Below are 57,671 nucleotides of genomic sequence, written 5' to 3' on the forward strand. Positions count from 1 at the left end.
GAAGATAAATATCCTATGTTTACTATAGAAACTTCCGATACAAAATATGATGCCAATGATAAACCCTATAATCCAATTGTAGGCTTTCCTTATTTCGAACTACAAACCGAAATAGAGGTAGAAGTACCCTATGAAGTAGAAGGCTGGAGCCATTCTGTAAATCTGAAAGAACAGAATGAAGAAGAACTAAAAAAGGAGATGCAACAACGTTATGATGACATACGTCAGCTTATAGCCAAAAAAGACACCGCGGCCTTTCGTCAGTTAATACAAGAAAGAGAAGATCTTTTAGGAACCGTATATTACTATTCCGAGGCAGAAAAAGAAAACAGGATAAAGGATTTACTCACGGTCATTATGAGTGAAGAATTTGATATAGCTCCTTATCCTCAGGAAGCTCAGCTCTTATACTTTGCCGAAGGTAAAATGGTGACTTTGGTAGACCCGGTAAACCGCGAAGGGGTAATCCGTTTGGTAAACCGAAAAGATCCCAAAGATATAGTTTCTTTAGAGTTCCGTTTCCACCGAAAAAAACCCGGGCAAAAGCTAGCGTTATTTAAAGTGAAAAACAGGGTAAATTATGGTATTCATGATTAGATATATACATAAATTTGACAATTATGAAACTTCTATATCTGTATATTATACGGCGGATCAATACGAAGATAATAAAATAAAATAATGAGAATATATATTTTTTCTTTGGTCATTGGGTTATTTTGTATTTCTTGTAGGCAAGAACCAAAACTATATTGGGGAGAGAAGCAAATGTTGCAACAGATTATAACTATGAAGGATAGTCTGCCTAAATATCCTCACGATAAACAAATTAAATATATAGTTTTTATGAGATTAAGCTATCCCTATGAATTTTATCTCGATGATATTTTAATAAGGCATAGTACAGAACAACATTCCCATCCTATTATAGAGTTAAATCCGTATTTATTAGAGAATGGAAAACATAAAATAAGAGTACAATTTCCTGCTGAAGATTCGAAAAATCTAAATGCAGATGATGAAATCTATTTTATAAGAACTAAAAAAGATTTAGATGATAGAAATTTTTTTAATTTTAATATAGAAAATTATACAAAAGATGAAATACAGATTTTTGATTTTAAAACATCTTCCCATTCTACTTGGGAAAAGGAAATAGAAATAACAGAATTGCCCTATCAAATAAGGGGATGGAACGAGGGTGAAGATCTATCTAAATGGAATCAGATAGAGTTAGAACAAAAAGTAATTGCTTTCTATAAAAAATTGCGTATTCTTTTAAATAACGGAGAGGTAGAGGAGTTTATGAATCTAAGTAAGTTCAAAGATTTTGAAACTACCATAACAATTTATGATACCCCAGAAGATTTTGAGGCTGATATTTATTATAATAAAATTGCTTTGGAAGAGGAATGTAAAGGGAATATGCTTCCTATTGAAAAGTATAAGATGAAACTATACGGGGATGGAAAATTAGTGAAATTAGAAAATGCTGAAGGGGAGTTTAAAAATTATAGTGTTTTAGCATCAAATAGTAAAAAATATGGGAAATCATATTGGGGTGTAATGTTATATAAACCTAAAAACTCGAATGATTTTATAATAATAAGAAGATGAAAAAGTTGCTAGGTATTGCATATAGCATGTGTTGGTTCTTATTTCAAAATTGCCAACAATTTAAAATTCCTGAAATTGAACAAATTTCTAATCCTGTAAATCTTTCAAAAGCAGAAAATAAATGGAAAAATTTAAATCTCTATTATATTAAATATGTGGGAGACAATTTGTCTAAAATAGAAATGGACTCAACCTATTTTAATTATGAAGATTTTTTATGGCATAAAGATTCTGATAGCACAATAGCTAAAAGCATTTATGATAAGGATAAAGGATATTCAATAGTTTTAAATAAAAGAATATGTCCGGCTGATTCTTCTAATATGGTTATAAAGATAGATAGAAATCAAGTAGTTACAGGGGGATATTTAAAATCCAAATACGATGTCCGTTACTATGATTCGAATTGGTTGAAATGTGAGGCTTATCCATTAGCTATAATCAATAAAAGAAAAAAAGATACTATTGATATAAGCATATACTCCGATTATATTCCCATAATAGTAGAGGCATTAGATATGGATGAAGTATGGAAACCTATCGAGAAATTAAGAACTTATAGAGAAGATATAGATAGGGGAGATGATAAAAAAATAGTTTTGCTGCCTAAACAAATACTTATATCTACAGTACCCATTTATACAGGTAATTTTAAAACAAAATTAAGAGTGTGCTATATATCCGAAAATAATAAAACCTGCTCTTCCCCTTATCCTGGAAGTATTGACAGGTCTCAATTTTTTGAGGTACCTCAAATACCCTATTCAAAATTCTATAAAGAATTATCTGATCAATGGTTACATTTCTAATTATGTATATTTTTGATATAGCTCCTTATCCGCAGGAAGCTCAGCTCTTATACTTTGCTGAAGGTAAAATGGTGACTTTGGTAGACCCGGTAAACCGCGAAGGGGTAATCCGTTTGGTAAACCGAAAAGATCCCAAAGATATAGTTTCTTTAGAGTTCCGTTTCCACCGAAAAAAACCCGGGCAAAAGCTGAGTGTTATTTAATAGGTATTTCGATTTAAATCTTTTTGATTTATTAAAACTAATTTAGTAGTTTCGCGGATCAATAGATCATAGAAAATTAAATTATGAGTTATTTTGTAAATAATAAATTGAGTTCATCATCTGCATTTACTCATGTATATCAATGTACATCTCAAAGTGAGCTGGAAAATTCCATTGATATTGCACTACGAGGGCAAGGATATAAAAAAGGAGAATCATCCAAAGATCTTATTTATATAAAAGGAAACCGCTGGGTTCGTTTAATGTTAGGAGCGTTTCATAAGTATTATAAATTTAAAATAGTGATAAGACCAGAAGGAGAAAGCCACTTTTCAGTACTGGTTTCTTCTGCTTCTACAGGAATGTCGGGCGGTATTATCGGAGTTGGCCAGATTAAGGATGAAACTAAGAAATTATATAACTTATTTCAGTTTATTTAACGTAGATTTAATGTTTGTTGGCTAATTGACCGCAGGCTGCATCAATATCTTGTCCGCGGCTTTTCCTGATTTTAGCCACAATTCCATTTTTCTCCAGTAAAGACACATATGCCTCAATAACCGGAGAGGATGCTTGAGAGTACCCCCCTTCTTCAATAGAATTATATTGAATCAGGTTTACTTTCGAAGGAATCTTTTTGCAAAATTTAATTAAGGCATCTATATCTTCTTTTTGGTCATTAATTCCATCCCAAACAATATATTCGAAAGTGATGCGGCTTTGGGTTTGTGCATACCAATATTGCAGGGATTTTATAATATCCGATAATGGAAATTTGGTGCTGAAGGGCATCAGTCGGTTTCTTTTTTCCTCTATAGCTGAGTGGAGAGATAGGGCTAACTTAACTTTCAGGTTGTCATCTGCCAGTTTATTAATTATTTTGGGAATACCAGAAGTAGATACGGTAATTCGGCGAGGAGACATTCCCAAGCCCTGGGGCTGAGTTATTTTACTGATGGCTTCCGTTACGGCCGGATAGTTTAGCAAAGGTTCGCCCATACCCATAAAGACAATATTGGAAAGAGGCATTTGATGATATTCGCGGCTTTGTTTATCTATAAGTACAACTTGGTCTACAATTTCAGCAGAGGTAAGGTTTCTCATGCGCGTAAGGCGTGCAGTAGCGCAGAAGGTACAGTCCAGGCTGCAACCCACCTGAGATGATACGCAGGCGGTGGTTCTGTGAGCGGTAGGAATCATAACCGATTCTACTATATTGCCATCATAGAGTTTTACGGCATTTTTAATAGTTCCATCTTTAGAACGCTGCATTACATGAATTTCTGCCGGATTTATAAGGAAATCCTCTTCAAGTTTAGCCCTTAGAGCTTTAGAAAGATTAGTCATCTCTGAAAGAGAATGAGAGTTTTTGCTCCATATCCATTCATAAACCTGGCGTGCACGGAAGGACTTTTCTCCTATGGAGTAAAAATAAGCCTCAAGTTGTTGTAAACTTAAGGCTCTTATATCTTTTTTATTATCTTTCAAATTAATAAAATTCTTTTTGAAAAGAAACCTTGCTTATAAAATAAGCATAGCATCTCCGTAAGAATAAAATTTATATTTTTCTTTTACAGCTTCTTTATAAGCTTTCATAACCAAATCATAGTCTGCAAAGGCTGCAATCATCATCATAAGAGTAGACTTTGGAGTATGAAAATTAGTAATCATAGCATCAGCAATACCGAAGTCATAGGGTGGGAATATAAATTTATTGGTCCATCCGTTATAAGGATTTAAACGGTTATTAGCAGAAACAGAAGTTTCTATTGCCCTCATGGAAGTAGTACCTACAGCACAAACTCTATGTTTGGTTTCAATGGCATGATTAACAATTTTACATGTATCTTCACTGATAATTACTTGTTCGCTTTCCATCTTATGTTTTGATAGGTCTTCTACTTCTACGGAAGCAAAGGTACCAAGCCCTACGTGTAAAGTAATTTCTGCAAATTCAATTCCTTTAATTTCCAATCTTTTTAATAAATGTTTGGAAAAGTGAAGACCTGCAGTTGGAGCAGCTACAGCTCCTTCTTCTTTTGCGTATATAGTTTGGTATCTTTCGATATCATCAGCATCTGGTTTTCTTTTAATATATTTAGGAAGAGGAGTTTCTCCCAATTCTTTAAGTTTTCTTCGGAATTCTTCATAAGAACCATCGAATAAGAAACGAAGAGTCCTACCTCGAGAAGTGGTATTATCTACGACTTCTGCTACTAAACTATCATCATCTGTAAAAAACAGCTTATTTCCAATTCGTATTTTACGAGCAGGATCTACTAATACATCCCATATTCTGGATTCTGCATCTAGTTCTCGCAATAAAAAAACCTCAATTTGCGCACCGGTTTTTTCTTTGTTTCCATATAAACGAGCCGGAAAAACTTTAGTATTATTTAAAATAAAAACATCTCCTTCATCAAAATAGTCAATTACATCTTTAAATAATTTATGCTCTATTTCTCCTGTTTTTTTATGTACTACCATTAATCGGGCTTCGTCTCTAGTCTCAGAAGGTCTTTCAGCCAGCAGTTCCTGTGGTAATTTAAAATCGAAATCTGAAGTTTTCATGTTTTATTTTTTATTTTAAAGTTGCAAATATACAATACTTATACCCCCGAAGTCAAGTATTTACTATCAATATACAATTATTCTTGTAAGTTTACCTAATTTATAATTGCTATATAGGATTACTTATTTATAATTTTAGGGATAAATGTGGTTTTTTTATCCTGATAAAAGAAAATTATTTTTTAATGAAGAGTTATTTTTTTTAGATCATTTATATCTCCTTTAAAAACGTTAAGATCTACAAAATTTTGAGTAATTCCATTGATAATTCCTTGTTCGGAAAATTGCCAGAAAGACCATTGCTGATGTTTAGGATTGTCTCTCGGGTTATAATTAGCCACCCAAATATGATAGTCACTAAGATCTAAGTCGGGAATATGATGTATGAAATAAGCATCATTGGAATAGATGATAGGTTTTATTTTATACTTAGATTCAACTATTTCTAACCAATTGAGTATTCCTTTTTTTAATTGTGTTAATGATTGTTTTCTGGGAAGTTCTTCTATATCAAGAACAGGAGGGAGATCTCCTTTTTCTAAAGTGACAGCATTTATAAAATTGTTTGCCTGATCCGTAGAACTTTTGTTTACATCATAATAATGATAAGCGCCACGAATAATATTTTTTTGTTTAAGATTTTTCCAGTTTTTGTTAAAAAAAGCATCTTGATAAAAAATTCCTCGGGTTGCCCGTACAAAAGCAAAAGATATGGGTAGATCTTTTTTGATTAAATTTAAACTGTCCCAATTTATATTGCCCTGATGCTGGCTTATATCAATGCCGAAAGCATAACTTCGGTACCGATTAATGGTCATTTGTATTTTTAATTCTTCAGATTTTTTTCTTTTTTTCTCTAAATTGTTAAATACGTATTCTTTTTTATCAAATTTTTCTTTGATTATGTAATAATACATAATTATAGTAGTTCGAAAAAAAAATATAAGCGATATAAAAATAATAATACCCGTAAGCCAATAATAAATCTTATAGATATTATTAGAATTCTTTTTTTTCTTTTTCATAGTTTTCCTCGTAGTCATAATTTGGACTATTATATAACCTCAAAAGGATAATAAAGGAAGATTAGTTTATTTCCAGAAAAGATTTTACTAAAGCTTCTGCTTTTAATTTTGTCTTTTCTAGGTTTTCATTAATAAGTATTGTGTCAAATTCTTTAGCATAAGACAATTCCTTGTCTGCTTTTTCTATACGTATTTTTATATTTTCTTCTGTTTCTGTGTTTCTGTTTTTTAAACGAATTTCTAATTCTTTTAAAGAAGGAGGAGCCACAAATAGAGCAAGAGCTCGGTCTTTGAATTGTTTTTTAAGGTTTATTCCCCCTTGTACATCTATATCAAAAATCACATGTTTGCCTTCGTTCCATAGTCTTTGTATTTCTGAATTTAAGGTGCCGTAAAATTTTTCTGGATAAACTTCTTCATATTCTATAAATTTTCCGTCCTGGATATGAGTCTTAAATTCTTCATTTGTAATAAAATAGTAATCTTTCCCTTCAATTTCATTTTCTCTTTTAGGCCGTGTTGTACAAGAAATAGAAAATGAAATATTAGGAATTCTAGATAGTAAATATTTAACTATTGTTGTTTTTCCAGCTCCGGAAGGAGCAGAAAATATAATTAATTTTCCTTCTTTTAATTTTCCGGGAAGTAATTCTTTGAGTTGTAAAGTATCATTTCCGGGTTTATTATAAATGAGTCCCATATTTATTGCTACAAAACGTTATTTGTTTGTTCTTTTATTTTTTCAAGTTCTTCTTTCATTAAAACTACTAATTTTTGTATTTCAGAATGATTAGCTTTAGAACCAATGGTGTTGATTTCTCTTCCCATTTCTTGAGCTATAAAACCTAGCTTTTTTCCGTTTTGTTCTTTTTCTTCCATTACTTGTATAAAATACTTACAGTGTTGTTGTAAACGGTTTTTCTCTTCATTTATGTCCAATTTTTCAATGTAATAAATCATTTCTTGATGAAATCGTTGTTCGTCTACTTGTATCTGTAATTCGGTTAATAGTTTTTTAAATTTTAGTTGAACGGCATCTATTCTTTCTTTTTCGTACTTTTCTATTTGGTTTAAATAGTTTAATATATTAAAAGTATACTGTTTTAAAACGGTTTCTAATGATTTACCTTCTTCTTTGCGAAATAATATTACTTTTTCTAAAGATAAATTTACACAGTTTACTATAGTATCCCATTCTTCATTATTAATTTCAGAATCTTGGGTAACAAATACTTCCGGCATTCTAATTGCCATAGTAAGAAAGTCTAGAGCTGTTCCTTCAATATTAAGATCTTCTAATTCGGCAATATAATTTTTTAAAACATTTTTATTGATTTTACAATTATTTTCTGAACCCAGATTTTCAATGGAAAGGCAAAAATCAATTTTCCCTCTTTGCAATTTGTCTCCGATTATTTTTCTGAGTTCTAATTCTTTGCTTTTGTATCTGGTAGATATTCTTGTAAATAAGTCCAGTGATTTACTGTTTAATGTTTTAATTTCAACAGAAATTTTTAAATTTTCAGTATTGACTTCAGATTTTCCGTATCCGGTCATTGATTGTAGCATATGTTTTAGATTTTAGTTTTTATATACTTTTACCCTTTTTTAAGTTCTATAACTGTAATTTCAGGCCATATACCTACGCGTCCAGGAAAACCAATATAGCCAAATCCTCTATTCACATATAAAAATCTTCCTTTATCTTGATAAAGTCCTGCCCATTTAGGATATCTATATTTAATAGGAGACCACTTTATTATACCGGGAATTTCAACACCAAATTGCATTCCATGTGTATGTCCGGCAAGAGTAAGGTGCATTTTTTTTGGGAATTCTTTTACTTTAACATCAAAATGTGTAGGATCATGAGACATTAAAATATTAAAATCACCTTCTTTTACATCTTTAGTTGCTTTAGATAAATCTGCATATTTAGGGAAATGTCCTAATCCCCAATTTTCAACACCAATAATATTAATGTATTGATCATCTTTATAAATTTTTACAGCCTCATTATTCAATAAAACCCAACCAATCTTTTGATGTCTTGCATGTATATTTTCTGTATTAGCTTTTTGAGCTTTTCTGCTTTTTAGCATATATATTCCATAATCGTGATTTCCTAAAATGGAATATTTTCCATCTTTGGCTTTGATAGTTTGTAATAATGATAACCAAGGATCCATTTCTTTTGCCAAATTATTTACAGAATCGCCTGTAAATAAAAAAAGATCCGGGTTCTGATCATTAATTAATTGTATTCCTTTAGCTACTTTATCGTATGCATTTATATCAAAACTTCCTAAATGCATATCAGATACTTGAACTATTTTATACCCATCAAATTTGTCTGGAAGATTAGGAAAAGTCAAATGAACTTTTCTAACAGTAAAATCATATTTACCCCATACGATGCCTTCTATTATGGATAAAAATGGTATACTAGCCAAACCGATTCCTAAAGTGCTTATAGCCTTTCTACGAGCCGGGAAATAGACCTTTTCTTTTGAAGAAGAAAATATTTTCTTAAATAGAAATGTAATAAAGCGTATTATGTCATTAATAAATAGAACTAGAGCAAGAACTAATTTGGGCACATAATCGATAATAAAAAATGCCATAAGAAACTGTACCTGTGTCCTATTGTTACGGTCTATGTTTAATGACCATATTAGAATAAGTAAAAGAGCTGATAAGGAAATTATAATCCATGTTTTACGAATCCATTTCTTATCGGTAAGTGTTTTTATTGCCTGATAAGAATAGAATTCTATAAAAATAGAGCTAATGAATAATATTCCTATTAAAGATTTCAATATCTGAAAAATTAAGGCATTTTATAAAGAATAGCATTAATGTTCATTCCAGCACCTACGGAAGCAAAGATTACCAAATCACCGGATTTTAATGTTTGATTTTCAAAATTTCCTTTTACCATCATATCATACATGGTAGGAATGGTAGCTACAGAAGAATTTCCAAATTTTTGTATAGTCATTGGAGCTATTCTTTCCGGAATATCTTTAATTCCAAGACCATATAGTTTAAAAACCCGGTTCAACATTGCATGATCCATTTTTGCATTTGCCTGATGTATTAAAACTTTGTTTATGTCTTTAATATGGTATCCCGCATTGTCAATAACATTTTTTATGACTTGTGGAACGTGGGTAAGAGCATATTCATAAATTTTTCTTCCTTTCATTCGTATATTTACTTTAGAACCTGCATAATTTGGGTTTAAAGAAGTATCTGTATCTAAAAAAGAAATTTCCTCTCCATTGTCACTTCGTGTGTAATGATTTAAAATACCTACGGGAACCTCACTTTCTTTTGCTTCTAAAACAACTCCGGCTGCACCATCTGAAAATATCATACAATTACGATCAAAAGGATCTACGCTTCGGGATAAAGTTTCAGATCCTACTACTAATATTTTTTTTGCAATTCCGGCTTTAATAAACTGGTCTGCTAAAATCATACCCTCATTCCATCCGGGACAACCAAAATTCATATCGTAGGGTTTGCAATGAATATTTTTAACCCCTAATTTATGTTTGGTTAGGGCAGAAATGGATGGCATTATACGAATTTGCCTTTCATGAGCATCTATCTCTCCAAAATTATGTGCTACAATAATATAGTCTAAATCCTCTTTGTTTATTCCTGCATCCAAAATAGCTAACCTTCCTACCTCTGTGGCCAGATCTGAATTCATGATATCATCATTATCTACATACCTTCGTTCGGTTATTTCAGTAATATCGGCAAATTTTTGAATAACTTCCGGTGTAGGTTTGGTTATAGGTTGTCGGTTTTCATCATAAAAAATTACCCCTTCAAAACTACTATTGGGAACAATTTTTTTAGGTAAATAAGACCCTGATCCTGTAATGATACTTTGTAACATATATCTTTTGAATTATCGTTTATAGAATTGGACAAATTTATGTAATAATTACTAATTAATCTATCATATTATTATCTTTGTATTTAATTTTTATTAAGGTATGTCTAATAAAAAATCATTAATAGGATTACTAATTGCTTTACTGATTTGTGCCTTCTCCGTTCTTTGGTATAAATTTTTCTTAGAAAATAAAGATGAATTTTTATTGGACAATCCTACTTCTGAAAAAATTACGGTTGTTCTTAATGGTAAAAACTATATTTTAGGATCCGGGCAAACCCTTAGTGTCTCAATAAAAAAAGGAAAGAACACAATATCATCTATAGCAGAAAATGGGACTATTTTGTTGCAGGATACTACTATAAATATACAAAATTTTACTAGAGGATTAATCAATCCTGCCCGGGCTAACTATTATACATTTAGAAGATATTATGGACATATTAAAAATTTAGATTCTTTATATAAAGCACATAAGACATATATTGGGGGAAAGCTATATGTAGGGGAAATTAAAAAATATAATACGGTTTTAATACAGGATTTTTATTTAAATATTAATCAAAAATATCCTAAAATTATAAATAAAACCGACAGTATAGGATCAAGGGTAAAGTTATTTCGTGAAAATCAATTTTTAGATTTTTATCAAAAAAGTTTTGAATAAAACTATTACTTTTGCAAATCATACATAAATTTATATTTATGCCCAATATAGTTAGACCTTATAATGAAACAGAAAGTAAGAAGAAACAAGTTGAACAAATGTTTGACAATATTTCTGAAAACTATGATTTTTTAAACAGGTTGTTATCTTTTAAAATAGATATTTATTGGAGAAACCGATTAGAAAAAAAAGTAATAAGTTATAATCCTGAAAAGATATTGGATGTTGCCACTGGAACTGCAGATTTAGCAATAGAACATGCAAAAAGGACCAATGCGCAGGTAACAGGATTGGATTTATCTCAAAAAATGCTTAATTATGGGCAGGTTAAAATAAATAATAAAGGATTACAGCAAAGAATAAAATTAGTAAAAGGAGACGCAGAAAATCTTCCTTTTCATGATGGGGTATATGATATTGTAACTGTTTCTTTTGGAGTTAGAAATTTTGAAGATTTAGAAAAAGGGGTTTTTGAAATGGGAAGAGTTTTAAAAAAAGGAGGTAAGCTTTTAATTTTAGAATTTTCTAAACCATCTGGTTTATTTGCGCCGATTTTCATGTTTTATTTTAAAAGAATATTGCCTAATATTGGGAAATTGATTTCAGGAGACTCAAAAGCATATACTTATTTACCTAATTCAGTAGATGTTATGCCTTGTGGTGAGGACATGAAAAATCTAATTTTAAGAAACGGGTTTAGCGAGGTCCGATTTAAAAAATATACTTCTGGAGTAGTAACTATTTATGAAGGAATAAAATAAATAAATAAAAATAACGTTTTCTCTACTATGAAGAAAATTATCACACTTGTATTACTGATATTATTTTACTCTGTAAATGCCCAATTCCGTTCAAGAGACGTATTGGATCGATATACAGATTTTGATGATCAACAATTTTCTTGGGGATATTATTTGGGGATCAATTATTTTGATATGAAAATTCATCCCAGCAATCAAGGGTTAGCAGATTCTAAAAGATTTTTAATTGATGTAGATACTAAGCCAGGGTTTACTGTAGGTTTAATAGGTAAAATGAAAGTGCATGATTTGGTAGATTTCAGGCTTGAACCTTCAATGCATTTTGTTCAAAGAGATTTGCTGTTTAAAAATGTTCAAAAAATCATTGACGATGAGATTGCAAATGGCATTGAACCAACATTAACAGAAAAAGATGTTAAAAGAAATGTTAAATCAACGTATTTAGATATTCCTATTTTTATAAATTTACATGGTGATAGATGGAATAATACAAGACCATATATTCAAACAGGAGTTAGTTGGTTAGTAAATCTACAGGCAAATGAAAAGAAAGAACAAGATAATGCCGATCAGACATTTAGAATGAAAACCCATAATTTTTCCTATCAATTAGAAGCAGGTATTGAAATTTATTTTAAAAGGTTTAAAATGACTCCTTCCGTTAAAGGGATATTCTTCTTTAATAATGAATTGGTGGCAGATAATGAAGGAACTCCTCCATATTGGGCAGGAGCGCTTAAATCTATTAATTCAAGAGCGTTTGTATTTTCAGTTAAATTTGAATAATATAAGTTTTTGTATTTAATCTAGGTCTGTTTTAGATCAGTATTTATTTAGATAAATATTAATTTGTTAATTATAATTTTATAATTAGATATTTATCTTAATGAGATATTAAATAGATATTGAGGTTGCTTGAGTTAATTTTATCATTAAGATTATATTAGGAGAAATTTATATTTAGCTATTAATTATTTAAAAAAGGTAAATTTCTAAATTTCAATTTAAACTAAGCTTTCAATATATGACTATATATCTACATAACCTTTTCTTCCAAAGATATATAACTTTTTAAGAAAATAAAACGAATTTAAATCTTAACCCTTAGAATTTATAATTTCAATTATGATGAAGTTATATATTTAATTATATACTCTTGCAATAATAAAAAATATTGTTGTAGAAACTTTAATCAGATTTTTTTGTAAGTGTTAATAAGATGTAACAACTATTGTTGAGATAATTAAACATTATGAAATAAATATCTTTATAAAATATATCTAATAATATTAGAAAAATAAAAAAGAATAATTGTTTAAAGATCTTACCATGAGCAATAGGAGAAAAGGGATGATAATAAATAATAAGTTATAACGCTTAGAGTTAAAGTAAAATAGTAAACTTTTATTAATTAAAAATAAATTTATATCTTTGTAAAAGAGTTAGAGTAGTAAACGTTTTCGTTCTAAAAATATGAAAGAGATAGTTCAGGAACTCAAAATGCTGGAATTGCAATTACATGAATTAATAAAAGAAAATGAAGCATTAAGAGTAGAAAATGAATATTTAAAAGATTCTCTTTTAAAAAGTGAGGATAAGTTTATACAAAAGGAAAAATTAAATAAAGAATTAGAAGAGCAAAATAAAAGATTGAAAGTTATAAATGCAATTTCTGGAAATAATGAATATAAAAAAGTAATGAAATTGCAGATGAATAGAATGATAAAAGAGATAGATAGTTGTATTTTAGAAATACAAAATACATAATAAAATGTCTCAGAAGGTTAACATACGAATAGCTGGAAGATCTTATCCTTTGGTAGTTAAAAATGAAGAAGAGGAAGTATTAAGAAAAGCTGCTAAAAGGATAGAAGAATATGTTAGCACATTTGAGAATAATTATAACATAAATGAAAAACAAGATGCTTTAGCTATGAGTGCTTTGCAGCTTGCTTCAGAATTAGAGAATTTAATTAATAAAAATTCTGAAGAAAAAAGTGAAATTTTGCTTAGAATAAAAAAGATTAGTAACCTAGTTACTACGGATAAATAAAAATTAATAGATCTTAAAAATATAAAATTGTAGAACAAAATAGCCTACATTGGTTCTAACTCAATTTAGTAAACTCAACAGATATTAAACTGACCGAGTGATTTGTTTTTTTAATGGCGGGCTGCTTCCTTTTTAGGAATTTGATTTATTTCAAACAGCAGATTACAGAGAAAAAACATAGCTTAAATCCTGATTAATGGAGTTTACTCAAATCAGTTATTAGAATTAGTGTAGGTTTTTTTATATATATTAAATATAATTATGGATATAACGATAATCATCGAATTGATAGCAACCTTGTTTTTGGGAGGTCTTATAGGTTTTTTTCTATCTAAGAGTTCTCTTAACAAATTCAGGGAAAATTTGATTAATGAAGCTGAACAAAAGGCTAGGGCTATTGTTAAGGAATCAGAACTGAAAGCCGAAAATACTAAGCAAGAAAAAATGCTTCAGGCTAAAGAAAAATTTTTAGAATTGAAGCTACAGCATGAAGAACAGATTAATCAGAGGGAAAAGAAAATGTTGGAGAGTGAAAAAAGGATAAAAGATAAAGAAACGAAATTAAATGAAGAATTGCATCAGAATAATATACAGAAGAAACAACTCGATTTAGCAATTCAAGAAAATTTAATCAAAGCAGATTCTTTTGCTAAAAAACAGGAAGAGCTTAAACTTTTGCATATACAACAGGTAGAAATATTAGAAAAGATTTCTGGTTATTCTGCAGAGGATGCAAAAGCAGAATTAGTTGAAACATTAAAGCAAGAAGCAAGAACAAAAGCCCAGGCTCAAATTCAGGCTATAGTTGAAGAAGCCCAATTAAATGCAAAAGCAGAAGCAAAAAAAGTTATTATTCAAACTATACAAAGAGTTGGAACAGAACAAGCTATTGAGAATTCAGTTTCCGTTTTCAATATAGAATCAGATGAGATAAAAGGAAGGATTATTGGTAGAGAAGGAAGAAATATAAGAGCTTTAGAAGCAGCTACCGGTGTAGAAATTATTGTAGATGATACTCCTGAAGCCATCTTGTTATCATGTTTTGATCCGGTTAGAAGAGAAATTGCCAGATTATCTTTACATCGTTTAGTAACTGATGGAAGAATTCACCCGGCAAGAATAGAGGAAATAGTTACTAAAACCCAACATCAGATAGAAGAAGAAATTATAGAAATAGGTAAAAAGACAATTATAGATCTGGGAATACATGGATTGCATCCGGAATTAGTAAAAATAGTCGGAAGAATGAAATATCGATCTTCTTATGGTCAAAATCTTTTGCAGCATTCTAGAGAAGTAGCTAATATTGCTGGTATTTTAGCTTCAGAATTAGGATTGAATGCTAAGATTGCTAAACGTGCCGGCTTGTTACATGATATTGGTAAAGTCCCTGAAGAAGAATCTGAACTTCCACATGCTATTTTAGGTATGCAATGGGCTGAAAAATTTGGAGAAAACCCAACCGTCGTAAATGCGATTGGTGCACACCACGATGAAATAGAAATGAAAACATTAATAGCACCAATAGTACAAGTAGCTGATGCTATTAGTGGAGCAAGACCAGGAGCGAGAAGACAAGTGGTAGAGTCTTATATTCAAAGATTAAAAGATTTAGAAAATGCAGCATTGAGTTTTGATGGTGTAAATACAGCTTATGCTATCCAAGCGGGAAGAGAACTTAGAGTAATGGTTCAAAGCGAAAAAATTGATGATCAAAGAGCTTCTCAACTTTCTTTTGAAATCAGTGAAAAAATTCAGAATGAATTAACCTATCCGGGGCAGGTAAAAGTAACAGTTATTAGAGAAACGAGAGCTGTTAATATAGCAAGATAAAAAAATTTTATAATAATAAAAGTATCAAAAAAAGTAGCTTTAGATAAAATTTCTAAAGCTACTTTTTTAGTTTAAAATTTATTTGATTAATTAATCTTCTGTAGGTAAATCTTCATCAATGGTACTATCTATTCCCTCTATCTTTATTTTTTGTAATGCATTTGATTTAAGATCAATATATTCCGATCTGTTTTTGTAAATTTTTATTGCATCAAAAATAGCCTTTTCAAAAGACCCTGCATGAGCTATTCCTTTTCCTGCAATAGAATAAGCGGTTCCATGATTAGGAGCTGTTCTAATAAAAGGTAATCCGGCTGTATAACTTACTCCATTTTCATAAGCTAGGGTTTTAAAAGGAATGATCCCTTGATCATGATACATAGCTAAAATCCCATCAAATGAAGAATAAATGTATGGAATAAAGAAACTATCTGCAGAATAGGGGCCAAAAGCAAGTATACCTCTATCAAAAGATTCTTTAATAGCCGGCTCTATTATTTGCTGTTCTTCTTTGCCTAAAAATCCATGATCGCCTGCATGAGGATTTAACCCCAAAACTGCAATTTTAGGTTTTTCTATACAAAAATCCTGAATTAATGTATGATTAAGAGCTATAATTTGTTTTTTTATTAATTCTTTGCTAAGCTTTTTATTCACTTCAGATAAAGCAATATTATGAGTTGCTATGGCTATTCTTAAATCTTCATTTTCCAGTAACATAATCGCCTTTCCTCCTAATTTATGCTCTAAATATTCCGTATGGCCAGGAAATTGAAAATCAGAAGATTGAATAGCTTCTTTATTAATAGGACAGGTAACTAAAACATCTATAAGATTATTTTCAAGGGCCTCAACGGCAGCAATTAAAGATGTTCTAGCCATATTCATTCCTTCTTTTGTAGGCTTGCCAAATTCAATAGATACATTATCTTTCCATAAATTTACCACATTAATTTTTCCAGGAATTGCTTCTTCAGGTTTAAAAATCCCTTGAAAATAAATGTTATTGATATTAAAAATATTTTTTTGGTAAGATAACAACTTGGTAGAAGCGAAAATAATAGGAGTGAAAAATTCAAGGATTTCTTTCTTCTGAAAGGTTTTAAGAATAACCTCTACCCCAATACCATTAGGGTCTCCTACACTAATTCCAACTTTTAACTTGTTATTTTTCAAAATTATAGATATTCATTGATAAATTGTATAACAAAAATAGGAAAAAATATGAATATACATTCATATTTGAAGTAGAACATAACTCTTTTTATATAATACTATATTATTGAAAACGGATCATTAAATTATTGAAAATGTATATGTATAATGAAAATATGAAAAATATAGTAATTTTGAGAAAAATTAAATTAGTAAATTATGTTTACAGGGATAGTAGAAATAACAGGGAAGGTTATTCATCTTAAAAAAGAAAACAATAATTTGGAAATTTCTATAAATGCCTCTTTTTTGAATGAATTAAAAATAGATCAAAGTATTGCCCATAATGGAGTGTGTTTAACTGTAGTTGATATTAAACAAAATTTTTATACAGTAACAGCCGTTGCTGAAACTTTAAAAAAAACTAATCTTTTAGATCTTAAAGAAGGAGATCGTATTAACTTAGAAAGGTGCGTTAAGGTATCAGACCGTTTAGATGGACATATTGTGCAAGGACATGTTGATCAAACGGGAATGCTTAAATCTATAGAAAATCAAAACGGTAGTTTTTTATTGACCTTCACATATGAAGGAGATCATATTACAGTAGAAAAAGGTTCAATTAGTGTAAATGGCATTAGCTTGACTGTAGTAGAAAGCAAAGCCAATCAATTTTCAGTCGCTATAATTCCTTACACATGGGAAAATACAAACTTAATTGATTTAAAATTAGGAGGGAAAGTTAATTTGGAATTTGATATTATAGGGAAATACATTCAAAAATTGTATTTATCTGAACGACAATAATTTATCTATTCATTATATTCTTTTTGCAATTTTAATTGCTTTATTTGAATTAATTTTTCCCTATCAGCAGCATTATAATTGATGCTTCCTTTGCTAAGAAGTAATCTTCTTTGCTCTATTAATTCTTCTCTTTTACTTAAGTTCCTAGATGATGGCTTTGATTCTTTAGATGAAGATATTTCAGCATCATTTATTGTAGATGGTATTTCAGATTCTGTTTTCGTAGAGTCTAAATTAGAGTCTACATTATTAAAATCCGTAGCTATTTCATTATCTTTTTTTTCTGAATTTATCATAAAATTAGGATTAATATTTGGATTTTTTTCTATTGTTTTTACTGTTGCTTTTTGTTGTATTGTTGAATTATTATTTAGATTTGATTTTTCTTTAAATATAGTAGGATTATCATTAGCAACTACTTCGGAGGTTTTTGATAGCATATTAGTTTTTTGATCTGTATTTTGAACTATATCTGCATTTTTATAAATAGAAAATTGAGCTTGAGAGTTTGTAATTTCAGCAGAAGAAAGCTCTAAGGGTTTACCTATGTAAAAATCCAATATTTTTTGTCTGAATAAAAATGAATATTTTGCTTGAAGCATATTAGATAAAGCATCGAAATAATTATTTCGGCTAATATTTAGATCATAAACATTTATCTTGCCTGCAGCAAAACTTTTTTGTGCAAAATCATAAGATATTTGAGTAGATTTTACAGATTCTTTGGCTGCTAAATAAGTTTGATAAGAAGAACTAACATCAAAATACGCTGTTTGTATAGTTTGTTTTAAAGTAAGTTTTTGTTGATCCAGATCATTTTCCTGAATAAGCTGTTGAACTTTAGCTTCTTCTATTTTTAATTTGCTTATCCCTTTATTAAATATTGGTATAGAAACTCCTACAGTAAAAGTATGGGAATAATTATCATACCATTGATCTGTTAAGGCACGGTCTTTTTTATCAAAAATATCGGAATAGGAAGTATTTAATTTATAATTACCTGTAATTTGAGGATACAAAGCAGTTTTAGCAATATCTATATCTTTTTTTGCAGCATCAATTCCGATTTCAGAAGATTTTATTTCAGGTTGGTGTGTATAGGCATATTCAATGATCTCATTTACATTAATCAAAGGCATTGTTATATCTTCAGGAACTATTACATTCTCTATTTCAAAACCTTCATAATCTTTCTGTAAAAGCAGAGCTAAATTTAACTTAGACCTATCAACTGTTATAAGTGAGGTTTCATACTTTTGTTTCGCATTGGCAAAATTTGCTTTAGATTCATACAGCGTACTTAAAGGTATACTTCCGGCATTATATAATTTTTGATTACGGTCTAGTTGTTGTTGATTGTTGTCTAAAGAATTTTTATCTACAATCAGTAATTCTTTATTAAGTAGTACAGTAAGATAATATTCCATTAATTGTAAAGAAATATCGTTTTTAATTTTTTCTGTAAGTAACTTATTCTGTTCATATAAGAGATTATTTTTCTCTTCAGTTCTTTTTAATTGACCTTGATTATACAGTATTATTTCAGATGATATACCTAAAGAATTGTTATATATGGTTCTGTATTGATAATCATTTTTTTTATTGATGGAACGATTTAAAATTAACGAATTATCTATTCCTCCGATGACATTAGGTAATTTATTTTTTTTTGCTATTTTATATTCAGTTTCTTGTACTTTTTCTTTTAATTCATAAGCAATAACCTGCAAATTGTTTTCTTTAGCATAAGAAAGACAATCATTAAAAGACCATATTTTTTGTGCGGATATAGTGCTCCATAAGAACAAAACAACAATACTGGTATAAACTTTCATATTTTAAAATGTATTACCTAAGGTATAAGTAACTCAATATTATAATTTGTTACAAATATGTATATATAATTGTTATTAAGATATGAGGGTATTTTCACTAAAAATATTTTAAACCAAATAAATAAGATAATAAAGAAAGATTACAAAATATTAATAAATAGTTATTATAAATTATATAAAAACAATGCCTAACAAATCCGGTAAAAATTTTTACCGGATTTTTTTGGTATAAATTAATTCTTATGATTCTATTTCATCTTTATTTTCTTTTCTAAAAACTAAACCTGTTTCAGGGAAATAATCAGCAACAATATTCTCATTCTCATTAACTTTTCCACCTAATATTTCTTTAGATAATTGGTTTAATATTTCGTGTTGAATCAATCTTTTTAAAGGTCTTGCTCCAAAAGATGGGTCGTAACCTTTTCCCATAACATAATCTTTAGCTTCATCGGACATACTCATATGAATGCCTTTTTTTGCTAGTATTTTGTTAAGAGAGTCCAATTGTATATCAATAATACTTCTTATTTCGCTCTTATTTAGAGGTTTAAATACGATGGTTTCATCAATACGATTTAAGAATTCAGGACGCAAAGTTTTTCTTAACAATTCCATTACCTGTTCTTTGGTCAATTCTAAAATCTCTTTATAATTATCTCCATTTAGTTTTTCGAAATTTTCCTGAATGAGATTAGAGCCCATATTAGAGGTCATTACAATAATGGTATTTTTAAAGTTTACGGTACGTCCTTTATTATCGGTTAACCTACCATCATCTAAAACTTGTAAAAGAATATTAAATACATCAGGGTGTGCTTTCTCTATTTCATCCAATAAAATTACAGAATACGGTCTTCTACGTACAGCTTCCGTTAACTGTCCTCCTTCATCATATCCTACATAGCCCGGAGGAGCCCCTACCAATCTGCTTACAGAGTGTTTTTCCTGATATTCACTCATATCTATACGGGTCATAGAGTTTTCATCATCAAATAAAAATTCTGCTAATGCTTTAGCTAATTCGGTTTTACCTACTCCGGTAGTACCTAAGAATAAGAAAGATCCAATAGGTTTTCTTTCATCATTTAATCCGGCTCTATTTCTACGAATTGCATCGGCTACAGCTTCTATTGCTTCTTCCTGTCCTACAACTCTTTTGTGAAGTACAGATTCCAAATTTAATAACTTTTCTCTTTCACTTTGTACGAGTTTAGTTACAGGAATTCCCGTCCATTTAGCAACTACATCAGCAATATCTTCCGAATCAACGTCTTCTTTAATTAATCTTGGACGATCTTCAGACAAATCAGCTTCAGCTTTAGCTAACATTTCTTCCTGTTCTTTTATTTTTCCGTAGCGTAGTTCCGCTACTTTACCATAATCTCCGGCCCTTTCAGCTCTTTCAGCTTCCAGTTTGAATTCTTCAATATTTTTACGTATTTCCTGAACCTTTTCTGCTCTTTCTTTTTCTGCTTTCCAAGATGCACTTAATTCATCTCTTTTTTCATTGAGCTGAGCTAGTTCTTCTTTTACATTTTGTAAACGTTTTTCATTGGCTTGTTTGATAGATTCATTTGAAGTAGGACTTTCAGCTTCTCTTTTAACAGCTTCTAATTCTATTTCCAATTGCATTTTTTTACGATCCAAAGCATCCAGTTCTTCAGGTTTTGAGTTCATTTCCATTCTAAGTTTAGCAGAAGCTTCATCCATTAAATCTATGGCTTTATCTGGTAGAAAACGATCTGAAATATAACGATTAGATAATTCTACTGCTGCAATAACTGCTTCATCTTTAATGCGAACTTTGTGATGTGCTTCATATTTTTCTTTAATACCTCTTAATATAGCAATAGCATCTTCTACATCAGGTTCTTCTACCATTACTTTTTGGAAACGTCTTTCTAATGCTTTATCTTTTTCAAAATACTTTTGATATTCATTTAATGTAGTAGCACCTATAGACCTAAGTTCTCCTCGAGCTAATGCAGGTTTTAGTATGTTTGCGGCATCCATAGCTCCGTCGCCACCACCAGCACCTACTAATGTGTGTATTTCATCAATAAATAAGATAATTTCCCCATTAGAAGCAGTGACTTCTTTTACCACAGCTTTTAAACGTTCTTCAAATTCTCCTTTATATTTAGCACCTGCAATTAGTGCTCCCATATCTAGAGAAAATATGGTTTTGTTTTTTAAGTTTTCAGGAACATCCCCATTAATAATTCTGTGAGCAATACCTTCTGCAATAGCTGTTTTACCTACTCCGGGTTCTCCAATTAGTATAGGATTATTTTTGGTTCTTCGCGAGAGTATTTGTAATACCCTTCGTATTTCTTCATCACGACCAATGACCGGATCCAATTTTCCTTCTTGAGCTAGTTCGTTCAGGTTTTTTGCATATTTATTTAAAGAGTTGTAAGTGTCTTCTGCCGATTGAGAAGTTACCCTTTCTCCTTTTCTTATTTCTTCAATAGCTTTCATTACCCCGTTTTTGGTAACTCCTTGATTTTTTAGTAATTGTGAGGTGCTATCATTTACAGAAAGAATTCCTAAAAAAATATGTTCCAGACTCACAAACTCATCTTTCATCTTATTTGCTTCCAATTGAGCCTCATTTAAAACTTTGTTTGCATTTTGTGAAAGATATAACTGTCCTCCTGATACTTTGGGTAAAGAAGAAAGTATAGTTTGTAGTTCAGAATTAATGTATGCTAAATTTGAATTTTGTTTTTTTAATATAAAGGTAATAACGCTTGCTTCACTTTCTAATAAAGATTTAAGTAAGTGAGCTGGCTCTATTGCCTGGTTCTCTAATCCTTGAGCAATCACTTGTGCTTGCTGTAAGGCTTCTTGTGATTTGATGGTTAATTTATTAAAATCCATAATTTTTTATAATCTCTTGCTTTTTGTATTATCAAAATGTAAACCAAAGTTGTTATAGAAAACAAATAAATGTTTAAAAATCAAAAGTTTATAAAGAATTATCCTAAGAAAATTAGTATAAAATAAAGACGAAATGTCTTAAATTATTAAATAACGCAAACAATTTAAGACATAATGACATGTGCTATTTATAAATGAAGTTTATAACAATTCATCCAGCTTAAATTACAATTGAGTAAGGTATTTTTTATAAAGTGATTATTAACATAGACTTTTGAAGTGAAATTAAATATACATGAAAATTTTACTTTATATAATAGGAATTTTAATAGGATATTTTATGTCTGCACAAACTATTTCAGGTATTGTTACAGATGGAAAAGGAAACCCTGTTTCCGGAGCAAATGTATATATTAAAAATACTTTGTTAGGGGCTACCACATCTAATAAAGGAGAGTTTTCTTTTAATGTTGAAAAAGAAAAAATACCTTTTTATTTATTAGTTGAAAGTAAGGGAAATGGGATGGAAAGTGTGAGAATTGAAAATATTAATGAATATATAAAAATAATTGTAATAAAAGGAGGAAAAGAAAAGAAGATTGAAGAAGTCATAGTTACGGGTTCTTTATTTAAATCTGGAGATTCGTCAAATGCTACGGCTTTTTCTTCTTCAGATATTTACACCAATCCGAATGCTTTGGGTGATATTATACGGGCAATGGAAAATGTTCCAGGGGTGCAATTTGTACCGGGAGACGGACGTCTTTATATACGCGGAGGAACCTCTGAAGAATCTAAGATATTCATTGATGGCTTATTAGTTCTTTCTCCTTATACAGCTACAAGGCCAAATAATGCGGTAAGAGGAAGGTTTTCTCCGGATCTTTTTCAAGGTATTAATTTAAGTACCGGAGGTTTTTCTTCAGAGTATGGACAGGCTATGTCGGGAGCTTTAATGTTAGATTCTAAAAAACAGAATCAATATGAAGATAAATCTGATATAAGTTTCACAACAGTAGGAGCATGGGGTGGATTTACAAAAAAGAGAGAGTCAGATGTTTTTCATATTACAGGAAACTATACTAACCTTACCTTATATAATGCGCTCTTTCCTGATAGAAATGACTGGAATCGTCCCTATCAACAAATTAGTTCAGAGATTTATTATCAGAGGCTAATAAAGAATGGGGTTTGGAAGTTTTTTGGAAGTTATGCAAACTATAATTTTTCTTTAAATGAAAAAACTCCAGATTATGCTATAATAAGAAGGGATTTTTCTGTAGAAGATATTTATACCTATATCACATTAAATTATGATTTAGGAAATCGTTACAAGTTATATGCTGGAGTTAATTTTGGATATTCGGCTCAACGAATTGAAGGAGCTTTAATACCTTGGGATGCTATGAAACAGGAAGAAAATTTGTCTCATTCTAAAATATTAATTAAAAAGAAGATGGGGGGGAGTATTGAATTTAAGGTTGGAGGAGAATTACTTTATAAAACATACAATCAGAATTATAAAACCGAAAAATCAGTATTCCATCCCTATTTTACACATGTTCTTAGTACAGGTTTCTCGGAATTTAATTGGGCGATCACACATAAATTAGGAACAAGCATGGGTTTGCGAATAGATAATTCTTCTTTATTAAAAGAAAGTGCTTGGTCTCCTCGTTTTTCATTGAATTATAATCCTAATAAAAAGAACCAGATTTCGGCTTTTTTAGGGACTTATTTTCAATCTCCAGATAATGATATGTTGAAATATAATAGAAATCTGGATTTTTCTTATGCAGATAATTATATTCTAAGTTATACTTATACAGCTTACAACTTATTTTTTAAAGCAGAAACCTATTATAAAAAATATCACGACTTGGTAACCTACTCTGTTAATTCTTTGAATAATAGATTTTATGAGAGTATATCCAATTCCGGATTCGGGGAAGCTAAAGGGATTGATCTTTTTTTGAAATCTGGATTTACGAATTTTAAATATTGGATTTCCTATTCTTATATTGACACGGAACGTAAGTTTCTCAATTATCCTATAAAAATACAACCTTCTTTTGTAGCTAAACATACCGCTTCTTTTATAGGGAAATATTGGATTCAGTCTTGTAAAACACAGGTGGCTATAAGTACTAATTATTCATCCGGTCGACCTTATACCAACCCCAATTTACCCGGATTTAATCAAAATAAAATCCGGGACTATTGGAATACCAGTTTAGGTATAGCTTATCTTCCTAAAGAAAATATAGTGGTATATGCCGATTTGAGTAACCTGTTAGGTGTAAAGCAGGTTTTGGGGTATGAGTATTCATCTCAGTCTGATGATCAGGGAGTGTATACTAAACAAAAAATTCTACCCAGTGCAGACCGGGTGTTTTTTCTCGGAGTATTTATAACTATAAGTAAAAACAAAAAATTAAATCAATTAGATAAATTATAAAAAAATCAGAATTATGAAAAAAATAGTAGTAATAGTTAGTCTTTGTCTTAGTGTAATCTTAGCAGCACAGACGAAAGAAATGTATCAGAAAGAAATGGAGAAAATAGTAGTTTCTTTAGATTCTGCAACGTCATTAGAAAAAATAACAGATTTAAATAACCAGTTAGTAAGGGTGAACAGACTATTTCCTGATCAATGGCAGCCATTATATTATGAAGCATATATTGATTTATGTAGTTTCTTTATAAAACCGGATTTAGGAATTGCAGTTTTGAATGATGCCGAAGATAGAATAAGAGAAGCATTGTCTATAGAAAGGGCAGATAAATCAGAACTATGGGCTTTGCAGGGATATATTATGATGATGAAAATTAGTACAGATCCTATGAATTTAGGGGCTTCTTTAACAGGGAGTGTTTATAATATATTGGAAAAATCCATAAAGGAAAATCCTGAAAACCCACGCCCCAGATTGGTGTTGATTAATTTCAGTTTTGGGAAAAAAATGTTTTTTAAAGAAGATATTTCTGCTGAATGTGAACAATTGTCCAGAATAGAAAATCTTATGAAATCTGAACACAAAACAACTCTTACTCCAAAATGGGAGCGATTACTTTTTGAGCGGGTTGCAAATAAATGTTTAAAATAGATCTGTCGTATATAAATACAAATAATAGAATAACATTTTATTCATAAAAAGTACAATTTAAATTTACCTTTACTATATTTTATAAAAAGTACAAATTATCAAAAAAATAAGTAAAATGAAGAATATTCCCAAGTTTATATTAGTTATTTTATTAATTACAGGACTAATTTTATTCATCAATTACCGATTAGAAGCAAAAATTGAATTTAAAGATCTTCTAACTATTATATTTTTCACAATGGCTTATGCGTGTGCAAATTATTTGGGGATAACACTAGTTATCTCTATAATTAAGAAAATATTTAGAAAAGAAGGGCAAGAAAAATTAGGATTAATAACCGGGCTTATATCTTCAGTTTTAGTATCTTTTCTTGCTACTTTTTTAGTTAATCTTTTAATTGTAAATGTTGAAGGGAAAACAATTGAGGAAACCTGGAATGGTATCAGATTTGTTTTTTATTATTTAATACCGATTTTAATATCCGTAATTATTACATTAATTAATTATATTTCATGGTTTTATGAGAAAATATATCATGATAAAAATCAAAAGCAAGAATTAGTAATACAAAAAATATCATCTCAATATGAAGGATTACAAAAACAGTTAAGTTCTCATTTTCTCTTTAACAGTTTAAATGTATTAGATTCTTTAATTGATGAAAATAGGTACGCAGCACATGAATTTACCCAAGAATTATCTAGTATATATCGTTATGTATTGGAACAACAAACAAATGACTTTGTTACTGTCAATGAAGAATTGAAATTTGTAAAAAGTTATATAAATCTTATGAATAAAAGGTTTGAGGGAATGGTTGAGTTTTCAGTTTCTAATGATATAAATAAAGAAGGTCAAGTATTTCCCTTAAGTATTCAACTTTTAATAGAAAATGCTTTTAAACATAATAGGTTAAGTGAAAGTAATCCTTTGAAGATAGAAATTATACAAATTGGAGATGTACTCAGTGTGAAAAATAATCTTTCTCCCAAAAAGAATTTACAATCTACTAGTAAAAAAGGTTTAGTTAACATACAGGCAAGATATCAGAAATTAGGGTTGTCTATGGAAATTGAAAAAACGGAAAAGGAATTTAAAGTATATCTGCCTATAATAAATAAAAACTATGTAACAATGGAATATACTGTAAAACAAAGGGAAGTTGCGGAAAAGAGGGTTGGAGAACTTAAAAAATTCTATAAAACGTTGATGTCCAATATTATGGCAATATTAATTTGTACATCTATAAATTTAATTACTGCATGGGGCCATATTTTTACGGCCAATGGAATTAATTTATATTTTTTTTGGGCTATCTGGGTGATTGTTCCTTGCGTAATAGTAGTTTTAGGAAAAGCCATAACTCTGTTTTGTCTCCCAGATTCTAAATATGATTGGGAAGAAAAGAAAATTAAAGAAATATTAGAAAAAAAGAGATTTAATTCATAAATATTATAATAATTTCCACAATTTAATGAAAACAATTATTATAGAAGATGAAAAACCAGCAGCAAGAAGACTGGAACGAATGCTTATCGCTCAGGGACTTGAAGTAGAAACCATTTTATATTCTGTAGAATCTTCCATAAAATGGTTTAAGTCTAATTCATGCCCTGCCTTATTATTTTCTGATATACAATTGGGAGATGGTTTGTCTTTTGAGATTTTTGAATCTGTAAATTTATTTGATAGTTTTATTATTTTTACTACAGCCTTTGATCAATATACTCTAAAAGCCTTTAAGCTAAATAGCATAGATTATTTGTTAAAACCTATACAAAAAGAGGAATTAAGAGCTGCAATACATAAGTTTTCCCAGATTAATTATAAGAAAGAAGATTTCTATCCGGAATTATTAAAAAATATGTTTGCTAAAAATTTTATATATAAAGAACGTTTTTTAATAAAAGCAGGAAATTTGTTGAAACCAGTGTATGCAAAAGATATATCTTGTTTTTTTAGTGAGAATAAAATAACGTATTTACAAATTTCAGACAGAGGTTACCCTTTAGATATTACATTGGACGAATTGGAAGAAGAATTGAATCCTAAAAATTTCTTTAGAATAAGCCGACAGTGTATAATTCATATTTCTTATATTAAAGATATATTGCCTTATTCCAATTCTCGATTACAAATAAATGTAGAAGATAAAAAAGAATCATTTATTGTGAGCAGGGAAAGGGTTTCCGTATTTAAAAGCTGGTTAGGGGAATAGGTTAATACAGACGAATACTTGCACGAATAAGAGCAAGAGTCTTAACCTTTTCCAGTGGTATATCCTGAGGCTCATACTGAGGATTTTCACAGGTCAATTTAATAGAATCTTTTCCTAATTCTGATTTTTGCAAATAACGAATGGTGAGAAAACTGTTATTTTCATCAATAACTATTTCTATTAGATACATTTCTCCCCAAAACATATTATCTTTAGAAACAATTTTAAAAGCAATAATATCTCCACTTTTAAAAAGAGGATACATTGAATCATTTCTTACATAAATAGCTCCATCGCAATTTGAAAGATTAGGAATTTTTATATAATTTGTGATAATGTTTTTTGAATTGAATATAGCGTCCTTAAGGCCAAGTCCTGTATCTAGATTATATAATGGAATGTTATGTAAATTTTCATTTGAAGAATCACGATTATATATAGGTTCGTTAACCTTTTGTTTTTTTATATCAAAATAAGAATTTTTATAATTTAACATGGGACCATTCCCTGTTAATAACCATTCAATATTTATTTCAGGACATTTTTTGTGTATCAATTGAGGTTTATAAGTATTTCGAGATTTCCAGTTTGAAAGAGTTTGAGATGAGATTCCTAAAAAACGAGCTAACTCAACATCTTTTTTAAAACCTAAATAAATCATGAGCTTATTGAAAATTTCCCTTTTATCCATATAAATACACACGAATTAAGTTCTTGAAAAGCAAATTCTGTTATTAAATTTATTTAAACAAATATAATAAAATTGTTTTGTTGTTACAACAATAAAACAGTTTTAAACTAGAAATGAAATATGGTGTGTTATCTATAAGTAGCAGAATTTAAAAATATTACATAGATTTAATTAAAACATATACTCGCCTGAATATAGGCTATAGAAATAATTTCATTAGAATTAAGTTCAGTTGTTTTATTAAAAGTATTTTTAGTTTGAAAAACAAAAACTTGTCTTTCAGGAATAAATTTTTCTAAAATTCTAATTTCAAACAATTTGTGTACTTTGTTGTTTATTATTTTTTCAGTTTCAATTAAGTACATTTTACCTGAAAGAGTTTCTTTTAGGGTAATATTTTTAAAAATAATAATATCACCTGCTTTAACAATCGGGAACATTGAATTATCTAAAACGTAACAAGCTGCATCAAAATCGGAAATACCCGGAATTCTTACAAATTTTAAAATCTTTGTCCATTGGGTTTTATTATTACATAAATCATGAAGACTTATACCGGAATCCAAATTATAAATAGGAATTTCAGTCTTATCCAAAGCATAAGAAGTAGAAGGCTCAGAAGCAATTATATTATCAACTAAATATTTAGGATAAACCTTGCATATATTTCCAGTTCCCGTAAGTAGCCAATCAGGGTTAATATCTTTACATTTACTATATATCAGTACAGGATCATACGTATTCCTAGCCTTCCAATTAGATAACGTTTGCGGAGAAATTCCTAAGAAATTAGCAAATTCTTTGTTTTTTCGAAATCCATAATGTTTTTTAATATCATTTAAAATACTGATTTTATCCATGTATAGTATAAAAAATAAACATTCCGTGTAAAATTATTTGTGTAAATAAACAAAATGTTTATATATTTGTTGAATGTTAAACAAATATATTAAAAATAATATAATATTGTTATGACAACCGAACAAATTAAAAAAAAGTTACAGGTTGGAGATTATATATTAGCATCTAAAATGCTTAAAACCACTCCTGAAAATGTTAGAACTCGTTTTAATAGGAATAAACCTGATGTTTTAGATGCTTTAAGTATTATTATAATTAATAGGGAAAATTTAATAAAAGAATATAGATTTAGGAAAATATCATCAGTAAAAGATGAATAAAATAATTATCAAATGTATGGCTAAAAAGAGATAATTGTATATTTAGTTTGAATTTTTAATGTTTGAACACAAAAAGAAGAGGTGCGTTAAGCATCTCTTCTTATCTTCATATAGAAGAACAATCAAATTTAACTTAAAAATAATAGATATAACCTTAATTATGAATAATAAAAAAAATTCTTAAAATAATCAAAGATTAAAAGTCTAGAAACAATCTTTACAGTAAAAGAATAATTTTGGTAGGTTTTTTGAAATGCACATATATTAGCAAATTTTTCTTAAAAAATTATTTTTATAAATATGTCAGATTGAAATGAAATACTTAATATCAGCCATAATACTATTTAGTATCGGATTTTTTATGAATGCACAAGAGTTTTTTTTTGAAAGCAAAAAAATTCCTTTAAATACACGTTTTGATACTTTAATAACAATAGGAGATACAGTTAAGACAGAAATTCCTGTAACAGTAATAAATGGAAAACAAAAAGGTCCCGTTTTAGGTATTATTACATGGAATCATGAGTACGATTATTCTCAAATTATAGCCATACAAAAATTAATACAAAAAGCGAATTCTCATGAGATAAAAGGAACCTTACTTATAGTTAACATCCCGAATGTTCCTTCTTTAATGAGCCGAGTTAGTTATGTTGATCTGATGAAAAGTAAAAATCTGAATAAAAGTTCTTCCAAGAATGAAAAAAAAACAGAACAAATAAGAGAATTTATTACAAAAAAAATTATAAATCGGTGTAATTATTTGGTACATATGTGCACAGGCGATGCTTATGATGATATAATACCATATGCCGGGTTTTATAATTATTATTCAGATGTTCAATTATCAGAAATAACTAAGGCAATGGCTCAAAACATGGGATTTAATTATGTAGTAGCTTTGGGAAATAATGAAAAAATTGCTAAAGATTCTATATATACCTCAAGAAAAGATAAATATCAACATATCCCAACAGTATTTATAGAATGTGGCAGTATGAGGCAGGAAGAGGGAAAAGAGGTACATGATCTTAACAAAGCTCTAAACAATTTAATGATATATTTGCAAATGCAACAAGGCGTAAAGTCTAATATTCCATCAATACTTATAGAAGAAAAAGAAAATATAATTAGTAATTCTGATGGAATTTTTTATTCAGATGTAAAAGCAGGAGATCATGTAAAAAAAGGACAAAAAATAGGATATATTACTGATTTTTTTGGAAATAAGCAAGAAGAAATAAAAGCGGTTGTTTCAGGAGTTGTACTATATAAAATAGGCACTCTGCCAGTAAAAAAAGGAGATCAGTTATTTGATATAGGAATCATTTATATGTAATGAATATAATGATTATATATCAGACTGTTATATAATTTAAAATTTTATAGTCCTGTGATTCCCATTTGTTTCATTAAAAAGGTAGCATTCATATTTTGTGCAATTCCTTCTCTGATTTTATAGGTAAAAGTTAATCGATTTTCAGTTATATCTGCTTCAAAACAATAATTTTTCACATTTTCAGGATATTCATTCTCCAAAGAACCCAATACAAGATCATGAGTAGCAATAATTCCATTTCCTTGTAAAGAGATCAGCTGTTTCATAAGAGCTAGAGATCCCTTTTGTTTATCTTCCGAATTAGTTCCTTTTAAAATTTCATCTAAGATAATGAATAAACGTTCTCCAGATTGCAATCGGTCTATAATCATTTTTAATCTTTTTAATTCAGAGAAAAAATATGACTCATTATCTGCCAAAGAATCTGTAGTTCGTAAATTAGTGAACAGATTCCCGGGATAGAATTCTAAAGAGGAAGCACAAACCGGTGCACCCATGCAGGCTAATACATGATTGATACCGATTGTTCTTAGATATGTACTTTTTCCAGCCATATTAGCTCCTGTTATAACTAGAAAATAAGAATCTTTATCAATAGAAACATTGTTTTTTACACAAGTATTTTCCGGAATAAGTGGGTGACCCAAATTTTTTCCTGTAAAAGTAAAATGTTCTGTAATTATTGTAGGATAAATATATTCGGGATGATTGAAAGCAAATATAGAAAGAGAACAAAGAGCATCCATATGCGCGGTAGATTCCATCCATTTAGGTATTTCATTTTGATATTTTTCCAACCATTTTTCCACTTTTATAGCATAGTTTACATTCCAGAACAAAACAGGATTAAAAAATAATATTACAGGATAAGAAAGACCCATATTTAAATTAGAGCAATACCTTTCTAATTTTTTAATAGCTAAAGATGCTTTTATTTGAGAATGTGTAAGATCTTGATTGGATGTAAGTAAAGTTGAATGGAATTTTTCATCTTCTATGATTTGTAAAAGTTGAGAATAAGTGGTAAGAATATCTGTTTTCTTATCAAAAATATCCAGAATAGAATTTATAGGTTTGATAGAGAAAGAGCTTATGGTAAATGTAACCAGCCATAAAGGAATAAAATAAATGGCAGAGATAAGTCCTGTTAGAAATAATATTAATAATACAATATAACTTAATGGAACTATATAGGTAAGAATAGCCCAAAATTTATTTTTATATAATAAGTTTTTATGAGAATAGGTTTCAGTTAATTTGGATGAATTATGGATTTCTTTTTGTGTAATTTTTCCCATAATTCTAAAATGTGTAATATATTTCAATTTTTTTGCCAGTTCCTGAATTGCTTTTTGATAACCTAATATAACCTCCCGATCTTTTTGCGGGAATAAAATACATCGGGCTAAATAATCTTTACCTGAAAAAGTTACTGTACGGTTTATAGATTGGAAGAAAGAACGATCTCCAAATAAATCTAAATCAAAACTATAACTATGTTCAGCCTGTATTTTTTCAGGGGCTCCATCAAAGGCTGAAAAATCATAATTTAGTCCTTTTAATTCATCTTCTGAAATCTCAATTAATGTTAAACTATATTTTTTTTTAAAAATTAGTTTTCCATAATAATTTAAAAGTAAAATAAATATAAAAAAGAAAAAAAGGGCTATAGCAATTGTTAATAAAGTATTGTTCCATGTTAAATAACATATTACGATACCTAAGGTAAGTGTAAGTAAACGGAGAGTTGCAATGATAAAAATTTGCTTTTTTAAAGGAATAAGTTTAGCTTTTTCTTCATCTATTGAATTTAAATAAAATTGTTTTATGTTAGCACCATTCATAGATCAAAGGTAAATAAAATAAAAATGATTTCTATTATATCATAAATAAAAGAGGAGTATCCAAAATAAGCATCTTTTATAGATAGAAAGTAAAGAAAATCACTTTATCTCATAATTCTGCTCCCAAGTTTATATTAAAAAATTATATATTAACTATATTTTCAATTTTTGTGATTAAAACCAATTAGGATAGGTTTGTTTTTTTATTAGAATAAAGTATATTCTGGTAAAATATAATTAAATTATATACACTGATGGAAAATTAAAGAATATGGGATGTCAACAAATATATCAACTATAAACATATTCATATATTAGAAATAAAAAAACACAAAAAAAGGCATAATTATTATTATGCCTTTTTATATTATATTGCCAGATTTATTACTTCAGACATTTGAGTTACATAATGTATGTTTAGTCCTTTTATATAATCGGGCTTTATTTTTTCAATATCTTTTTTATTTTCTTCACAAAGAATAACATCTGTAATTCCGGCTCTTTTTGCTGCTAATATTTTTTCTTTAATCCCTCCTACAGGAAGAACTTTTCCACGTAGAGTAATTTCACCTGTCATAGCCCACTTGGATTTTACTTTTTTTCCAGTAAAAGAAGAAACTAAAGAAGTAAGCATCGCAATACCTGCAGAAGGGCCATCTTTAGGAGTAGCACCTTCGGGAACATGAATATGTATATTGCTTTCTTCAATTATTTTTGGGTCAATAGAAAATTTTTTGTAATTAGCTTTAATATATTCCAATGCAATAGTTGCAGATTCTTTCATCACGTTACCTAAATTCCCGGTCATAGATAATTTTCCGGATCCTTTAGAAAGAATACTTTCAATAAATAATATATCACCACCTACTTGTGTCCAAGCTAAACCGGTAACTACACCAGGAACTATATTATTTTCAGATTCTTCAGGCATCATAGGAGGTCCTAATATTTCTTCAATTTTAGCCCTATTTACTTTTTTGTTATATTTCTGTTCTCTACTTATGGATAATGCAGTATTACGAATGATTTTAGCTATTTTTCTTTCTAAATTTCTTACACCAGATTCTCGAGTGTAGGCTTGTACTATAAATTCTATTTCTTTTTTGCCAATAGAAACATCTTTTTTATTTAGACCATGTTCTAATATCTGTTTAGGAAGAAGATACTTTGTGGCTATTTCTACTTTTTCTTCGATTGTATAGCCTGAAATATCTATAATTTCCATTCTATCTAATAATGCTGGTTGAATTGTAGATAAATTATTAGCAGTTGCTATGAACAATACTTTTGATAAATCATAGTCTACATCTAAAAAATTATCATGAAAAGTGCTATTTTGTTCTGGATCTAGCACTTCAAGCAATGCAGAAGAAGGGTCTCCATGACCGCTATTACTAACTTTATCAATCTCATCTAAAACAATAACAGGATTTGAAGTTCCTGCTTTTTTAATAGATTGTATAATTCTACCAGGCATGGCTCCTATATATGTTTTTCTGTGTCCACGAATTTCTGATTCATCATGCAAACCTCCTAAAGCCATCCTAATATATTTTCTACCTAACGCAGATGCTATAGATTTACCTAAAGATGTTTTTCCTACGCCCGGAGGGCCATAAAGACAAATTATAGGAGATTTCATATCTCCTTTAAGTCTAAGTACAGCCAAATACTCCAAAATACGTTCTTTTACATCTTCTAACCCAAAATGATCTTTATTTAAAATCTTTTCTGCATGATTAATATCGAAATTATCCTTACTGTATTTTTCCCATGGAAGATCTAGCATTAACTCTAAATAATTCCTTTGTACTCCATAATCAGGACTTTGGGAATTCATTCTGGCTAATCGATTTAATTCTTTTTCGAAATGTTCTTTTACGGATTTTGACCATTTTTTTTTAGCACATTTTGCTCTCATTTCTTCCAACTCAGCTTCATAAGAAACCCCTCCAAGTTCTTCTTGTATGGTTTTCATTTGCTGTTGTAAAAAATATTCTCTTTGTTGTTTATTAAGGTCAGTATTAACTTTATCTTGAATAGAATTTTTAAGAGTAATTTTTTGAAGTTCTAAATTTAAATGTTTTAAAGTCTGGGAAGCTCTTTCAAATAAATTTTGAATTTCTAATAAATGTTGTTTTTCATTGAGAGGAATATCCAGATTAGAGGCTACAAAATTTACCAACAAAGTATTGCCTTCAATATTCTTTAATGCAAAAGAAGCTTCAGAAGGTATGGCTGGATTTTCATGAATGGTTTTAATTGCTGTTTCCCTAAGACTTTCTAAAAGAGCATCAAAATGTTCTTTATCTTTAGGGGCTGTTTTATTCTTATCGTCCAGTAGGGTAACTTCTGCTTTAAGGTAAGGAGTGTCTTCTATAATACTATTAAGAGCAAATTTTCGGATTCCCTGTATAATAACCATTGAACTTCCGTCCGGCATTTTAAGTAATTTTAATATTTTACCTATAGTACCTACACTATGAAGATCTTCAAATTTAGGCTCATCTGTTTTATTGTCTTTTTGCGTAATTACGGCTATAATTTTATCAGACTTTTGCGCTTCTTGTAACAATTTTATAGATTTATCCCTTCCCGCAGTAACAGGTACAATAACTCCTGGAAATAGTACAACATTTCTTACTGGAAGTAAAGGAAGTACAGATGGAAATGATTCATTCATCATTTTATCTTCCTCGTCCTGACTCATTAAAGGAATAAATTCACTATCGTTTTGAATAACCTGATCTAATGACAAAGTGTCAAATTTCATTTCTTTTCTTTTAATTAATATGACAAAAATTAATAGATTAATAAGTATAATAATAAAATTTACCTATTAATAAATTTATTACATGGCTGATTATGTGTGTATTAATGTATATTGTCTAATTATTTGCGGTAGTAGAAAGTCAATTAATATGCCAAATAAATAAACAGGGTAGGGTAGAATTAGATTTTTATTAAAGTTAAAATTTCCATATATCCATCTAAATAAGAAACTTTAACAAAATATTTTCCAGTAGGTAATTTACTGATATTTATTTCCGGATTGTTGTTGTTATCTGTTATTTCTTTAGAAAGAACAGAACTACCTACCATAGATAAAATAGAAATATTTTTTAATTTACTTGAAGAGTAATTTTTTATAAATACAAAATCTTTCGCAGGATTTGGATATAATTTTGATTTTGTTACAGTTTTTTGTTCTAACCAATCCATACCCTTACTGTTAGGAAGCTCACTATTAGCAACAATAAGGTTTAAACAGAATAATATAAGTATAGAAGATAGAGTTTTTTTCATATACTACTAACGAAATATATTGCAAATATAAGAAAAAATGTTATAAAATAGAAAAATATTTTTTTAATAAATTAGGGGATTTTAATAGAAATCTCATTTAATTACTAATAAAAATATACTTTAATTTTTAAAATTCATAAAAAGAATATAGATTTAAATGATAAATAAAGTGAAAGTAAAAATAATATAAAAATTTAATTCATCAAACTTCAATAATTAGTTAGCTACAGCTAAAGTAAAAATACTTACTTGTGAAGTTTTAATTTTTAAAAGTTCTTCTGTGCAATATATTAACGTTGAACCGGTTGTTAAAACATCATCCACTAATAGAAAATGTGATTTTTTAGAATTTGTTCTTTGAAACGTATTTTTCATTCTTTCCATACGTTCATATTTTCCAGATTGAGTTTGAGATTTTAAATGGTAAATGCGTTTAAGAGTATAATCATCATATTCACAATTTAACAAATCAGCTAATCTTTTTCCACATAAAGTTAATTGGTTATAATTTCGATTTTTTAATCTTTTAGGATGTATAGGAACAGGAATTACGGTTTCTATTTTTTTTAAGAAAGGATTATCTTTATTATTTTGAAACCATATTTCAGCTAACCATTCACCAAGTTCAGGCATGTTTTTATACTTAAGGTGATGAATTAGTTTCTGTGTAATATTATTTTTAGTAAAATTTAATAAAGCAGAGGCAGATTCAATTTTTGTTATTAAATTTAATTTTTCACATAGATAGTTTTCATTATTTAAAATTATCCCTGTAAAAGGGAGTTTTGTTTTACAAACTTCACATAAATACAATTGTGATGAGGGAATAATAATTTCACAGTTAATACATTTTTTAGGGAATAACATATTAAGAACTTCTTGCCACATAATTTTTTTGATTTACCTTTGCTTAAATATAGAGAAATTATTGAGTGGTGATTCGACTAACAAAAATATTTACTTTTGAAACTGCTCATGCTTTATGGGGGTATGATGGTAAATGTAAAAATATTCATGGACATTCTTATAAATTGTATGTGACAATAAAAGGGATTCCTGTAGATGATCTAGATGATAAAAAAAACGGCATGGTGATGGATTTTAGTGATCTGAAATTAATAGTTAATTCTTTAATAATAGACCCTTTAGATCATGGTGTAGTATTAAATGCCCAATCGAAACACAAGGATTTAGGAGAAAGATTAATAGCAGAAGGACATAAAGTAATTTTTACCGATTATCAGCCTACTTGTGAGAATATGTTGATAGATTTTGCAAAAAAAATACAAGCAAAGCTTCCCCAAAACATATTGTTAGTCAAGTTAAAATTATATGAAACAGAAACTTCTTATGGAGAATGGAGACTGGAAGATCAAATGAAATAAATTTAGTAAAAGGAAAAAAAGTTTACTTTGCCTCTGACCAACATTTTGGAGCTCCTAATGAAAAAGATTCAAAAATTAGGGAAAAAAAGTTTATTAACTTTTTAGATAGTATAAAAGGAGATTGTCAGGTCTTATTTTTATTAGGAGACTTATTTGATTTTTGGCATGAATACAAAACGGTTGTACCTAAAGGATTTGTTAGAATTTTAGGCAAATTAGCAGAACTCTCAGATATGGGTATAGTTCTATATTTTTTTACAGGGAATCATGATTTATGGATGAGAGATTATTTGCAAAATGAATTGAGTATTATACTTTATACAAACGAACAGGAATTTGATATCAATAATAAAAAATTTTTTATAGCTCACGGAGATGGACTAGGTCCCGGAGATAAAAGCTATAAAACAATGAAAAAAATATTTACTAACCCATTGGCAAGATGGTTATTTCAATGGCTCCATCCTGATATAGGAGTAACTTTAGGGAATTATTTTTCCAGGAAAAATAAATTAATTAGTGGAGAAGAAGATATTAAATTTTTAGGAGAAGATAACGAATGGCTAATTGTATTTTCTAAAGAGAAATTAAAAGACAAAAAAATTGATTATTTTATTTATGGTCATCGTCATCTGCCTATGGATTTACCAATAGGAGAACAAAAACAAAGCCATTATGTTAATCTTGGAGATTGGATTTCTTATTTTACTTATGCGGTTTTTGATGGAGAAAGCTTAAAATTGTTAACATACAATGATAATTAAATTTATGATTAAAACTTTTTTAAAAGCTTTTTAAGTTCATAAGCCTCTGAAGGTTTAAGTCTTCCTGACAATAGCAAAGAAAGTTCTCTCCTTTGTTTTGCTCCTTTATATCTAAAAATTTCTTCCTCTGTTTCCGGTATCAATTCAGGAACTTTTTGTGGTTTCATATTTTCATCTAAAGCCACAAAAGTATAAATACCCTCGTTAGATTTTATTTTAGTTTGATTTAAAGGGTTTTCAACCCATATGTCTGCAAAAATCTCCATAGAACTGCCAAATACACGTGAAACTTTGGCTATTACTTCTACAGTGCTGCCTAAAGGTATAGGCAAGGAAAAAGAAACATGATTTACGGAAGCGGTTACCACTCTAGCTTCAGCATGCCTTTGAGCTGCAATAGCACATGCTCTATCCATAAGGGCTAATAAATCTCCACCAAACATATTATTACAAGTATTAGTTTCATTAGTAAGCACTATTGTTGTCATAATAGTTCGCGAATCAGAAGGAGATTTAGATTTCATAAAAGAGAAAATAAATAATAAATTCTTAAATGACAGGTAACCCAAAATTTTTAAAATTAACAATACAATTTTCGAACATTTTAAAAGATATTTTTTCCTTATCAGAAGTAAAAACTCCAAAACATTCTAAAAATAATTGTTTTTTATCTTTTAAAATATCTTTCCATTGGGATAAAATCAAACCATATTCTTCCCTCACTTGGTTTTCTTCAATAGATTCTAAGCTAGAGATTTTTTTGAAAATAGTTTCATTTTTAATATCATATTGTTGAGAAAATACAATTGAATAATAGGGAGGGAATATTTTTTTTGTAGTATCATCTATTGTTACAGAATTAAATGTGAGTTGAAATTTACCTAATGAAGGAAGTGTAATTACGTGTTCATTTTCTAATATTTGAATTATATGGGATATTAGATTCATAAATTTAATTAATAGTTAAATTTTATTTTGATTTTCTGTTTTTAATTTTTTTTTTCATAAAACTAAAAAATTCCGGAGTTACTCCAATATATGAAGCAATATATTTTTGCGAAATTTGATCTTTAAGGTCGGGGAATTTTTCACAAAAATCTAAATATCTTTCTTCTGCAGATAAACTTAAAATTTCATTTAATCGGTTACGTAAAAAAATTATAGATTTTTCTAATCCCTCATTATAATATTTTTCCAATTTAGAGTATTTTTTTATAGATTCCTCTTTTGCTTCTTTTGTCAAAATTAATATTTCTGAATCCATTGCTGCTGAAATATTAAATTTTGTCGGTTTATTATATAATAAACTTTCATTGTCTGATATCCACCAACCTTTAGATGAAAATTGTATTACATGTTCTATACCTTTTTTGTCTATAATATAACTTCGTAAACATCCGGAAATTATAAAATAATAATTATTTTCAATTACATCTTGTTTTAATACATATTCTTTTTTATTTACTTTTTTGAATTTTAATATTGACTTCAAATAATCTTTTTCCTCTTTGTTTAAAGAAACGGTTTCGTTTACTTTTTCTAATATCTTGTCAAACATCATAATAAAAATCTTAGAAAGCCTAATTTAAAACTTTTTTTTAATATATGTTTTTTTATATCATAATATTTAATAAAAAAATAATCAGCAAATTAATCCATATTAACTTTTAATTTTTTATCAAATATTATGATAGATTAATTTTTTTTAAAAGACTTAAATAAAGAAACGAAAGTAATTGCATGGAAATTAACAATTACTTCCAAAATATGTGGATAGATATTATATATGTGGATAGATATTATATAGTAAAATTATTAAAATAGCTTTTATATAGCCTTAAAAAGCTTATTTTTTTACTCTAATTTAATTTTAATACAGCCAAAAAAGCAGATTGAGGAACTTCTACCCGGCCTATTTGACGCATACGTTTTTTCCCTTCTTTTTGTTTTTCCAACAATTTTCTTTTTCGTGAAATATCTCCACCATAACATTTAGCTGTAACATCTTTTCTTAATGCTTTAATAGTTTCACGAGCTATTATTTTTGCTCCTATTGCAGCCTGAATTGGAATATCAAACTGTTGTCTGGGAATAAGTTCTTTTAACTTTTCACACATTTTTTTCCCGATGGAATAAGCGTTGTCTTGATGGATAAGTGCAGATAAAGCGTCTACAGGCTCTCCGTTAATTAGTATATCTACTTTTACTAATTTAGAAGCTTGCATTTTCGAAGGGGCATAATCAAAAGAAGCATATCCTTTTGATATTGTTTTTAATCGATCATAAAAATCAAAAACTACCTCTGCTAAAGGCATTTCAAACCATAATTCAACCCTGTCGGTTGTTAGATAGGACTGATTGGTGAGTTCTCCTCTTTTTTCAATACAAAGGGTCATAACAGCACCTATAAAATCTGCTTTAGTAATGATAGATGCTTTAATATACGGCTCTTCTACACGGTTGAGCAAAGTGGGTTCTGGTAATTCTGAAGGGTTATGTACAGCAATTGCTTTTTCTGGAGCTTTATTTAAGTAAGCATTATAAGATACATTAGGTACAGTGGTAATTACTGTCATTTTAAATTCTCTTTCTAAACGTTCCTGAATGATTTCCATATGTAACATTCCTAAAAAACCACATCGAAAACCAAAACCTAAAGCCGCAGAGGATTCTGGTTCAAAAACAAGAGAAGCATCATTGAGCTGTAATTTTTCTAAAGCACTTCTTAATAATTCGTATTCTTCAGTGTCTACGGGATAAATACCTGCAAAAACCATGGGTTTTACTTCTTCAAATCCTGAAATTGCTTCAGAGGCTGGATTTTCTACAGATGTAATAGTGTCTCCCACTTTAACTTCGCGGGCTTCTTTAATTCCACTCACTATATATCCGACATCTCCACATTGAATGATTTTTTTAGGAATTTGATTTAATTTGAGTGTGCCTATTTCATCAGCATCATAGTCTTTTCCTGTTGCCATAAATTTTACTTTTTGACCTTTTTTTATGTTCCCGTTTATAATTTTAAAGTAGGCTTCAATTCCCCTAAAGGGATTAAACACAGAATCAAAAATTAAGGCTTGTAATGGAGCTTCAGGATTTCCTGAGGGAGAAGGAATTCTTTCTACAATTTGCTCAAGCAATTCAGATACTCCTTCACCGGTCTTTCCACTTGCACGGAGGACCTCTTCTGGTTTACACCCTAAAAGATTAACGATTTCATCAGTAACCTCTTCAGGATTAGCAGAAGGCAAATCTATTTTATTTAATACCGGTATAATTTCTAAATCATGTTCTAAGGCTAAATATAGATTAGAAATGGTTTGAGCCTGAATGCTTTGCGCGGCATCTACAATTAATAAAGCACCTTCGCACGCAGCGATAGAGCGCGAAACTTCATATGAGAAATCTACATGCCCAGGAGTATCAATCAAATTCAGAATATATTTTTCACCTTTATGCTCATATTCCATTTGTATGGCATGGCTTTTAATTGTAATTCCTCGCTCACGTTCTAAATCCATATCATCCAGTGTTTGTTCTTGAAGTTCTCTGTCTGAAATAGTTTTAGTTTGTTGTAAGAGACGATCTGCTAATGTGCTTTTTCCATGATCTATATGTGCAATAATGCAAAAATTTCGGATATTCTTCATATTGAGTGTACAATAATGCAAAAATACATTTTTTATATATATAATTTTTAAGGTTTTTTAGGGTAGTAAATTCTTTAAGAATTATTATTTATAGGGATTTATATAATTAAATGTGACACTAAACGTGTAATTCATGTCCTATAGTAATGATTTTATATATCATAAAAATAAAAAGGATAACACTTCATTATAGATAATAAAAAAAACAAGTTTTTATTTTTTATATTCATAATTTAAATATTTTATGAGGAATAAATATTTCTTTTGTTTAAATCTTTTAATGATTACTTGGCCAATTTCCTATATTTATACAGTATTATATTACATTAATATTCCTTTATTTCCTTTATATAAGCTATATTTCCCGGATCCTAAGAAAAATATGGATAAAGAAGCAAGAAGGTAGAATATATTGAGTTCTCCTGCTAATCCTCCATTTTCGGAAATGTTAAATATATTCATTTCATGAACTAAATAAATTGTCATAATCATGGTGAAGGCAACTAATAAGGAAGATATACGAGTAAATATTCCCAATATAATAAAAATGGGAGCTATAATTTCTCCTACTTGGAACTCCGAGCCATAAGATGGAAGGAAGTCCTTTTTTTTCTAACATAATTTTAATAAAATCATGCCCATGAATTAGTTTATAAATTCCGTGAAAAATCATTAATCCTCCTACGGAAATTCTTATAAGTAATTTTCCAAAATCCTGATTTATTCCTTTTGTCATTTTTTTTTAAGTTTAAAGATTAATACTATCCAAAAATAAAAATTTTTATTGTATAGTTTTCTTATCTTTTGTTAATAAATTGAGATTTTTTTAATGTATAGATAAGGCTTAATAAATATATTGAATTTTTGTTTTGTGGTATGCTAAATAATTTATGAAAAATAGAGAGAATAGTATATAAAGTACACAAGCTGAATTATTTATATTATTCAGCTTGTGGGGAATTTAATTTTCTACAATGGTTTTATAGGTATACATATGTCTAGTATAAATTTTTTTTCAGGATGTTCATCATGATTGTTATGATAGAGTTCATAACTACAAGATCCTGCTGGTTGGTAACCACTTTCGGTTAGCCAAAGACACATGGTATTCCATGACTTTTCAAATTCGTTATCTTTAATTTCAAAATGTCCTACTGCATAGTTCCCTCCAGGAATTATAGATTTACCTATTTCTCCTTCTACTTTTACATCATTTTCAACAGTAATGCAAGCATCTTGACGTACTTTTTCTATATCAGTAACTGAAGGATCGTCTTGATATACAGTTACAGTTTTAGTAGTGGGAGTGATAAGATTTTTAGGAGTTGCCCATTTGAAAAGTTTGTCATAAGCCTGACCTATTTTATTGAATGCACCCACATGTCGACAATAAATAAGATGTAATTCAGGCATTTGTTTGATTTCGATTTTTGTGTTCATTATTACTAATTCATTTTGTTTTATGTAGCAAATATGATCACTTTTTTCTTCTATATTTTTGCTTATCTTGCTAACAAGTTTGCCATTCTTGCTATATCGGATTCCATTTTTAATAAATATAGCTTTATCTAATTTTCTAAATTCTTTGGCGTTTATTTTAAAATAGGATTTAAAAGCTCTGCTAAATGAAGATATATTTGTAAATCCGTATTGGAATGCAATTTCTTGGATTGAGTCTTTCGTGTTATTTTGTAGATGAGAAGCGACCTTTTCTAATCGTATCCGCAAAAGGAAATGTTTGGGCGTTTCTCCGGTAATAAATGTAAATATTCTATGAAAATGATATGGTGAGAATAATGCTATATTTGCCATTACTGAAAGATCAATAGTAGAATCTATATTATTATTAATGTAATCCATTACCCAATTTATACGGGCAATATATACTTGTTTGCTCTCTTCCTTAGAAACCATAATACTATAGTATAAATTTAGTATTTATACGTATATAATTATTTACAAATCTTGCTAAATTAATTTATAGGGTAAAGTAAATGAATATTATAGTTCAATAAATTTTTTAATAAAAAAAGCCCTATATATAGGGCTTTTTCTTAAATTGAATTTTAATATCTTTTTAAAAAGGTTTAATGTCACAACTGATAGATTCTAGTACCTGAATAACAGCAGCTGTAGTATCTAATGAAGTGAAACAAGCCACACTATTTTCCACCGCATTTCTTCGGATTAAGAATCCGTCTTCCTGAGCAGTTCCATCATTGGAAAGTGTATTAATTACAAATTGAGCTTTTCCTTGTTGCATAATTTTTACAATATTATTTTCTTCACTTTCCAATTTATTTATTTCAACTACAGGAATATTATAATTACGAAAATATTTAGCAGTTCCTTGCGTTGCCATAATGGTATATCCTATATTATAAAATCTTTTAGCCAAAGGAAGAGCTTCTGCCTTATCTTTATCTGCTACTGTAAATATGGCATTCCCTAATATAGGGATATTGATATGGCTGGCTCGCAATGCTTTGTATAGGGCTCTTTCATAAGTAATATCTCTTCCAATTACTTCTCCGGTAGATTTCATTTCAGGACCTAAAGTGATATCAACTGCACGTAATTTAGCAAAAGAAAATACAGGGGCTTTGACATAAATATTATTGGTTTCCGGATAACAATCCATAGCTAGTCCTTGATCTTTCAAAGATTTTCCTAAAACTGCTTGAGTTGCTACTTTTGCTAATGGAATTCCTGTTACTTTACTCATGAAAGGAATCGTTCGACTAGAGCGCGGGTTTACTTCCAGAACATAAATTTTTCCTTTCATTAAAACAAATTGAATATTCATTAATCCCACAATTTTAAAACCTTTGGCAAGCGCCTGAGTTTGTCTTATAATTTCTTTTTTTTCATCTTTAGATAAAGTTTGTGTAGGATATACGGCAATTGAGTCGCCTGAATGTACACCGGCTTTTTCAATATGTTCCATAATGCCCGGAATAAAAACATCTAAACCATCACATACAGCATCTACTTCTATTTCTTTACCTACTAAATATTTATCTATTAATATGGGTTGTTTTTCATGTACATTGATTGCTTCCTTCATGTATCTTTCCAATTCGGAATTTTCATATACAATTTGCATAGCTCTTCCACCTAAGACATAGGATGGACGTATTACAACCGGATAACCTATTGTATTTGCAACTTTTAAAGCTTCTTCTAAATTAAAAACAGTATCTCCTTTAGGCCGGGCAATATTTAATTCATTTAATTGTTCTTCAAATTTTTTCCTATCTTCAGCTCTGTCAATATCTTCTACTGTAGTTCCCAGAATTTTCGCTCCGGCATCTACGGCTGCTTGTGCTAGATTAATCGCAGTTTGTCCCCCAAATTGAACAAAAACTCCATCAGGTTTTTCTAAATCTATTATAGAAGTAATAGATTCTCTGGTTAGAGGTTCAAAATAAAGTTTATCTGAAATACTGAAATCTGTAGATACTGTTTCAGGATTACTATTAATAATTATAGCTTCATATCCAGCTTCCTTAAGAGATAAAACACTATGAACGGTAGCATAATCAAATTCTACTCCTTGTCCTATCCGTATCGGACCGGAACCTAAAACAATTACTTTTTTCCGGTTTGTACGTATGGATTCATTTTCTGATCCATATGTACTGTAAAAGTAAGGGGTTTCAGAAATAAATTCAGCTGCACAGGTATCAACCATTTTATATACAGGGACTATATGCTTTTCTTTTCTTATTTCATATACTTCTTTCTCTTTTATGTTCCATAATTGAGCAATTTCCCAATCTGAAAAGCCATACTTTTTAGCCTTAGCCAGTATTTCTGTATTTTGAGGATTATTTTTTAATTCTTTTTCTAGATCTATAATATGTTGAAGTTTGGCAAGGAAGAAGATATCAATTTTTGTAACTTCATATATTTTTTGAATACTAATTCCATTTCTCAGCGCTTCAGCTATTAAGAACAAACGTTCATCATCTGCTTTTTTCAATCTTTCATCAAGTGTAACAATATTAAAAGGTTCCATATCTTTTTTGTGCAGATGTAAACAACCAATTTCTAATGACTGTACAGCTTTTAATAAAGATTCTTCCAAGGTAGTACCGATAGCCATAACCTCACCTGTGGCTTTCATTTGAGTACCTAAATGTCTGTTTGCACTTTGAAATTTATCAAATGGCCATCTGGGAATTTTGGCCACAACATAATCCAATGAAGGTTCAAAACAAGCATAAGTAGTGTTGGTTACCGGATTTTTCATTTCATCTAATGTAAGGCCTACTGCAATTTTAGCAGCTAGTTTTGCAATTGGGTATCCGGTGGCTTTAGAGGCTAATGCGGAGGATCGGCTAACCCTTGGATTCACTTCAATTACAATGTATTCTCGGCTAAAAGGATCTAAAGCGAATTGAACATTGCACCCTCCTTCTATTTTTAAAGCTCGTATTATTTTTAACGCTGAATTTCTTAATAACTGGTATTCTTGGTCTGCTAAAGTTTGGCTGGGAGCAAAAACGATGGAATCTCCGGTATGGATGCCGACAGGATCAAAGTTTTCCATATTACATACCACAATTGCATTATCATTAGCATCGCGCATTACTTCATATTCAATTTCTTTATATCCGGCGATGCTTTTTTCAATCAAACATTGGTGAACCGGGCTGTATTTTAATCCGGATTCTGTTATTTCTATTAATTCTGTTTCATTTTCAGCAATTCCTCCTCCTGTTCCACCTAAAGTAAAAGCAGGTCTTACAATAATGGGATAGCCGATCTGATTAGCAAAGTCTATGGAAGCTTTTACTTCATTGACAATTACACTTTCGGCAATAGGTTCATTAATTTTTTCCATTAATTGTTTAAATAAGTCCCTGTCCTCTGCTTGTTCAATGGAAGAGAGTTTGGTCCCTAATATTTCCACATCATATTGATTTAAAGTTCCTGCTTTTGCTAATTCAACCGCAAGATTTAAACCGGTTTGCCCACCTAAAGAAGGAAGTAATGCATCGGGGCGCTCAAGGGCAATAATCTGTTGAAGGAAATCCAGAGTAAGGGGCTCCATATATACTGTATCTGCAATTTCTCTGTCAGTCATAATAGTAGCCGGATTGGAATTTACCAGGACTACTTTATAACCTTCTTCCTTTAAAGCTAAACAAGCTTGTGTTCCTGCATAGTCAAATTCAGCAGCTTGACCTATTATTATAGGGCCTGATCCGATTACCAATATTTTATTTATATCTGTGCGTTTTGGCATTTTTAATTTTTATTTGGAATTGAAATTTCTAATTTTTTTTCAGGTAAGGTTATTATTTTTTCTTTATTTATTAATTGAGGTTTAATTCTTTTGTTAACCGTATCAAATATTTCAGTTTTTCTAATATAACTAAATTGTATCTTTTTTACATCTGAAGGTAATTTTTCCTTAGATGTCTGTATAAGTAAAATTTGTTTATACATGCCCATAACATCAGAGCCTACTTTACCTACACTTCTGGTAGAGGGAGAAATATTTATATTCATTATATCTCCATGAATTTCTTTATTTATGGTAAGGGCACATAAATCATATTCAGTAGTTCCTTTGTTTAGCAAAAAGAATAATAAATTGTAGTTAATCAGGTATTTATCTGGTTTTATTTTTTCTATGGAAATAATCAAAGAATCTGAATATTTTTGATTTGCATCAGGTTTTAAATAAGAAATAGTCTTTTTTATATTTTTTGTTTTAGGACAGTTCATAAAACCATTTAGACAGTTCATAAACAATAAAGCACTTATAACCAAGCAAGTAATAAAAAACAGGATTTTTTTCATTTTAGTTATTCTTAAACTCTTCGATCATAGACATGAATCTGTTAAACAAGTATTCATTATCATGAGGTCCCGGACTGGATTCCGGGTGATATTGCACGGTAAAAGCCCAGTTCTCTTTATCTTGTAGTCCTTCAATAGTTCCGTCATTCAAAGCCCGATGCGTTACTTCAAGTGAGGTGTTTTTCAAAGAATCTTCATCTACTACATATCCATGGTTTTGAGAGGTTATATGAACTCGATTCGTAGCTAGTTCTTTTACCGGATGGTTAGCCCCTCTATGCCCGAATAACATTTTGTAAGTTTTAGCTCCATGAGCAAGTGCATATAGTTGATGTCCAAGACATATTCCAAACATAGGGACTTTTCCACTTAGTTCTTTTATTGTATTAATAGAATCTAATAATTCTTCCGGGTTTCCCGGTCCATTAGATAACATGATTCCATCGGGATTCAGTTCTAATATAGATTGAGCATCTGTATTATAAGGAACTACCACAATATCACAATGTCGTCGATATAGTTCTTTCAAAATACTCTTTTTCATGCCATAATCTATTAAAACAACCCTGTATCCTTCAGCAGGAGCACTATAGGGTCTTGGGGTAGATACTTCGGGTACATGATGTTCCAGCGTAGTATTTTGTAATTTTTTTACTACTTCTTCAGTACATTCATTATCATTACAAAACTTTCCTTTCATACTTCCTTTAGATCTTATGGTTTTTACTAAGGCACGAGTATCTATTCCGCATAATCCAGGGATATTTTGTTTTTTTAAGAAAGCATCAATGTTCATCTGGCTTTGCCAGTGAGATTCTGTTTGTGCATATTCATGCACAACAATTCCACCAACAAAAGGGTTCAGCGATTCAAAATCACTCGGATTAATTCCGTAATTACCTATTAAAGGATAGGTGAAAACAATAATTTGTTTGTGAAATGATGGGTCGGACATGGTTTCCTGATAGCCGGTCATTCCTGTAGTGAAAACAACTTCTCCAACAGTAAACTGGGCGCTACCAAAACCATTGCCGCTAAATTCCATTCCATTTTCTAATACTAATTTTCGTTTCAAGATACTTTTCTATTATTTATTGTTATATTTTTTATTAAAAAAAACTAAAAAAAAACACCTTGTTTTCCAAGATGTTTTTTTTAATTATTTATATAAACTCCTCCTAAAGGAGTGTCTCCTTTTCGTTTGTGTATTTCTGAATAAATGTATATTGTTGAAATTATTATTTCTTTTTTAAGAATAGGTGTTATTATATTACACTGATAAAACATTTATTTTTTTTAGTTACCGAATCGGTAGTTCTTTGAACTGAATAAAATCTTACAAAGATAATATTTATTGTGTTATTTTCCAAAAAAATTAAAAATTATAATAATTTGCTCCTGATGCAGGAGCTTTATAAAGTGTTCCATAGGTTCCTCCTATTTTTAGTTGTCCGGTAGAACCTGTATATAAATTTATGGGTGTTTCTGACATACTAATAGTGCTACTAGATACTCCTTTTTCTCCTATTTTGATTATGGAATTAAAATATAAATTAATATCACCTCCCCCAGTCATTACAGTTTTTCCAGAAGAAGAGATTCCGATGAAGCTATTGGAAATTGATTCAATGCATTCAGCTGGAGAGGGAGAATAAATGACAATATTATTACCACCGGAAATATTTATTTTAGAATTATCTGCTTTTATAATTTTTCCTCGAAGATCTAATTCCATATTTTTAATATTTACCGATGAATAATTTATGTCAAAAACACTATTTGGAGGTATATTAGTATTTTTTAGAGTTGAACCCATATCTCCTTTTTCAATATTTAAATAACTATTTCCATTTAAATTAAAACTACCTTTATTATTTAAATCAATAGTATTCACATTTATAATATTCATATTGGAATTATTCGATATAGAAAATAGATCGTCTATTAAGAGATCTCCGCCAAATCCGTCTATAGCTAAATTACTATTATTAGTTAGATTTGTAGTTGTCTTAAAGTTTGTTTTTATTGTGTATCCCTTTTTTCCACTGATATTAAATGAACTTTTGTCATTTATATTAAATATTCCATTTATGGTTAGTTCTTTGGCCTGTATGTAGAAACTGGAATAAGAAACATTATGATTATCGTTGGAAAGAATGATACGTCCTGTGCCCTGAGTATTAAAAATTTTAATATTAGAGTTGTAAATATTTAATGAGCCAAGTTCTACATCTCCATTAAATAGATGAGTTATGGTAAGATTGGAATTAGTTAGATTTAAAGAACCAATAGTGAGTGGGCCGTTAGTTTCAGCGGTAATTTTAAACTTGGGTATTTCACCATTTGCAGAAAGACTTCCTAAGTCTGTTGATATGCTGCAAGTGAAGGTTAATTCATCTCCTCCGTTTTGGTTGGGTATTTTTTTGGCTTCCCCATTATAGGCCGCCTGTAAAGAAGGGTAATCATAAGGTTTTCCTGAATTACTGGAAACTCCTGTTCCTACAGTTACATTTCTTCTTCGTAGTTCTCTCAGGGTAAATGGAGTCCATTTGTTGGCAGTGGCATCCCAGTAATGGTATCCGATTGCATTAATAGATGACATTCTTGGGTCTGTGGATAAAGTATCAGATAAATTGATTAAGTATATTATTGCTCCATTTTGGTTGGTTTTATATAGCTGTTTATCTATTGTTTGCTTTTTTAGTTGGGAATAGGTTAAACGTGGGGGAATAAGACCGCTTGGAGCATTATCAATATTTATTGCTGTTACATCTAAGGTTGCTTGTGGGGATGTGTTATTGACCCCTACCTGAGCATTTATGAATGTAAATAAAAAAGAAATTAATAAACAAATAATTTTTTTCATGAGTATAAATTTTATAATTATTTTCGCCAATAGCAAATATATAATTTATTTTTATAATAAACTGGTATAAAAATACTTTTTTTATGTAATAAAAGGCATAATAACTTGTAAAAAGTATATTTATTATTAAATTGATTAGGTAGAGCAATATGCTTTTAAAAGGAGATATGTAGTTTTTTTGATATTTTAAATAAAAAAATTTAAAATAAAATCCGGGAATTATTGTTAATTTCCGGATTTGTGGATTTGAGGGAGTATGTAAGAAGTTTACATCTTTAATAATTGAATACATAATTTAGTACAGCTATCCTGGCAAAAACTCCATTGGTCATTTGCGTGAATATTCTGGATTGCCGAGATTCAATCAGGTCTTCATCTATTTCTATATTTCTATTAATAGGTGCAGGATGCATAATTATGGCAGATGGTTTCATTTTATTAGCTCTCTCTTTGGTCAGTCCATATTGTTCCAGGAAATGGCTTTCATCATAGGTTTGAGTATGCCTTTCATTTTGATTCCTTAATAGCATAACAACATCTGTTTCTTTAATTACCGAATCTAGTGACGTATAGGAGCCCATAGTCATTCTGGAGTCTCTCCAAAATTCAGGAGTAGCAAAATTAATTTTAGCGCCTAAACGTTGTAAAATTTTGGCATCGGAGTGAGCAACTCGACTATGTACCACATCTCCAACAATTGTTATGTTTAAATCTTTAAAAGATCCAAATTCTTCTTGGATGGTAACGAGATCTAGTAAGGATTGAGTAGGGTGGTCTCCGCAACCATCGCCTGCATTTATTATTGGTATATGAAGACGGTGTATTAAGTCTTCGTAAAAACGGTCTTGTATATGTCTTATTACAAAACATTCTACACCAATTGAATTTAATGTTTTTACCGTATCATATAAAGTTTCTCCTTTTTTTATGCTTGAACTTTCTGCATCAAAATAAATAATTTCCATGCCAGTTTTTTTTTCAGCCATTTCAAAACTTAATTTTGTACGAGTACTGTTTTCAAAAAATAAGTTTGATATATAGTGGTTAGAAAGATTTGGATAGGCTTTTTTCTTTTTATAACAAATAGCATCGTCTATAAGTTCTAATACAAGTTCGGGATTTAAATTTTCTAATGAAATAAAGTTATTCATGTTTAAAGAAATTTAATTTAATGTTTTTTTTAAGAGTAAAGTTAATAGAAAAAAAATATATATCTATGTTTCTGTGGGTAAATGATATAAATGATAATTTTAAAAAAATTAAAATTTTAATATCTCTTCATTTGATAATTTTTAGGAGATACTACAGATTTAAATGTTAAAATTTCATTTTTAGAGTTGATTTGTTATTATATAACAAGGTAATGTATAGTATAGTTTGATGTGTTGTAATCTAAATATTAGAAATAGAGATAAAAATAATAATATAAATATAAATATTTAAGTCTTTAAAATTATTTAATAGATTGTTTTTTTAATAAATAAGATATTTTTTTTATTATTTGATAATAATAAATAGATATATTACGTTTACAATTAAAATTAACATTATATTAACAATAAATAAATGTTGTTTTATTTCAAATTTAAAGAAATCATAAACTAAAAATAATGAGCTAATATACTGATGGCTAAATTATTAAATTCTTTTTTGAAAATTTCTGGATTCTATATATTAGTAGGAGCCATAGTAAGGATTATTTTACTTTTTTTACCTATAACTAATAATAGTTTTCCGGAAATAAGTGATTATTTTAAAATTTTTTTATTAGGGATTGTAAATGATTTATGTGTTTCCATAATTTCTTTTGTATTCTTTTGGCTTTACTTAATATTTTTATCTGATAGGAAATTTAAATCTCCCTGGGGAAGTATAATACTAATTATAATGTTATGCTTATTGGGATATTTGATGTTTTTTCATACAATTTTTGATGATTATGGAAAATTGGTATCTAAACTTTTAATAGCTTTTTTAATTATTAAAGTTATTTCGTTTGCTTTACTTCTTTTTTTTCCAGTTATAAGGAAAAGCTGGAGATACTCCATGTATTGCATTATATTTTTTCTCTATGTTTATTTTATAATTTTTATAGCAGTTAGTGAATTTTTATTTTGGAATGAGTTTGGAGTAAGGTATAATTTTATTGCAGTAGATTATCTAATATATACTAATGAAGTAATAGGAAACATTTTGGAATCATACCCTGTAATTCCCATGTTTTCTGTTTTAGTATTAATATCTATTATAATAACTATATTTTATGTAAAAAAATCTAAAAAATATTTTAATGAATTTTCCGGTTTTAAAACAAAACTAATTAGTTCATTAATTTATTTAGGATTAATTATTGGAAGTATATATTTATTAAAATATAATCAAGAACAGGAAAATTCAGAGAATGAATTCGTAAATGAGTTGCAGTCCAATGGATTATTTAGATTTTATAATGCATTTATGGATAGTTCTTTAAATTATGATAAGTTTTATGCAAAAATTCCTGAAAAAAAAGCAATTCAAATTATTGAGCATGAATATGGAATGTTTAAGGATGGGGAAATTATAAAAGATACTCTCCCAGAAATAAAAAAAAATGTAGTATTAGTTACTATTGAAAGTATGAGCAGTAGTTTCCTAAATCATTTTGGCAATAAAAAAAACCTAACACCTAATTTAGATAAATTAGCAAATGATGGAATATTTTTTTCCAATTTATATGCTACAGGAAATCGTACAGTCAGAGGTTTGGAAGCACTAACACTTTGTATTCCTCCTTCTCCTGGAGAAAGTTTAGTTAAAAGAAAAAACACAAATAATTTGTTCTCTACAGGATATTTATTTAACAAAAAGGGGTATACTGTACAGTTTTTTTATGGAGGATATAGTTATTTTGATAATATGAAAACTTTTTTTAAAGGAAATGGATATCAGGTGATTGACAGAAATTCTTTAGCACCAAATGAAATAACATTTGCTAATATATGGGGAGTTTGTGATGAAGATATATTTAATAAAGCAATAAAAGTATTTGACGAAAATAAGAAGAAAAGAAAACCTTTTTTTGGACATATAATGACTGTAAGTAATCATAGACCATTTACTTACCCGGAGGGAAAGATTGGTAATCCTGAAAATGAAAAAACCAGAGAAGGAGGGATAATATACACAGATTATGCCATTGGGGGATTTATTAATGAGGCAAGAAAACACTCATGGTTTTCAAATACAGTTTTTATTTTTGTGGCAGATCATTGTGCTTCTAGTGCAGGGAAAGAAGATATTCCTTTAGAAGGATATCGAATTCCTGCAATAATTTATTCACCAGGATTTATCCAACCGGAAAAAATAACAAAATTAGTATCACAAATTGACTTAATGCCTACCGTATTAGGAAAGTTACATTTTTCTTATACTTCTTTTTTTTACGGACAAGATATTTTTAGTTCGAAATATATACCCAGAGCACCAATAGCAACTTATCAGAAATTAGGATATTTAAAAAAAGATATTGTTATTGTTTTATCTCCCAAACAAAAAATAGAACAATATAATTTTATTCAAAATAAACTTGAAAAAAATAAGCATATAGATAAAAATATATTGGAAGAAGCTATAGCAAATTACCAAACAATTTCTCACTTAATAGAAAATAATAGTTTGAAAATTAAAAAATAAAAATTTTATTCCCTTTCTAAAGGTTCTTCGTAACGCATTTTTCTAAATACATTTATAAGAGTAATAATATCTTTTTCACAATAAGATCGTATTTTTTCAATGTTCTTATCTTTATAATAAACATGAGCAACATTTCCGCCGTCCATTTCATCCTTAGGAGTAGGTAAATTAAAAATATTAGCTAGCAAATCAAGAGAGGTGTAATGTTTATGATCTCCAAATTTCCATAAGTCCATTGTGTCTAAATGCGGTATTTCCCAAGGTTTTTTGCCCTGTATTTGTAATATAGGAGGAAGTTTAACCTGGTTTATAATCATTCTTCTAGCCAAGTATGGGAAGTCAAACTCTTTACCGTTATGTGCACATAATAATAAATTAGTTGTAAAGTAATTTGAATTTAGCAGAGTATTAAAATCATTTAATATTTGAGGTTCATCACTTCCATAAAAGCTCTTAATGTGTATTTTGTTATCAATGATTAAGCCACAAGATAAACAAATTATTTTACCAAATTCAGATAAAATACCGGCTTTATCGTAATAATATTCTTCAGGGGAAATATCTTCTTTTCGTTGAAACTGAGTTTTCTTTTCCCAAAGTATTTGAGTTCTTTCCGGTAAATCTTCCCAACTTTCAAATTCAGGAACTGTTTCCAAATCTATAAATAATATCTGCTTAGAAGGAATATTAAATATCATTTTATTAAGACAAAAGAAATTTGATGTCAACAAATTTAAAAATAACACGTTTAAAAACAGAAATATAATTGTATAGTTTTATATAAAATTGTAGATAATTTTTTTAATATATAACAATAAGGTGATAATAAAATTAGTTTTATATTTAATTACCACTTCAAAAAAATAATAAGATTTTCATTGAAAAACGAATTAGGTATTTTGAGGAATTTTTTACTTGTTATTGGAAGAAGGAGTGTAATAATTTGGTTTTTAAGTGTTTATATGGTTGATTATTTCTTTTTTTGTTAATATTGACATATCAAAAATTACGAAAAAATATTATTCTAGCAAAAAAATTTATATATTTGCCGACTGAACTATAATAAAAAAATAAAAGGTTATGTCTGACATTACATCAAGAGTAAAAGCTATCATTGTTGATAAATTAGGAGTTGATGAAAGCGAAGTTACCCCAGAAGCAAGTTTTACAAATGACTTGGGAGCTGATTCATTAGACACAGTAGAACTAATTATGGAATTTGAGAAAGAATTTGATATTCAAATTCCCGATGATCAAGCAGAAAAAATTTCAACAGTAGGCCAAGCCATTTCTTATATTGAAGAAGTAAATAAACAATAATTATAAGACATTAGAGTATGGCTTTAAAACGAGTAGTAGTAACTGGACTTGGTGCAATAACTCCTATAGGTAATAATCTCAAAGAATATTGGGATGCATTATTAGGAGGAAAAAGTGGAGCGGGTCCAATTACTCTATTTGATGCAACTAATTTTAAAACAAGGTTTGCTTGTGAATTAAAAAATTATAATCCTGAAGATTATTTTGAAAAAAAGGATATTCGAAAATACGATAGATGTGCTCAATTGGGTATTATATCATCTAGAGAAGCTGTAGAAGACAGTAAATTATTAGAATATTCTGAATTAAATAAAGAAAGGGTTGGAGTTATTTGGGGATCAGGAATTGGAGGATTAAATACTTTTGAGCAAGAAGTTACAACTTTTGCTCGAGGAAATGGTGTGCCCAGATTTAATCCCTTTTTTATTCCTAAAATGATTGCCGATATGACTCCGGGTCTTATATCTATGGAATATGGATTTATGGGACCGAATTATGCGGCAGTATCCGCTTGTGCTTCTTCATCCAATGCTATTATTGATTCTTTAATGCTAATTAAATTAGGTAAAGCAGATGCTATTGTAACAGGGGGGTCAGAAGCAGCAATTTGTGCAAGTGGAGTAGGAGGGTTTAATGCTTTACATGCTATGTCTACCAGAAACGATGATCCTTCTACAGCCTCTCGTCCTTTTGATAAAGATAGAGATGGTTTTGTTTTAGGGGAAGGTTCTGCTACTCTTATTTTAGAAGAATATGAACATGCAAAAAAAAGAGGAGCTACCATCTATGCAGAAGTTGTTGGTGGAGGGTTAAGTGCTGATGCATATCATATGACGGCGCCACATCCGGAAGGGTTAGGAGCTTATAATGTTATGAAAAATGCAATAGAAGACGCTGGAATTAAATATAGTGATATTGATCATATTAATGTACATGGAACTTCTACTCCGTTGGGAGATCTAGCAGAGTCTAAGGCTATTTTAAAATTATTTGGAGAACATGCATATAATATTCAAATAAATTCAACAAAATCCATGACAGGTCACTTATTAGGCGCTGCAGGTGCATTAGAAGCCTTAGCTTGTATTGTGGCTATTAAAGAAAACAAAGTTCCTCCAACTATTAATCACTTTACAGATGATGAGGAATTTGATCCTAAATTAGATTTTACTTTTAATAAAGCTAAAGAAAAAGAAGTAATTTATGCAATGAGTAATACTTTTGGTTTCGGTGGTCATAATGCATGTGTTATTTTAAAGAAAATTTAAAATATGAATATCGAATCTTATGGCTATTTGGAAAAAAATATTTTTCCCTTCAAATTTATTAAAACAAAATCCGAATACTAAAGAAGAAAAAATTTTTAAAAAACAGATTGAAGATCTTATAGGGTATAAACCCTCAAATTTAAATGTTTTTTATGAGTGTTTTACCCATTCTTCAATCAATAATAATAGCAGAGATTTTGAAAGACTTGAGTTTTTAGGTGACTCAGTATTATCAAGTATCATTTCTGATTATCTATATCATCAAGCGCCTGATAAAAAAGAAGGGTATTTAACTCAAATGCGTTCTAAAATGGTTAATAGAAAAACATTGAATGCATTAGGAACTGAATTAAATTTGAGTGATTATCTTCAAAAAAGACAAAATACAAGTTTAGGAGAAAATATAAACGGAAATCTTTATGAAGCTTTAGTAGGTGCAATCTATATTGATGGGGGATTTGAAAACTGTAGAGATTTTATAAGTGAAACGCTAATTAAGCAAGAAGATTTTGAACAGTTAGAAAAAAGAGTTACCAGTTATAAAGGTCTCATTATTGAATGGGCTCAGAAAAATAAAATAGAGATTAATTTTGATACATTTCAGGAAGAAAATGCAGAAGAAATTAATATTTTTAATTCCATCATTTATTTAGATAATAAAATAATTACCAAAGGGAGAGCTACATCAAAGAAAAAAGCAGAGGAAATAGCATCCAAAAGGGCATTTTATAGATTAAATAAATATATAAATACTTCTAATAAAAAATAATGAAGATATATTCATTTGATTGGGAAGAAGATGACCCTATATTTAATTTTAAATTGTTAGGCTTATCTTCAAATCTTACAAAAGATTATGAATTTGCTTTTTATTTAAATAAATACTGTTTATTCAATCTAAAAAGAGTAGATGATCAGGTAATTATGGATCAAAAAATCCCATATAAGTTTTCAGTATTTAAATTTTATCATTTAAAAACCAAACAAAAAATAGAATTAATCAGTAATTATTCATTTCCTGAAATTTTAAAGAAAGATGATTTTAGTTTATTTGAAGAAGTTGAAAACACTAAAATATTAATGCCTGAATATAAGGCATTTAAT

The 57,671-nt window shown here is 29.1% G+C and carries 54 protein-coding genes (1 of these 54 running past the window's edge); 25 read left to right on the plus strand and 29 right to left on the minus strand.

The window, feature by feature from the left end; all coding sequences use genetic code 11:
* From C4S77_RS13065 to C4S77_RS10550, 5 genes are all read left to right on the plus strand, one after another.
* Window positions 1-597 (plus strand): hypothetical protein (locus tag C4S77_RS13065; protein WP_181042876.1); only part of this gene is annotated, 597 nt, incomplete at its 5' end.
* Between the two features lie 84 nt (window positions 598-681).
* Window positions 682-1,617, plus strand: coding sequence for a hypothetical protein (locus tag C4S77_RS10535; protein WP_146106105.1), 936 nt, complete (start codon window positions 682-684; stop codon window positions 1,615-1,617).
* Window positions 1,614-2,426: a hypothetical protein gene (locus C4S77_RS10540; protein ID WP_105247519.1), complete on the plus strand. Its 813-nt coding sequence runs from the start codon at window positions 1,614-1,616 to the stop codon at window positions 2,424-2,426. Before C4S77_RS10535 ends, C4S77_RS10540 begins: the two co-directional genes overlap by 4 nt.
* Window positions 2,411-2,629, plus strand: coding sequence for a hypothetical protein (locus C4S77_RS10545; protein ID WP_146106106.1), 219 nt, complete (start codon window positions 2,411-2,413; stop codon window positions 2,627-2,629). Before C4S77_RS10540 ends, C4S77_RS10545 begins: the two co-directional genes overlap by 16 nt.
* Window positions 2,630-2,712: 83 nt before the next feature.
* Window positions 2,713-3,069, plus strand: a complete 357-nt coding sequence (locus tag C4S77_RS10550) for a hypothetical protein (protein WP_105247521.1) — start codon at window positions 2,713-2,715, stop codon at window positions 3,067-3,069.
* A 7-nt stretch (window positions 3,070-3,076) separates the two neighbouring features.
* Here C4S77_RS10550 and rlmN read toward each other — a convergent pair whose 3' ends face one another.
* The 7 genes from rlmN to C4S77_RS10585 all read right to left on the minus strand — a co-directional run bounded on the left by rlmN (window position 3,077) and on the right by C4S77_RS10585 (window position 10,138).
* Complete coding sequence (gene rlmN / locus C4S77_RS10555; RefSeq protein WP_105247522.1) at window positions 3,077-4,117, minus strand: 23S rRNA (adenine(2503)-C(2))-methyltransferase RlmN; 1,041 nt, start codon at window positions 4,115-4,117, stop codon at window positions 3,077-3,079.
* 33 nt (window positions 4,118-4,150) lie between these two features.
* Window positions 4,151-5,200, minus strand: coding sequence for a tRNA preQ1(34) S-adenosylmethionine ribosyltransferase-isomerase QueA (queA, locus tag C4S77_RS10560; RefSeq protein ID WP_105247523.1), 1,050 nt, complete (start codon window positions 5,198-5,200; stop codon window positions 4,151-4,153).
* A gap of 182 nt (window positions 5,201-5,382) precedes the next feature.
* Window positions 5,383-6,117, minus strand: a complete 735-nt coding sequence (locus C4S77_RS10565; RefSeq protein ID WP_181042877.1) for a glycoside hydrolase family 25 protein — start codon at window positions 6,115-6,117, stop codon at window positions 5,383-5,385.
* Window positions 6,118-6,286: 169 nt separating this feature from the next.
* Window positions 6,287-6,925 carry a guanylate kinase gene (gene gmk, locus C4S77_RS10570; protein ID WP_105247525.1) on the minus strand — a complete coding sequence of 213 codons (639 nt, stop codon included), beginning with the start codon at window positions 6,923-6,925 and terminating at the stop codon, window positions 6,287-6,289.
* Between the two features lie 8 nt (window positions 6,926-6,933).
* A complete protein-coding gene (locus C4S77_RS10575) occupies window positions 6,934-7,794 on the minus strand; it encodes a YicC/YloC family endoribonuclease (protein WP_105191930.1) in 861 nt (286 codons plus the stop codon).
* A 29-nt stretch (window positions 7,795-7,823) separates the two neighbouring features.
* A complete protein-coding gene (locus C4S77_RS10580) occupies window positions 7,824-9,044 on the minus strand; it encodes a metallophosphoesterase (RefSeq protein ID WP_105247526.1) in 1,221 nt (406 codons plus the stop codon).
* An 11-nt stretch (window positions 9,045-9,055) separates the two neighbouring features.
* Complete coding sequence (locus C4S77_RS10585; protein ID WP_105247527.1) at window positions 9,056-10,138, minus strand: 3-oxoacyl-ACP synthase III family protein; 1,083 nt, start codon at window positions 10,136-10,138, stop codon at window positions 9,056-9,058.
* A gap of 100 nt (window positions 10,139-10,238) precedes the next feature.
* Between C4S77_RS10585 and C4S77_RS10590 the strand changes: the two genes are divergently transcribed.
* The 6 genes from C4S77_RS10590 (at window position 10,239) to rny (ending at window position 15,452) form a co-directional block, all read left to right on the plus strand.
* Window positions 10,239-10,805 (plus strand): hypothetical protein, encoded by a 567-nt coding sequence (locus C4S77_RS10590; protein ID WP_105247528.1) that lies wholly within the window; start codon window positions 10,239-10,241, stop codon window positions 10,803-10,805.
* A gap of 38 nt (window positions 10,806-10,843) precedes the next feature.
* Window positions 10,844-11,566, plus strand: coding sequence for a bifunctional demethylmenaquinone methyltransferase/2-methoxy-6-polyprenyl-1,4-benzoquinol methylase UbiE (gene ubiE, locus C4S77_RS10595; RefSeq protein ID WP_105247529.1), 723 nt, complete (start codon window positions 10,844-10,846; stop codon window positions 11,564-11,566).
* 27 nt (window positions 11,567-11,593) lie between these two features.
* Window positions 11,594-12,352: a type IX secretion/gliding motility protein PorT/SprT gene (gene porT, locus C4S77_RS10600; protein WP_105247530.1), complete on the plus strand. Its 759-nt coding sequence runs from the start codon at window positions 11,594-11,596 to the stop codon at window positions 12,350-12,352.
* A gap of 687 nt (window positions 12,353-13,039) precedes the next feature.
* Window positions 13,040-13,333: a hypothetical protein gene (locus C4S77_RS10605; RefSeq protein ID WP_105191917.1), complete on the plus strand. Its 294-nt coding sequence runs from the start codon at window positions 13,040-13,042 to the stop codon at window positions 13,331-13,333.
* Between the two features lie 4 nt (window positions 13,334-13,337).
* Window positions 13,338-13,619, plus strand: a complete 282-nt coding sequence (locus tag C4S77_RS10610) for a cell division protein ZapA (RefSeq protein WP_105247531.1) — start codon at window positions 13,338-13,340, stop codon at window positions 13,617-13,619.
* A 261-nt stretch (window positions 13,620-13,880) separates the two neighbouring features.
* Window positions 13,881-15,452: a ribonuclease Y gene (gene rny / locus C4S77_RS10615; protein ID WP_105191913.1), complete on the plus strand. Its 1,572-nt coding sequence runs from the start codon at window positions 13,881-13,883 to the stop codon at window positions 15,450-15,452.
* A gap of 90 nt (window positions 15,453-15,542) precedes the next feature.
* Here the strand turns inward: rny and pdxA are convergent, their stop codons facing one another.
* Window positions 15,543-16,634 carry a 4-hydroxythreonine-4-phosphate dehydrogenase PdxA gene (gene pdxA / locus C4S77_RS10620; protein WP_105247532.1) on the minus strand — a complete coding sequence of 364 codons (1,092 nt, stop codon included), beginning with the start codon at window positions 16,632-16,634 and terminating at the stop codon, window positions 15,543-15,545.
* 192 nt (window positions 16,635-16,826) lie between these two features.
* Between pdxA and C4S77_RS10625 the strand changes: the two genes are divergently transcribed.
* On the plus strand, window positions 16,827-17,414 hold the full coding sequence (locus C4S77_RS10625) for a riboflavin synthase (RefSeq protein ID WP_105247533.1): 588 nt from the start codon (window positions 16,827-16,829) through the stop codon (window positions 17,412-17,414).
* A 5-nt stretch (window positions 17,415-17,419) separates the two neighbouring features.
* On the opposite strand, the gene C4S77_RS10630 is transcribed toward C4S77_RS10625, so the two are convergent.
* Complete coding sequence (locus C4S77_RS10630) at window positions 17,420-19,249, minus strand: TolC family protein (protein WP_105247534.1); 1,830 nt, start codon at window positions 19,247-19,249, stop codon at window positions 17,420-17,422.
* 240 nt (window positions 19,250-19,489) lie between these two features.
* The gene (clpB, locus tag C4S77_RS10635; RefSeq protein WP_105247535.1) at window positions 19,490-22,135 is read right to left on the minus strand and encodes an ATP-dependent chaperone ClpB; all 2,646 of its coding nucleotides are present in this window, start codon (window positions 22,133-22,135) and stop codon (window positions 19,490-19,492) included.
* A gap of 295 nt (window positions 22,136-22,430) precedes the next feature.
* On the opposite strand from clpB, the gene C4S77_RS10640 reads away from it, so the two are divergent.
* The 4 genes from C4S77_RS10640 (at window position 22,431) to C4S77_RS10655 (ending at window position 27,461) form a co-directional block, all read left to right on the plus strand.
* Window positions 22,431-24,593 carry a TonB-dependent receptor gene (locus tag C4S77_RS10640; RefSeq protein WP_105247536.1) on the plus strand — a complete coding sequence of 721 codons (2,163 nt, stop codon included), beginning with the start codon at window positions 22,431-22,433 and terminating at the stop codon, window positions 24,591-24,593.
* A 13-nt stretch (window positions 24,594-24,606) separates the two neighbouring features.
* Window positions 24,607-25,242 (plus strand): hypothetical protein, encoded by a 636-nt coding sequence (locus C4S77_RS10645; RefSeq protein WP_146106107.1) that lies wholly within the window; start codon window positions 24,607-24,609, stop codon window positions 25,240-25,242.
* Window positions 25,243-25,357: 115 nt separating this feature from the next.
* Complete coding sequence (locus C4S77_RS10650; RefSeq protein ID WP_105247538.1) at window positions 25,358-26,692, plus strand: histidine kinase; 1,335 nt, start codon at window positions 25,358-25,360, stop codon at window positions 26,690-26,692.
* Between the two features lie 25 nt (window positions 26,693-26,717).
* The gene (locus C4S77_RS10655; protein ID WP_105247539.1) at window positions 26,718-27,461 is read left to right on the plus strand and encodes a LytR/AlgR family response regulator transcription factor; all 744 of its coding nucleotides are present in this window, start codon (window positions 26,718-26,720) and stop codon (window positions 27,459-27,461) included.
* Between the two features lies 1 nt (window position 27,462).
* Here the strand turns inward: C4S77_RS10655 and C4S77_RS10660 are convergent, their stop codons facing one another.
* Window positions 27,463-28,152, minus strand: coding sequence for a LexA family transcriptional regulator (locus C4S77_RS10660; RefSeq protein WP_105247540.1), 690 nt, complete (start codon window positions 28,150-28,152; stop codon window positions 27,463-27,465).
* Window positions 28,153-28,319: 167 nt separating this feature from the next.
* Window positions 28,320-29,012 (minus strand): helix-turn-helix domain-containing protein, encoded by a 693-nt coding sequence (locus tag C4S77_RS10665; RefSeq protein ID WP_105247541.1) that lies wholly within the window; start codon window positions 29,010-29,012, stop codon window positions 28,320-28,322.
* Window positions 29,013-29,123: 111 nt separating this feature from the next.
* Here C4S77_RS10665 and C4S77_RS10670 point away from each other — a divergent pair, with 111 nt between their 5' ends.
* Window positions 29,124-29,333: a hypothetical protein gene (locus tag C4S77_RS10670; protein ID WP_105191889.1), complete on the plus strand. Its 210-nt coding sequence runs from the start codon at window positions 29,124-29,126 to the stop codon at window positions 29,331-29,333.
* A 313-nt stretch (window positions 29,334-29,646) separates the two neighbouring features.
* Entirely contained in the window at window positions 29,647-30,672 is a 1,026-nt protein-coding gene (locus C4S77_RS10675) for a succinylglutamate desuccinylase/aspartoacylase family protein (protein WP_105247542.1), read from the plus strand.
* 44 nt (window positions 30,673-30,716) lie between these two features.
* Here the strand turns inward: C4S77_RS10675 and C4S77_RS10680 are convergent, their stop codons facing one another.
* The 4 genes from C4S77_RS10680 to C4S77_RS10695 form a co-directional block, all read right to left on the minus strand.
* A complete protein-coding gene (locus tag C4S77_RS10680; RefSeq protein WP_105247543.1) occupies window positions 30,717-32,516 on the minus strand; it encodes a MutS family DNA mismatch repair protein in 1,800 nt (599 codons plus the stop codon).
* Window positions 32,517-32,883: 367 nt separating this feature from the next.
* A complete protein-coding gene (lon, locus tag C4S77_RS10685; protein WP_105247544.1) occupies window positions 32,884-35,289 on the minus strand; it encodes an endopeptidase La in 2,406 nt (801 codons plus the stop codon).
* Between the two features lie 179 nt (window positions 35,290-35,468).
* Complete coding sequence (locus C4S77_RS10690; protein WP_105247545.1) at window positions 35,469-35,822, minus strand: T9SS type A sorting domain-containing protein; 354 nt, start codon at window positions 35,820-35,822, stop codon at window positions 35,469-35,471.
* Between the two features lie 216 nt (window positions 35,823-36,038).
* Entirely contained in the window at window positions 36,039-36,710 is a 672-nt protein-coding gene (locus C4S77_RS10695) for a ComF family protein (protein ID WP_105247546.1), read from the minus strand.
* 47 nt (window positions 36,711-36,757) lie between these two features.
* Here C4S77_RS10695 and C4S77_RS10700 point away from each other — a divergent pair, with 47 nt between their 5' ends.
* Window positions 36,758-37,207, plus strand: coding sequence for a 6-pyruvoyl trahydropterin synthase family protein (locus tag C4S77_RS10700; protein ID WP_105247806.1), 450 nt, complete (start codon window positions 36,758-36,760; stop codon window positions 37,205-37,207).
* Window positions 37,180-37,971, plus strand: a complete 792-nt coding sequence (locus tag C4S77_RS10705; RefSeq protein ID WP_105247547.1) for a UDP-2,3-diacylglucosamine diphosphatase — start codon at window positions 37,180-37,182, stop codon at window positions 37,969-37,971. Before C4S77_RS10700 ends, C4S77_RS10705 begins: the two co-directional genes overlap by 28 nt.
* 8 nt (window positions 37,972-37,979) lie before the next feature.
* Here the strand turns inward: C4S77_RS10705 and C4S77_RS10710 are convergent, their stop codons facing one another.
* The 12 genes from C4S77_RS10710 to C4S77_RS10765 form a co-directional block, all read right to left on the minus strand.
* A complete protein-coding gene (locus C4S77_RS10710; RefSeq protein ID WP_105247548.1) occupies window positions 37,980-38,495 on the minus strand; it encodes an acyl-CoA thioesterase in 516 nt (171 codons plus the stop codon).
* A gap of 25 nt (window positions 38,496-38,520) precedes the next feature.
* Window positions 38,521-38,919 carry an HU domain-containing protein gene (locus C4S77_RS10715; RefSeq protein ID WP_105247549.1) on the minus strand — a complete coding sequence of 133 codons (399 nt, stop codon included), beginning with the start codon at window positions 38,917-38,919 and terminating at the stop codon, window positions 38,521-38,523.
* Between the two features lie 22 nt (window positions 38,920-38,941).
* On the minus strand, window positions 38,942-39,532 hold the full coding sequence (locus C4S77_RS10720) for a Crp/Fnr family transcriptional regulator (RefSeq protein ID WP_105247550.1): 591 nt from the start codon (window positions 39,530-39,532) through the stop codon (window positions 38,942-38,944).
* A gap of 298 nt (window positions 39,533-39,830) precedes the next feature.
* Window positions 39,831-41,624: a translation elongation factor 4 gene (lepA, locus tag C4S77_RS10725; protein WP_105247551.1), complete on the minus strand. Its 1,794-nt coding sequence runs from the start codon at window positions 41,622-41,624 to the stop codon at window positions 39,831-39,833.
* Between the two features lie 321 nt (window positions 41,625-41,945).
* Window positions 41,946-42,161: a DoxX family protein gene (locus tag C4S77_RS13420; RefSeq protein WP_395856411.1), complete on the minus strand. Its 216-nt coding sequence runs from the start codon at window positions 42,159-42,161 to the stop codon at window positions 41,946-41,948.
* On the minus strand, window positions 42,088-42,360 hold the full coding sequence (locus tag C4S77_RS13425) for a DoxX family protein (protein WP_260209876.1): 273 nt from the start codon (window positions 42,358-42,360) through the stop codon (window positions 42,088-42,090). The genes C4S77_RS13420 and C4S77_RS13425 overlap by 74 nt, the downstream gene beginning before the upstream one ends.
* A gap of 233 nt (window positions 42,361-42,593) precedes the next feature.
* Entirely contained in the window at window positions 42,594-43,538 is a 945-nt protein-coding gene (locus C4S77_RS10735) for an AraC family transcriptional regulator (RefSeq protein ID WP_105191865.1), read from the minus strand.
* A 163-nt stretch (window positions 43,539-43,701) separates the two neighbouring features.
* Window positions 43,702-46,878, minus strand: a complete 3,177-nt coding sequence (gene carB, locus C4S77_RS10740) for a carbamoyl-phosphate synthase large subunit (protein WP_105247552.1) — start codon at window positions 46,876-46,878, stop codon at window positions 43,702-43,704.
* Window positions 46,879-46,880: 2 nt separating this feature from the next.
* Window positions 46,881-47,438, minus strand: coding sequence for a hypothetical protein (locus C4S77_RS10745; protein ID WP_146106108.1), 558 nt, complete (start codon window positions 47,436-47,438; stop codon window positions 46,881-46,883).
* Between the two features lies 1 nt (window position 47,439).
* Window positions 47,440-48,513, minus strand: a complete 1,074-nt coding sequence (locus C4S77_RS10750) for a carbamoyl phosphate synthase small subunit (protein WP_105247554.1) — start codon at window positions 48,511-48,513, stop codon at window positions 47,440-47,442.
* Between the two features lie 300 nt (window positions 48,514-48,813).
* Window positions 48,814-50,304: a hypothetical protein gene (locus C4S77_RS10755; protein ID WP_105247555.1), complete on the minus strand. Its 1,491-nt coding sequence runs from the start codon at window positions 50,302-50,304 to the stop codon at window positions 48,814-48,816.
* Between the two features lie 275 nt (window positions 50,305-50,579).
* Complete coding sequence (locus tag C4S77_RS10765) at window positions 50,580-51,455, minus strand: aspartate carbamoyltransferase catalytic subunit (RefSeq protein WP_105191855.1); 876 nt, start codon at window positions 51,453-51,455, stop codon at window positions 50,580-50,582.
* A gap of 475 nt (window positions 51,456-51,930) precedes the next feature.
* Here C4S77_RS10765 and C4S77_RS10770 point away from each other — a divergent pair, with 475 nt between their 5' ends.
* A complete protein-coding gene (locus tag C4S77_RS10770) occupies window positions 51,931-53,979 on the plus strand; it encodes an LTA synthase family protein (RefSeq protein WP_105247557.1) in 2,049 nt (682 codons plus the stop codon).
* A 5-nt stretch (window positions 53,980-53,984) separates the two neighbouring features.
* Here C4S77_RS10770 and C4S77_RS10775 read toward each other — a convergent pair whose 3' ends face one another.
* A complete protein-coding gene (locus C4S77_RS10775; protein WP_105247558.1) occupies window positions 53,985-54,677 on the minus strand; it encodes a 3'-5' exonuclease in 693 nt (230 codons plus the stop codon).
* 382 nt (window positions 54,678-55,059) lie between these two features.
* On the opposite strand from C4S77_RS10775, the gene C4S77_RS10780 reads away from it, so the two are divergent.
* The 4 genes in view from C4S77_RS10780 to C4S77_RS10795 are tightly spaced (at most 19 nt apart) and all read left to right on the plus strand, a layout consistent with a single transcriptional unit that may run on beyond the window.
* A complete protein-coding gene (locus tag C4S77_RS10780; RefSeq protein WP_055424989.1) occupies window positions 55,060-55,299 on the plus strand; it encodes an acyl carrier protein in 240 nt (79 codons plus the stop codon).
* Window positions 55,300-55,316: 17 nt separating this feature from the next.
* Entirely contained in the window at window positions 55,317-56,567 is a 1,251-nt protein-coding gene (fabF, locus tag C4S77_RS10785) for a beta-ketoacyl-ACP synthase II (RefSeq protein WP_105247559.1), read from the plus strand.
* Window positions 56,568-56,586: 19 nt separating this feature from the next.
* Entirely contained in the window at window positions 56,587-57,336 is a 750-nt protein-coding gene (gene rnc / locus C4S77_RS10790; RefSeq protein ID WP_105191846.1) for a ribonuclease III, read from the plus strand.
* Window positions 57,336-57,671, plus strand: the 5' portion of a protein-coding gene (locus C4S77_RS10795; protein ID WP_105191844.1) for an IPExxxVDY family protein. Its footprint extends 141 nt past the window's final position; the window shows 336 of its 477 coding nt (coding positions 1-336); its start codon is at window positions 57,336-57,338; the stop codon falls past the right edge of the window. Before rnc ends, C4S77_RS10795 begins: the two co-directional genes overlap by 1 nt.

Origin of the sequence: Apibacter adventoris (genome assembly GCF_002964975.1) — a bacterium.
In the GTDB taxonomy this organism is placed as follows: Bacteria; Bacteroidota; Bacteroidia; order Flavobacteriales; family Weeksellaceae; genus Apibacter; species Apibacter adventoris.

Coding starts and splice junctions, on each gene's coding strand:
- C4S77_RS10605 (WP_105191917.1), top strand. CDS start 13,040: ATGAAAGAGATAGTTCAGGAACTCAAAATGCTGGAATTGCAATTACAT.
- gmk (WP_105247525.1), bottom strand. CDS start 6,925: ATGGGACTCATTTATAATAAACCCGGAAATGATACTTTACAACTCAAA.
- C4S77_RS10755 (WP_105247555.1), bottom strand. CDS start 50,304: ATGAAAAAAATTATTTGTTTATTAATTTCTTTTTTATTTACATTCATA.
- C4S77_RS10770 (WP_105247557.1), top strand. CDS start 51,931: ATGGCTAAATTATTAAATTCTTTTTTGAAAATTTCTGGATTCTATATA.
- C4S77_RS10585 (WP_105247527.1), bottom strand. CDS start 10,138: ATGTTACAAAGTATCATTACAGGATCAGGGTCTTATTTACCTAAAAAA.
- C4S77_RS10780 (WP_055424989.1), top strand. CDS start 55,060: ATGTCTGACATTACATCAAGAGTAAAAGCTATCATTGTTGATAAATTA.
- C4S77_RS10775 (WP_105247558.1), bottom strand. CDS start 54,677: ATGATATTTAATATTCCTTCTAAGCAGATATTATTTATAGATTTGGAA.
- C4S77_RS10545 (WP_146106106.1), top strand. CDS start 2,411: ATGGTTACATTTCTAATTATGTATATTTTTGATATAGCTCCTTATCCG.
- C4S77_RS10665 (WP_105247541.1), bottom strand. CDS start 29,012: ATGGATAAAATCAGTATTTTAAATGATATTAAAAAACATTATGGATTT.
- C4S77_RS10565 (WP_181042877.1), bottom strand. CDS start 6,117: ATGTATTATTACATAATCAAAGAAAAATTTGATAAAAAAGAATACGTA.
- C4S77_RS10715 (WP_105247549.1), bottom strand. CDS start 38,919: ATGAATCTAATATCCCATATAATTCAAATATTAGAAAATGAACACGTA.
- C4S77_RS10720 (WP_105247550.1), bottom strand. CDS start 39,532: ATGATGTTTGACAAGATATTAGAAAAAGTAAACGAAACCGTTTCTTTA.
- C4S77_RS10535 (WP_146106105.1), top strand. CDS start 682: ATGAGAATATATATTTTTTCTTTGGTCATTGGGTTATTTTGTATTTCT.
- C4S77_RS10660 (WP_105247540.1), bottom strand. CDS start 28,152: ATGGATAAAAGGGAAATTTTCAATAAGCTCATGATTTATTTAGGTTTT.
- C4S77_RS10710 (WP_105247548.1), bottom strand. CDS start 38,495: ATGAAATCTAAATCTCCTTCTGATTCGCGAACTATTATGACAACAATA.
- queA (WP_105247523.1), bottom strand. CDS start 5,200: ATGAAAACTTCAGATTTCGATTTTAAATTACCACAGGAACTGCTGGCT.
- C4S77_RS10645 (WP_146106107.1), top strand. CDS start 24,607: ATGAAAAAAATAGTAGTAATAGTTAGTCTTTGTCTTAGTGTAATCTTA.
- C4S77_RS10610 (WP_105247531.1), top strand. CDS start 13,338: ATGTCTCAGAAGGTTAACATACGAATAGCTGGAAGATCTTATCCTTTG.
- lepA (WP_105247551.1), bottom strand. CDS start 41,624: ATGAAGAATATCCGAAATTTTTGCATTATTGCACATATAGATCATGGA.
- C4S77_RS10575 (WP_105191930.1), bottom strand. CDS start 7,794: ATGCTACAATCAATGACCGGATACGGAAAATCTGAAGTCAATACTGAA.
- clpB (WP_105247535.1), bottom strand. CDS start 22,135: ATGGATTTTAATAAATTAACCATCAAATCACAAGAAGCCTTACAGCAA.
- C4S77_RS10625 (WP_105247533.1), top strand. CDS start 16,827: ATGTTTACAGGGATAGTAGAAATAACAGGGAAGGTTATTCATCTTAAA.
- C4S77_RS10690 (WP_105247545.1), bottom strand. CDS start 35,822: ATGAAAAAAACTCTATCTTCTATACTTATATTATTCTGTTTAAACCTT.
- porT (WP_105247530.1), top strand. CDS start 11,594: ATGAAGAAAATTATCACACTTGTATTACTGATATTATTTTACTCTGTA.
- lon (WP_105247544.1), bottom strand. CDS start 35,289: ATGAAATTTGACACTTTGTCATTAGATCAGGTTATTCAAAACGATAGT.
- C4S77_RS10630 (WP_105247534.1), bottom strand. CDS start 19,249: ATGAAAGTTTATACCAGTATTGTTGTTTTGTTCTTATGGAGCACTATA.
- ubiE (WP_105247529.1), top strand. CDS start 10,844: ATGCCCAATATAGTTAGACCTTATAATGAAACAGAAAGTAAGAAGAAA.
- C4S77_RS10675 (WP_105247542.1), top strand. CDS start 29,647: ATGAAATACTTAATATCAGCCATAATACTATTTAGTATCGGATTTTTT.
- C4S77_RS10745 (WP_146106108.1), bottom strand. CDS start 47,438: ATGAAAAAAATCCTGTTTTTTATTACTTGCTTGGTTATAAGTGCTTTA.
- C4S77_RS13425 (WP_260209876.1), bottom strand. CDS start 42,360: ATGACAAAAGGAATAAATCAGGATTTTGGAAAATTACTTATAAGAATT.
- C4S77_RS10670 (WP_105191889.1), top strand. CDS start 29,124: ATGACAACCGAACAAATTAAAAAAAAGTTACAGGTTGGAGATTATATA.
- C4S77_RS10550 (WP_105247521.1), top strand. CDS start 2,713: ATGAGTTATTTTGTAAATAATAAATTGAGTTCATCATCTGCATTTACT.
- C4S77_RS10695 (WP_105247546.1), bottom strand. CDS start 36,710: ATGTGGCAAGAAGTTCTTAATATGTTATTCCCTAAAAAATGTATTAAC.
- C4S77_RS10540 (WP_105247519.1), top strand. CDS start 1,614: ATGAAAAAGTTGCTAGGTATTGCATATAGCATGTGTTGGTTCTTATTT.
- C4S77_RS10650 (WP_105247538.1), top strand. CDS start 25,358: ATGAAGAATATTCCCAAGTTTATATTAGTTATTTTATTAATTACAGGA.
- fabF (WP_105247559.1), top strand. CDS start 55,317: ATGGCTTTAAAACGAGTAGTAGTAACTGGACTTGGTGCAATAACTCCT.
- C4S77_RS10705 (WP_105247547.1), top strand. CDS start 37,180: ATGGAGACTGGAAGATCAAATGAAATAAATTTAGTAAAAGGAAAAAAA.
- C4S77_RS10765 (WP_105191855.1), bottom strand. CDS start 51,455: ATGAATAACTTTATTTCATTAGAAAATTTAAATCCCGAACTTGTATTA.
- rny (WP_105191913.1), top strand. CDS start 13,881: ATGGATATAACGATAATCATCGAATTGATAGCAACCTTGTTTTTGGGA.
- C4S77_RS10590 (WP_105247528.1), top strand. CDS start 10,239: ATGTCTAATAAAAAATCATTAATAGGATTACTAATTGCTTTACTGATT.
- C4S77_RS10655 (WP_105247539.1), top strand. CDS start 26,718: ATGAAAACAATTATTATAGAAGATGAAAAACCAGCAGCAAGAAGACTG.
- C4S77_RS10735 (WP_105191865.1), bottom strand. CDS start 43,538: ATGGTTTCTAAGGAAGAGAGCAAACAAGTATATATTGCCCGTATAAAT.
- rnc (WP_105191846.1), top strand. CDS start 56,587: ATGGCTATTTGGAAAAAAATATTTTTCCCTTCAAATTTATTAAAACAA.
- carB (WP_105247552.1), bottom strand. CDS start 46,878: ATGCCAAAACGCACAGATATAAATAAAATATTGGTAATCGGATCAGGC.
- C4S77_RS10640 (WP_105247536.1), top strand. CDS start 22,431: ATGAAAATTTTACTTTATATAATAGGAATTTTAATAGGATATTTTATG.
- C4S77_RS10680 (WP_105247543.1), bottom strand. CDS start 32,516: ATGAATGGTGCTAACATAAAACAATTTTATTTAAATTCAATAGATGAA.